This window comes from Calorimonas adulescens (assembly GCF_008274215.1).
Lineage (GTDB): Bacteria > Bacillota > Thermoanaerobacteria > Thermoanaerobacterales > UBA4877 > Calorimonas > Calorimonas adulescens.
In genome coordinates this window covers 1-57,671 of sequence record NZ_VTPS01000009.1, presented here as the reverse complement: position 1 = coordinate 57,671, position 57,671 = coordinate 1, and the positions used below count along the sequence as shown (strand labels likewise).

Below are 57,671 nucleotides of genomic sequence, written 5' to 3'. Positions count from 1 at the left end.
CTCTTTTTATACTTACTATAGAAAAGAATGTAGACAATGTAGACAAAAGCTATAGTATTAGATTTTATGCGGGTTTCAGCCGTCAACATTGAATGTTGACGATGTTGACGATGTTAACAGAGACAATATTTTATATTCAATTACCATATTTTGACTATTAACGGATTATTTGATTTTTATAAACCCTCTTTGCTTTCCATAACACCCAAAACGAAAGGCACCTTTACTTCTTCTCCAGCCAGGGATGTTTGCCAAAATGCTATTTATTTCCAACACATCGGACCTTTTCATATACTTGATATCCCCGCCCAGGCATTCGCACCATATTTCTGCGGCGCATATCCGGTCCCGTTCCATGGTTTCGCCGGTGTCACGGCCAAACTCCCCGGCCCAATATAATCGCCTTTCATTCAAGGTCCTTTTTTCCCAATCCAGTGGCACCCGACGTTCAACAAATTCCTGAATAATGCCTTCTTTTGCATTGCTTTCCTCATGTGCTTCCTGCTCTCTCTTTGCTTCAGCTGCTATTTCACCTGTTAAATATAACGGTTCCCCCAGCTGCCAGTGAACGAATGCTTCAGCCCATATTTGGTCTACTTCATTTTCTAAATCATTAAAAACGTCTTTTTTTACAGGCTGAATGCCCACATCTACCGGCCAAAAGCGCCGGTTGCCCGTCTTGTCTCTTAAAAATTCAGCGTCATTCGTAGTCCCGAAAAATACGCATCGCCTGGGGTATCTGCCTGTGCGCCGACCATATGGTTCTCGATATATATCGTCCGTCCTGCTTATAAATTGCTTTACGGCATTGATTTCTGAACGATTAAGGCCGTTTAGTTCCCCGAGCTCATTGATCCATACACCCTGGACCATTTCAGATGCTTCTTTGCCTTCAAAAGTTGTTAGGCTGTCAGAAAACCATTGCCGGCCAAGGATTCTTAAAAAAGTGCTTTTACCTATGCCCTGCGGCCCAGCTATAATCGGTACAAAGTCATATTTTACTCCAGGTGTCATTACCCTGGCCACAGCTGCCGTAAGAGACTTTCGTATGACCGCTCTGGTGTATGGCGTATCCTCGGCCCCCAGGTAGTCTATAAGGAGGGTATCAAGACGTTTGATGCCGTCCCATTCTAAGCTGGTTAAGTAGTCTTTTACGTCATTTATCAGATGTTTGTGAGCACATAAAGCGATAGCGTCAAATATTCGGTCTTTACCAGTGATTTTATAAGTATGTTCAAGGTAATGTCTGAGACCGGCGTCATCGACATCTGTCCATTGTCGGCGCTCTGTGCGAGGGTCCCAGGGTAGGGGGCCCAGCACCAGACCTCTGTTGGCGAATTCATCAAAAGCAAGCTTTCCTTTCAAAAGTGGATCGTTTTCCAGTATAATCAGGATATTGTCCGTTGTCTTTGCCGGCATACCGGTGGTGGTGCTGACCTGCAACTTACTTATCCAATTGGTATTATCATCTTGACTTACAGTGCTTACAGCAAAATCTTGAGTGGCTTTTTCGTATCGCTCTTGATTGAGTAATGCTACCACCTGGGCATCCGATACCGCCAGCTCACACATTGCCGCATAAGATGGCAATTTATTTGTAGGGGTATCGGGCTTTGCCTCATCGTCCAGTTCACCAAACTTATGCAATCTCACGAGGTCAAAAGCATTTACCAGCTGCCCTCCCGCTGGATCTGTGGCATGATGCGAATAAAGGAATGTTCCGTTATCATATACAATTGCACCGCCAGTTGTGGATCCACCGGTATAAGTATATCGGTCCGGTTTACCGTCGCATGGGGCATAAACGCCGGGTAAAAAAGTATCCATAGCCTTATAGATGTCATATACTTTGCAGAAGGCGCCGACGATACCTGCTTTGGCCGTAGGATCTCCCTGTTTTGCGGCGAGCTTTGCATGTGTCTGCTGTACTCCTGGTATTTCAGGCCATTCTGCCACATTGCGCCAGTCTTTATACATTGCCAGTAACCCGTCCACATCCAGGAAAGGTTTGTCTCCATATTGATAGACGTATTGGCTGTCAGAGCAGCATGAAGGCCAATACATGAGCCTGGAAGCCTCAAAGGTAGAAGGATCACATAATTCTATTCCAATGATGCTTGCCAACTTCCGGGCTAGCGGTTCGTATTCATCGGCTGTAATTGTCCGGTTGCCCGGTATGATTACCCTAAGTCGTGGCTTTGCTTCCTCATGTTTACGTGTGGAATATACGACATAAGCACATCCCAAGGCTTCAATTCGGCGCAATACGTCCTGAGTGTCGCCCGCAGGTATGTTGTCAAGGTCAAGTGTTATAATATCCCTTCCGATTACGTTGCTTGCTTTCCTTCTGTCGTCTTTTAAAAGGCCTCCTACAAAGCCGCCCACATCTTTTAAATCGTCTTGACGGCTTTTGGGTAAACGTAAGTATTCGGTTAAAGTTTCAGTGCCTCTTACGGGCGTTTTTAAGCGTTCCACGAATTCCGACCAATATAATGTTTGTGCTGGCCATCGTGTTGCTCTGCGGTTTCCAGCAGCGGATATCGTTATTTTTCGGTTGTTAATGAGCATAAGCCACCACCTAAAAGATTGAATAAAATTTTATAAAGTTGTTTTGAGATCTGACGAATGATTTAATCAATTCCTGCTTTCTCCGAGTTTGGAGAGTATTTTCGTATAATCTTTGAAATGTGCATTATTGCTGATAATAATCAAGCAATAAACACAGTAAACTTCTAGGTATATTTTGGGGACGTGTTATTAATCTCATTTCACCAAGCGCCTCGCATTCACACTTATAATCATCTCGCCAAGGATTAATATCGCATGATGTATTTTCAAGTTAATACAACCGTCACAATATAATTTATCCGCATATATTTCATCAATAAACGCTTTTCTATCTAATCTATAATCCATGTTATATTTTGAGTAATCCATAATTCCCCCTCTTTCGTATAGTTTACATACTGCGATTTAATCTTTCCTGAAATATTTGGTTATAAATCCATCAGCCTTAAGCGGTAATCCTGGCGCCCAGGGTATTGGTTGCCCCATTATCTCACATACCTGGTTAAGGTCTGCCTTTTCTTCCGGCACATCCAGCACGACTTCATCATGTACGTGAAAAACAATCTTGTATCCGGCAGCAGTAAGCCTCATTAGGCTTTCAGCCAGACAATCCCGAGCAACTGCTTGGGTTATATTTTCTACCAATTTACCCCCGTAAGTAGACACTGTTTCCCATTTTTTTGAATTTTGATTCATGCCGTGGTAATATAGCGCATCCTGGCCCCGGTCGTTTTGTGCGATGAACGGTTTTACATAAAATAACTTTCGGCCACTGGGCAAAGTAATTGTTAAGAAATCTTGGCCAGTGTTATAGTTTCCTTCTCGGGCAAATAGCAGATTTTTTATACCTACAGGTTGACCAGTCCTTATTACACTGAGAGCGGCATTTTCTACTGCATACCAGAGGTCCACAATCCTTTTGTTTGAGGATCTCCACCGTTGCACAATCTCCGGTAGTTCTTCTTCGGTTAGTCCCATATTCAGTGCACCCATCTTGATAAGGGCACCTACGGAACCCTGATAACCCAAAGCCAATTCCGCAACTTTGCCTTTTTGCCTTAAGACATATTCCGGGTTACCTTTTACTATTTTTTCTATCGGAACTCCGAACATTTGGGATGCTGAGGCTTCATAGATTTTGCCATGGGTGTTGAACACATCAAGCCGCCATTGTTCACCGGCAAGCCAGGCGACTACCCGGGCTTCTATTGCACTAAAATCCGCATCGATGAGTATGTGGCCAGGAGATGGTATAAAAGCGGTTCGAATGAGCTGCGAGAGGGTATCCGGAATACTGCCATATACAATTTTCAGGGCGTCTACTTTTTTGTATTTAACACAATCCCTGGCGTGGGATAATGTTTCAAGATAATTTCGAGGAAGGTTCTGAACCTGGACGAGACGGCCTGCCCATCGGCCAGTACGGTTGGCTCCGTAAAATTGTAATAGCCCTCGGATACGTCCGTCGTCGCATACAGCTTCTTTCATGGCTGTATATTTTTTCACGGATGTTTTGGAAAGCTCCTGGCGGATCTCTAACATGCGTTTAACTTTTTCATCTTCGGTAGTTTTAATGAGATTTTTGACAGTATCTTTTTGCAGGTTCGGTATTTCTTCTTCGGTTTCCTCTTCGAGCCATTGTGATAATTGCTGGACACTTTTGGGATTGTCCAGGCCCGAAATCTTTATTGCCTCATTCATTAATTCATCTGTAATTTTTTCACTGCAATATAAAGCCCCTTCAATTAGATCCTGGTCCACCATAACCCCATAATTATTTATCTGCTGATCCAGCCGCCAGAGTTTTTGTTCCTGCTCCGGCACTGGAAAGGCAGACAGCCTATGTTCTATTTCCCGCTCAGTCACTACATCCTGGACGTTATACTGCTTGAATAATTTCCACTTTTCAGGTTCATGGTGTGGTAACGTCCTTGTCCGGTATCCGTTGCTTTTTGTGGGCTTGCAGGGCACGCAAAAAGTCCGGATAAGCGCCTGGCCGATGCTCATTTTCTTTTTATCTTCAGGCAGCCCTAGTGCGGCGCCTGTGGCTGCCAGGCCTGCTGTGTAACCGCAATATAAGCCGTGCAGCATGGTATCCTGCCATTGGGGGAGCCATGCTTCCGGGTTTGATATACTGAAAAATTTGCTTAGGCAGTACCATTCAAAGGATGCATTATAGGCATGCTTGATAATATTTGGGTCCCACAGAGCGGATATGACATGTTGGGGTATTTTTTCACCCTGAGCCAGATCAACTACCTGTACAGGGTCATCATCGAAGGCAAATGCAAAAAGCAATATTTGGAAATCGGGGGACTGTACGTATCGGTACAGTCCCGCTTTATTGATATCTATACTGCTAAAGGTTTCCAAGTCGATTGATAGATGTTTCATATGCCCATCACTCGGCCGGTAATCGGCATACCAGTTATTGGGTCAATTTGCGGTGCCGAAGGAATTGGCTGTGTATTTAATTGTGAATATACCGGCTGATTTTGTTGTATTGGTTGAGTATAAGCAGGTATCTGTTGCGTGGTGTATATGTCGGTGCTGTCGCCAAAATCGTCAGCGACGGTGGTGCGCCCACCTAACGGTTCTCCGTCTTCGAGTTTCTGAACATTGCCCAGGCCGCATCCGATACCTTTTTTACCGCTGTTGGAGTAAGGGAAGAATTGAATTGATACTCTAGCATAAATGCCGGAATAGATTTCACTTTGATTAATAATCGGGTTAAGCTGTAAATCCACTATCTGTGGAGGTTGTTTGGAGGATGCCGTAAATACCCAGTGCCCTTTGCATTCTTCGCCAAAAGGCATTCCGTCAGAAGGCCGGACCCCGTCGCCGTCATGGATGGGTATTGCTATTTGTGGGGGTCTGACACCATTCCATTTGGAGGATATCCCAGTCTGAATGGCTGCCTGGATGGCTGCATCAATTCGCTGTTTTGCCGCGATATCGGATTTCGGGAGTAAAATCGTAACGCTATATTTTGGTTCCTGTCCTGGTTTACTCGCATAAGGTGTAAACAGATGCACATAACTAAGTCTCACTTTGCCGGTTACTACATGCTGTGGATTATTTTTGCTCATTTTCACTTTTCCCCTTTACATATAATTTTTTAGCTTTTAAAATCTTCTTCTGCGCTTATGCGTCTTATCGGTTCTCGTTTGTCGCTTTCCGGTACTAAAGTCGGTTTTCCGGGCGGCGTTTCTACATAAGCGTCTAATAGTTCTTTGAATTTTGCTTTCCCCAGTAACTTTTCAACGCTTGCTAAGGTTAACGGTTTACGTTCATACAGCATGGCTTCATCTATGCCGTTTGCCATGAGTACCTTAAAAGCTGCTTCTTGGTCGGTAAATTGTCTTACGCTTCGGCCTTCAATCGCTTTCCATCCGGGTATATCATTGCCGGCCAAGCATTCTGACAAAGCATATTCCTCAAGGTCCTTAACCCACTTAACCAGGTCCTGAGCTTTTATCAGGATTTCTCCCACTTCCTGATTCGAGATTATTGGGGGCTTCATCATATTATAGCTCTCAAGACTCATATTGAATTCTGCCCGGGCCCGGCATAGGGCTTTTGCCCGGCAAAACCGACAATGTTCTCCGGGAACATAATCTCCCTCGCCATTAAAGGCTTTTTGTGCGATAGGTTTGATACTTTCACCCCAGGCTAACAAATCTGCTGCTGATATTTCCCATTCTGAAATGCTGTCTAATCTGGGTTGCACTATAGACATCTTCACTTTTTTGATTGAATACAGGATTGAATAGGCTGATAAAGCCCCCAGTGCGTAAAGTTTCATTTGCGGATTGTCTTCTGCTGACACAGGCACCCCCTTTCCGTATTTAAAATCAATTATGTGAAGGGTGTCGCCACCAATTATGATGCAGTCTCCGGTGCCGAAACCTTCAGGAACATAAGCGCTGTAATCCAGCTTTTTTTCGATAGTTACATAGGGTGTTGAAGGATAATTAAGTGCTATTTTGTAAACATAATTAAAGTATTCATCCACGTGATTTAACATTTCTTCCTGGAATAAAGGATTTTCTTTAAGTTCTTTAAGTTTGTTGTTAAAAGTCTTAGCTTTCATGGGTTCAATAAAGTGCTTCCGAAGTTTTAACTCTGCAATTTGATGGGCTAATCTCCCTTCTTCCGCATATTCGCTTGTGGTCTCCGGAAAAGTCTCTTCCAGTCTTGCGGATGGTGTGCATACCAGCCACTTATGCGCCCCTGAGGCCGATAATAAAGCATGTTCGGCTACCGGGACCTGGGCCTCGATATTTTTCATATTTTGGCCCCCATCTCTCGAAGTTTTGTAGCGAATGCGCCGTATTGTTCTTTGGGCAATGCGGTGAGTGCTTGTACACCGAAGCTGTTCAACAAAGCCACGAGTTCCATTCTGCGACCAGCATCGACTAACTGTGTAGCTGCTACCGCCAGTTGTTCCATAGTGTATGTCTGCGGTGTAGTTGGAACAATTGTCGGGGGTGCGGGTATTGGTACCGGTTCTGATATCGGTTGTGATGTTGATATAGGGGTAGTCGGGACAGCTGTTGGTGCTGGTTTAAATTGTGCTATTGGTGTCGGTTCCGGTTCAGGTGTTGGAATGGATTCAGATACTGGTTTGGACAGTTTAATCAAAGCTGCAGCCAGGGATTGGATTGCACCCGCTAATTCGGGCGCATCGATTTTAATATTGATATCCATGGTTTCTTCCTCTCCTCTTGATTTACTTTAATTTTATCGGGCATAAAATCCCGACAAGTTCGTTATTTTTGAATAAACCTATAGGTAATGGAGGTGTGTTAAATCGAAATTCCAATTTTAATCTTTTAAGATAGCAATAATAGTTGTAATTTACATAAACAGGGCCTGCTTCTGTTTTGATCATAATAATTAAAATCTTTGTGCTATTTACCGCATCTTTAGTAAGTTCAGTTTCTGCGTCTATATCAGAGTAATCATATTATCCAGGATCTCCTTTAACTTTTTCAGCTCTTCAGCTGTCAATGTAATACCTTTACTCATTCTTTTATGTTCAGGGTCCCAATCCCGGATATCGTATTTAGGTTCTCGACCATCCCAGCTGATTAGATTAATCTCTTTTTTCCAGCCTTTTGAGGATGCGAAAAGGATTCCGAGGTTTTGTATGATTTTAAACTTTACGTTTTTATCTGGCATCTTTTTCTCTCCCTTGATTCCCTCATTTACCAGTGGTAAAATGAGGGTGAGTGGTTTTGTGCCTTCTCAAGCTCTTGCTGGAGCTCTTTGAGAAGGTCTTTTGTTTTGCCCTGAAAGATGAAAAGTGGTTTTAGCTTGGTGTTTACTATATCTATTTTCAGGTATTCAACCATAAGTTCTTTTAATCTTGTTCGAAGCTTGTCTGTTTTTTTAGTAGCTTCTACGGCTTCGGCTATTATTTGGTTACATTCATTAAGTTGTTGAGTGATGTTATTAATTTCTTTTTCTAATTCTTCCTTTAGCATAATTACTGCCCTCTTTTCTCTTTAAGTAGTGCCTGAAACAGCTTTTTATATGCGGAATCAAGCAATTTAATTTCTTCAATTACCGAATTTTGGGATGTTTCACTAAGGTCGAAATCTTGATATAACTTCAATGCTTCTTGCTTGTATTCGATTTGGCGCTGAGTAGCAGTTAATACGTTGTCAATTTCATCTCTGGTGAGATTGATCTTTATTTCTTTCACCCTCTTACCTCCTTGCTTCATCGATTCTTTCAGATGATATTTACTTCAATACTTTTCTGTTCCACCGGTATTTATGAACTCATCAAGCTCTTTCACAGGCACCAATATCCTTCGCCCTATCCTGAAATGTTTCACCTTCTTTCTATAGATAAGTTCATACATCGACCATTGACTGCAATTGAGATATTCCGCTGATTCCTTTACTGTCAATGCAGCTTTCATGCTTTCGCCTCCGCTTCTTCCGGTTGTTTTTTGGGGTATCCAAGTATGCTTTCTAATGCTGATATGACAAGTCTTGTCTGGTGTTTTACATCAAATTGAATATCAATACTCCTTTCTTTATTTTTTGATTTTATTTCAATGAATTTATTGAGATGTTGATTCAAGCCATCTTTTTATAACTATTAGTTGTATTAAACGGTAAAAAAATATCTTCCAGAGTACATTTAAATATACTAGACATTTTTATAGCAAGCTCTGGACTTGGTTTTTTATGACCGCCTTCCATTTGATACATCATACCACTGCTGATGCCAAGTGCTTCAGCCGCGATTTTAGCTGTTTTAAAACCTGCATTTTCCCTTAACTTAGTTATATGGTTTGCCATTATTTTCCCTCCTTTTAGTTATAATGATAACACTATTAGTTGTATCTATCAAGAGTAATTACAACTGATAGTGAGAATTTATCAGCTATTTTCTTTTATTTGCTCTTTATTTCTTGAATTATCACTATCAGTTGGATTGATTTAATTATAACTATTAGTTATAATATAACTAATAGTTGTTAGGGGGGTGTTAAAGATATGGTAGGAAAGAAAATAAAAGAATTAAGGTTAAGCAGAAAAATGACACAAGAGGAACTCGGTAAAATAATAGGAGTTACAACTTCTATGATTGGCATGTATGAAACTGGTGCACGAAATCCAAGTTATACGGTTTTAAAGAAAATAGCCGAATATTTTAATGTAACAACCGACTATCTTTTAGGGCATGAAGAAATAAAAGATGTGGAAATAGGTGCTAATATTAAAAAATACAGAAAACAGGCAGGTTTAACTCAACAAGAATTGGCAGATAAAGCTAATATTTCTCGTTCATATTTAGCTGATGTTGAAAATGGAAGATATAATCCTAGTCTTGAAACTTTAAATTCTATTGCTAAGGTTCTCAATATAAAAGTAAGTGATATATTAAATGGGGATACTGATAAAGAAATACAATTTAAAACCCCGCAAGAAGCCATGAGGTTCATTTTAGGGCAGCCTTCAATAATGGGATTCGGTGGGTTTGATATCAATAAAATGAGCGACGAGGAAATAATTGACTTTGCAAATGAACTTTTACGACAATTAGAATTAATTAGTTATAAATATAAGAAATAAACAAACCTGACGAAATCCTATCTAATTGCTGGAGGCACTTATGAATAATAAATACCAATGGATAGATGATTTTATTGCTGGTTTGTTTGAGTTATATAAGACCCTTAATATTTATGAGTTATATGATGAGTTATGTATAACTATTAAGAAACTGCCAAAAGAAAATATCCTATTTCAAGGGAACGAGGCTTTGTATTATAGAAATTATGACGGTATGGAAATTGTTTTTATCAGGAATGATTTAGATATTCATTATGAAAAATTTGTACTTGCGCATGAATTAGCTCATGCTATTATACATGTAGACATTTATAATGCTGCTTTTAATAAAAATCTTATTAATATAGGTAAATTAGATAAACAAGCTAATTACTTTGCATTAAAATTGCTAAATATTAATTTATTTGACAAAGACTTTGAGGACTTAACTATAGAACAGATAGCAAGAGCTTTATACCTACCTAAAAAATGGTTATTAAATATTTTAGAATAATAACTAAAAAATAAAGGGGGGATTCTATAGCTCTTTCAGAAATAATTTCTTTGGCAAGTGTGCTTAAAGCCTCATTTAACACTAAAAATCCTTTCAAAATTGCTAAAAAGTTGGGTATAGAAATTAATTTTTGTAAACTACATCCTTCCAAAAAAACGTATATATTAAGAGCATATAAGGACCCTTACATATTCATTGATTTAAAATATAGCATGAAATCACAAATCGTATTTTGCGCCCATGAATTGGGACATGCTATTTTATAAACAAGCTATTAAGGAGGAATTATGTTTTAAAAGACATATTGGGTTATAACGTGTCTTTAAAATAAAAGGTGGTGATCGTTATTGTTGGTTTTAAATCGGTTTTAAATCGGTATTAAAAATAATTAAGTAATTGCGAAATGAGGTAGGTCAAAAAATTCAGATGAGCCTGAAAATGTCTAAAAACAACAGAACTTGATTTTTTAAGCTCAAAGTGGATGGAAAGCTTGACTTAATATATGCAGGCAGAAAAAATGGGCGCAGGAAATAAACCCATTGGATATAGGCATATGGAAATGCAATGAGTTTCTATGTAATATGGTTCATGCAATAAGTGGTTTCAGGCTGCGAATGTATTCATGTTTATGAATACGGTCAGCAACAACAACCGTGATTAACTGGGTAATACCGGCCAATAATAAATCAGCATGCAGTGTTTTTTCATTCTGGGTTCTGCGTCCGGCAAGGCAAAAACTGTCTTTGAAATGGTTGATTGACTTTTCAACTACGGAACGGATTTTGTAGGTTTCATCCCATTCCTCCGTACCACGGATTGTACCGGGATAAGTACGAAGATCCTTTTCAGGATAAATGTATACCATCCGTCCGCAGGCAGAGTCAGTGCAGGGGTTGTCACAGTGTGTACGGCGACGATATTTGCCGTCATCACACTTATCCCAGGACATCTTAGGACATACAAACTTAAAAGTCGGAAGATTGCACCTTAAGTTTGATTTGCTGCCCTCCGGTTTCATAGGAAGATTCTTATCATGAGGGCAACATGGGATACCATCTTCGTTAATGGTGTAGTCCTGATCTTCAAGTCCTGAACGTGAATTAAGAGGGATATATGCTTTTTCAAAATGCAGTTCGCTAAACAGAGATTTATAGATGTTAACTGCATCAAAAGCAGAATCTCCAAGGAAGGTCCTGGGATTTATCAGAGGGTGCTTATTAAAAAAATCCTTTAGGACAGGGATAAGAGCTTTGGAATCACCGAGGGACTTATCTTCTTCGGGAGAATCCGATTTCTTTTCCACAACAATGTCCGGGTGCGCATCCAGGAAATCTTTATTATAGAATGAGATATCACGGACAATACCAAGACCATTGGTAATCATACCGAACTTGAAAACATAGCAAAAATGTCCATTGATATAAAGCTGTTTAATGTTCCGGTTTGAATCCGCATGAGAAGGCATGGATTTATAAGCTGCTTTGTAAGGGTCATAGGAATCATCAAGCTGCATTGCTTTCTTGTGAGTACTGGAGAAAAATCAAAAGAAGACTGTCAGTAGGAATAGAGAAAATCCGCTGAATGAGCAAAGCCCAAAGGAAACCGGATAAAGGATATACACGATTTCTACCAATAGAGGAATAAAAGTGATCATAGAAGGAAGACGGAATAAGTTCTTCAAGATCAATGTTTTCTTCAAGAAGTGAAAGGAAGTGATATTTATCATCTTCAAAAATACTATTACAGTCGGAATAAATGTCTGCAAAGGATAATTGTTTTGGTCTTGTCATAAGTTAATAACTCCTTTCCGAGATGTTGTTTTATTATTGCTCATAACTTAATTTTACCACATTTTGGAGAGGAGTTATATATAAAAGAAATAAATAAAAGCCTGTATTTATGCAGGCTGCGGCGTTTCGCAAACGCCTATTAAAAATAATCTAAGAAAGGAGAATTATCATGCAGATCACAGGGCACCTTGAAAAACGCTATAAATCATCCTGGACCATTGTCATCGATATGGGTCGGGATCCAGTAACAGGTGAACGTAAGAGAATTGTAAAATCAGTAAGGCTGGATAAAAACGACAGGAAAAATAAACAGCTTGCTGAAAAAGAAATGTATAAGATGATACAAGAACTGGAGAACGGAGTATATGTCGAGCCTTCGGAATTAACTGTTGGAGATATAATCGAAAAGTGGTATGAAATGTATTGCGAAGTTGAGCTAGAGCAAACGACTTATGAAAATTATAGGTATGTTATTGATGCTCACCTGCTTCCATACTTTTCATCCATTCCAATACAACAATTAAAGCCTTATCATATAAAGGAGTATCTAGCAAAAAAGAAAAAAGGGAATGATAAAAGAAAACCTCTAGGGAATAGGAGCTTGGAATATCATTACACATTGCTCAATTCCGCATTAGAATTTGCCGTCAAAGTTTTAAAAATAATAAAATTTAATCCGTGCAATGAAATTACTGTCCCAAGACCAGAAAAGAGAAATATTAAATTTCTTAAACCATGGGAAATAGACTTTTTTATTGAAGAAGCGAAAAAATATAATGAGGATTATGCAGCAGTTTTCATGGGTGCCGCTCATACAGGTATGCGAAGAGGTGAATTGCTTGCCTTAACATGGGACAAGTTGGATTTTGAAAAAGAGATTATTTATGTTAATGAAAGCTATGCAAAATTCAAGGGGAAAGGACAGCAGAAGAAAGGAACAAAAACAGAGAAAGGCATACGATATATTCCAATGACAAAAGAATTTGCTAAATTTCTGCGAAAACATAGAAAAACGCAAATGAATTATATGGTTTTACTTGGTGATGACTATCACAACAATAATCTTGTGTTTTGTAAAAAGAATGGGGAGCCCCTCAGCTTAGATTATACTTCAAGATTATTTTCTATCGTTGCTGAAAACCTTGGTTTAGATGTTACATTGCATGGAATGAGGCATACGTTTGCTTCGATACTACTTGCTAACGGCGTTGATGTAAATACTGTTCAGGAAATTCTAGGTCATGAAAAACCATCATACACATATGACCTTTATAGTCATTTAATACCCGGGAAAAAGAAAGAAGCTATCAGATCATTTGAGGCGGCTTTATGTGAAATTAGGCAACGGTTGGGCAACGGTGAGCAAAAAAAATAAGACTTTCGGCAACGCCTAAAAAGTCTCTCTATATATTGATTCTATTAGCTTTCATACTGGTCTGAGTGGTGGGACTTGAACCCACGGCCTCTAGAACCCCATTCTAGCGCGCTACCAACTGCGCCACACCCAGACATTGCTCACGTTATTTATTATAATATATCGGCACTTTTTTTTCAAGACTTATATTATTATACAAAGAATACCACCGCTGCCCTCATTTACTATACGCTGTATCGTCTGTTGAAGCTTAAATTGTACATCATCGGGCATTTTATATAGTTTGTTCTGTAAACCCTCTTTCACAAGGTCATGAAGTGATTTGCCAAATACATTTGTATTCCAGATCTTTTGTGGGTCTTTCTCAAATTCATCAAGCAAATAATTAATTAATTCCTGACTTTGCCGTTCAGTCCCAATAATTGGTGACACCTCGGTCTTTATATCAGTCTTAATTATATGTAATGACGGTGCGCTTGCCTTTAACTTTACACCAAATCTATTACCATTTTTTACTATCTCTGGTTCCTCCAATACAAGTTCATCCAGCTGTGGTGCAACAACTCCATATCCACTTCTCTTAGCCTCTTCCAAAGCAGCCGCAACTTTGTCATACTCTTTTTTGGCTTTAGCTAATTCTGTCAATAATGAAAACAGATGATAATCATCATTAATAGCAAAACCAGATACATCACTTAAAACTTTATAGTATATTTGTGAATCAGGTATGATATCTGTATCTGCAATACCTGTTCCCATATCAATTTTATTTATCTTCACTTCAGTTATATAATCAAGGTTCATAAAATTTTCTACAAAATTTCTAACGTCTTTTAACTTGTTAAGATATACTATTGATACTTTAATTATGTCAACTATTTCTTTTTTGACCCAATAATCATCCTCCAGTGCCTCTATCCATCTGGGAAAATTTATTCTTAACTCTTTAATGGGAAACTCATACAATAATTTTTCTATAATATTATTAATATCTCCTATATTCATATTAAGGACATCCATCGCTATTACTGGAGATTGATATTTTTCTTGCAAAACGGTCCTCAAGTTTTCGGTCTCCTTATCCAGTGGCTTAGCCGAGTTCAATACTATTACAAAAGGTTTATTAATCTCCTTTAACTCTTTTACTACCCTTTCTTCAGCATCAATATAATTTTCACGGGGTATTTCAGTAATTGTACCATCAGTTGTTACCAGGAGTCCAATAGTAGAATGATCCTTGATTACTTTTCTGGTACCCAATTCTGCAGCTTGTTCAAAAGGAATGGGTTTATCAGACCACGGTGTCATAACAAGCCTTTGTTTTTCCCCCTCTAAATATCCTAAAGCTCCCCTAACAAGATAACCAACACAGTCTATAAGTCTTATCTTCATCTGTACATTGTCATTCATCTTTAAGACAACAGCTTCATTAGGAACAAACTTAGGTTCAGTTGTGCTTATAGTTTTTCCATTGCCGCTCTGTGGAAGTTCATCTCTTGTACGTTCTTTTCTATAATTATTATCAATATTTGGAATTACAAGCAAATCCATGAATCTCTTAATGAATGTTGATTTACCTGTTCTTACTGGTCCAACAACGCCAATGTATATGTCTCCATCTGTTCTCTTAACTATATCCTCATATATGTTCAAATATTCCAAAGCTCTTCCCCCTTTACAAGATACTCGGACATTATAATAGACATTATATATATATGAATCAGCTAAATTTTTATAACCGGTAAAAAATAAAAGGCCCTAAAAGGCCTTATAAACTATTTCCTGGGAAATTATGTAATTTATTCCCTTTCTTTTACATCGATTTTTATTGGATTACCTAAAAACCCAAACGAGTTTCTCAATTGATTTTCAAGATACCTCTCGTAAGAAAAATGAAAAAGATTTTTATTGTTAACAAACAACACAAATGACGGCGGTTTTATACCAGTTTGAGTCATATAGAATATCTTTAGTCTCTTTCCTTTATCTGCAGGTGGTGGATTTAATGCTATAAATTCATTTAAAACATCATTTAATAAACCAGTTTTTATTTTCAATATGGAATTATTATAAACTTCCTTTATTAGTTCTATCAATTTATGTATTCTCAGACCCGTTGCCGCCGATACAAAAATTATAGGAGCAAAGTCGACAAAACTCAATCTATCTCTTATATTTTTTTCATATAGCACAATAGTTTTATCATTTTTTTCTACCAAATCCCATTTATTCACAACAACAATTATTCCTTTCCCCTCTTCTAACGCATAACCGGCTATTTTGGTATCCTGTTCAGTCACTCCTTCTGTAGAATCAATCAATAATAATGTTATATCTGACCTTTTAATGGCATTTAAAGATCTGATAACTGAATAACGTTCGATATTATCCTTGACCTGACTCTTCTTTCTTAATCCAGCAGTATCTATGAATATAAACCTGTCATCTCCTATTGTTACGTGCGTATCAATAGCATCCCTTGTGGTACCAGGTATATCGCTGACTATAGAGCGTTCCTGACCTATAATCCTGTTATATAGACTGGATTTCCCTACATTTGGCCTTCCTACAATTGCCACACGCATTATATTTTCTTCATCTTTATTATCACAGGAAATACTCCCAAAAGAATTAATAACCCTATCCAGTAAATCTCCAATGCCCATCTTATTCACTGCTGATATCGCCGCAGGCTCGCCAAGACCTAATTCATAAAATTCTAAAGTGTTCAGTGAATACTTATTGAAGTCATCTACTTTGTTACATACTAAAATAATGGGTTTATTAGATTTTCTCAAAAAATTAGCGATGGTTCTGTCGTCTTCATTTACTCCTTCTTTACCGTCAACTACGAACAATATAACATCAGCATTTTCAATAGCTATTTCTGACTGCTTTTTGATAAGCTGATAAAAATCACCGTCATCATCCATTTGTATACCTCCGGTGTCAACGACATCAAAATTAACACCACACCATTCTGCCTCCGAATATATCCTGTCCCTTGTAACTCCAGGTACATCATCGACTATGGATATCCTCTTACCTACTATATCGTTAAAAAGTGAAGATTTTCCAACATTTGGCCTTCCAACTATAGCCACTAATGGCTTATTCATAGTTTTGTGCCTCCTTTTTTAAGGTCTTGATAAAGATCTCGCCATTTACATCACACTTCACAATTTTTCTATTTAGTTTTGATTGCAACTCTTCCAATGTCATACCATCAAGAAAAATATCCTCATCTGCTTTGAGCATGGAAGCAGGTATAATGATAACATCTTCATTAATATCACCACGTAACTGTTCTATAATATCAGTCGCTGTGATCAATCCAGCCACATCAACATTGCCGCCAAAGAAATTATTTTTTATAGCTTTCAACATTATTTTATCGGTACTTCCCATAAACTCATTTATTAACTCATTTATTGTTTGAAAAGCAGCTAATGAGGTTAATACACTTATTCTTTTCTTTATCTCAAAGTTCTCTTTTCTTATAGAATGTGCTTCATCCATAAATTTCCTCAACATGCCAATGCCATTTTCCAGTTGTGGATAGCCCTCATAATAAAAAGATTCAGGAACTGGTGTACCGGAAATTGTAAAGAACTCATCAGAAGGAAAAACAAAATTTGTTCCTATTAACTTTTTCAATTTATCATTCCAATTAAAGATCATTTCAAGAACACGGCAAGATGATTCTTGATCATAAAAACGTACTTCTGGAAGTCCTTCTCTGAATTTGGTAAGTCCTACAGGGACAACAGCACAGGACATTATATCAGGGTAAAATTGATAAAGGTCATTTAAAGTTTTTTCAAGCACACTCCCATCGTTTATACCCGGGCAAAGTACAATCTGACAGTGTATTTTAATATTATTCTTTATCAAGATTTTTATTATATTAATTATATCATAATCGCCTCTTTTTCTCCCCAGTAAATAATTTCTGACATCATTATCAGTTGCGTGTATGGAAACATAAAGAGGACTCAAATGATACTCAATTATGCGATTAATTTCATCAGTTTTCAAATTGGTAAGGGTTATAAAGTTACCATCAAGAAAAGAAAGCCTGTAATCATCATCTTTTATGTATAGGCTCTTCCTTAGTCCCTTTGGCATTTGATCAACAAAACAAAAAATACAATGATTTTGGCAACGTTTGGGGTTTGTTGTTATAGTATCATCAAATGAAATTCCCAGTGTCTTATCGTATCTCTTGCGAATTCGATACCTCTTAGTCTCCCCACCTTGCTTCAAGATAGTAATATTAATGAGGTTATCCGCACTGTGGTAAAGATAATCTATAACATCATTCATTGGAATGTCGTTTATAGATAAGAGTATATCCCCTGGATTTATATTAAGTTTTTCTGCTATACTTCCAGACTCTATTGCAGATATCTTCAGTCCTTTACTTTTCACCAAATTTTCCTCCCAATAATCCTTTAGTTATCTTCAGATTTTGATTATATAATAATTTAGTATAAAATAAAAGAGCAGTATAAATACCTGCTCCTTATTATCTTAATCTTTTACCAATCTTGCTTCGCCATTCTTTATCACCCATACTTAAAAACATAAAAACTCCAATTCCTATTACTGTAATTACTAATAGAGTAATTATAATTCTTATAGATGTAGACCGTTGCTGGGGAGTAGACTTTACTAAACCTATTGGTGTCGTTTCTTTTTTTTCATTTATGCCATACAATGCCTTACTTATTACATCTCCAAACATTGTTGCCGAAACCTCAGCCCGCTCTTTATGAATAGTATGTGTACCAAATTCTAACAATAATACATTTGGTCCTATATCCTGGTTGTAGCTACCATGTCCAAAAAATACATCTCTTACCAAACCTGGATACAGTTTGTCTGATACAGCTTTTATCCTATATGCGAGGTTAGTATTGGCGCTCCTATTAGGGTTTGCCCTTCCAACAACAACTCGAACTCCTGCCGCATTCTTACCTTCTATTTTGCGTACATACTCTTCCGGAGGAACAGCATCCCTGTGTATATCTAATACCGCCTCTGCACCATTTTTTACAAGCCTTAGTACACCGCTCCTTGAACGTGAATAAGCTTTTGCGTCATGAGGAAGATAGATTGTATCATCAAGCAATACTTCAATCCCATTACTTTCAATGCTTTTTTTCAACGATTGATCTACGTCATATATACCACCTCTTCCATTTATAGAGGCTTTACCGTCCGATGGCAAATATGACTCATCACTATGTGTTGATAACAATCCTATTTTTTTTGACACCTGTTGTGCAACTGTTTCTTTAATATCTTCCACATCAATCTCAGGCATTTTAACATCTTTAACAAACTTTGCATATGCCTTATTATCTCCACTGTCGACCTTTATAATTTTATATAGCTTATTATCTGAACTCAAATATTCATCGCCTATGAAAATTTCCCATGCTGTCATAAACAGTGGCTCTTTTTTATCTTCTATATAAACAGTATAATACTTTTCTGATTCCCCATACCATTCATCAGCAAATACCATTTCTTTGTTTAGATCAGCAGTTATAAAGGAGAAAAATAAGATGCAAAATAGGCATATTTTACCTTTTTCCTTTATTGACATTACGGTTACCCCCTCTGACATTTACTCTTGCAGGACCTGAAAAACTGGTTTCCTGTGATTTATTTTGTGATGTACCTCCCTGTAATTTTTCCCTTGTCTCGCCAATAACCTCAACGAGTAATACTGCAATAACAGAAGATATTATTACAGCATCCATAAACCCTGCACCACCCATACGTATTGTTCCTGGTATGTTATTTATTATGTTTACAACCCATTGTATGATGTCACTTATAATAATGCCCATTGCACCTGAAATAAATGCTGCTTTTCTTGAGCGGCCAATCATATATGAGATTAATCCGCATGCAACAGCGTAGGCATAAAGTGGCTCAACTATAACAGAGGCAGGTTCATCAGGTAAGTAAATACCCAAGGCAAACACAGCTATGCCAGAAATTATAGCACCAAGAATGGAACGAATTCTTTCAGCACTACTGTCTGCATGAAAGAAGACATATCCTGATAATATAAATGGTATAACAGCGCCACCAATATTAATACTCAGTAGTGGGTGTACCCTGATATCAGGAATAAACGAACCGGCTAAAATAGCAATAATAAAAACCAAGGCAACAGTATCAGTCAAACCTAATCTATCCAATACCCTGTGGGCTATGCCAAAAAGGATTAGTACTGCTATTATCATTAAAATTATATAACTCAGTGGCATTTTATCACCTCATATCTACCGTCTTTTGTTTTTATATTTCCCATACCTACAAAAATATATACTGCAAATATACACATATACGTAAGAAACCACGCTATAAAATAGCGTGGTTTCTTACGTATATGTCACCAGAGACTTAAAAACTTATTTATTCAGGTCTTCATGTATCCCTTTATCAATATAAATAACCCACTCGCAAATATTTGTAGCATGATCAGCTATTCTTTCAAGAGATTTACCAACAAATAAAAATTGTGTTGCTTGATGTATATTTTTTTGATCCTCCATCATATATGTCAAGAGCTCTCTGAACATTTGCTTATATATTCCGTCTACCTCATCGTCAAGTTTTGTTATCTCTATAGCACGGGTTGAGTCAGTGGTAACATATGCATCTAATGCTCCCTTAACCATTTCTTTTACCATTTCGGCCATTCTTGGTATATCTATCAGGGGCTTTATATATACCTCATCAGCTATTCTTTCTGTTATTTTTGCAATATCTACGGCATGGTCAGCTATTCTTTCCAGATCTGTTGCCAATTTAAGCCCTGCAACTATTATCCTGAGGTCTCTTGCTAAGGGTTGTTGTGTTGCAATGATCCTTACACATTCATCATCAATTTCAAGAGTAAAGCTATCAATAACATCATCGTTATCTATTACTTCTTCTGCCAAAGCTTTATCATGCTCTACTAGAGATCTTATGGATTTATCAATAGCTTCCTCCACCATGCTGCCTAGTTTCAAAATTTTTAAGTGTAAATCCTCTAGTTGCTCATCATAGTGATACCTTGTAGTCATACCATATATCCCTCCTATTAACCGAATCTACCTGTAATATAATCATTGGTACGTTTGTCTTCCGGGTTATAAAATAGCTTTTCTGTGGGACCTGATTCTATTACCTCACCATTTAAAAAGAATGATGTGAAATCAGAAATTCTGCCCGCCTGTTGCATGTTATGAGTTACTATTATTATAGTATATCTTTCTTTTAGGGTCTCAATTAACTCCTCAATTTTTGCTGTAGATATTGGGTCAAGGGCGGAGGTGGGTTCATCCATTAATATAACCTCAGGGTTAACTGCAAGTGTCCTCGCTATACATAATCTTTGCTGCTGTCCTCCAGAAAGTTCTAAAGCTGATTCCTTGAGTCTATCTTTAACTTCGTCCCAAAGAGCCGCTGATATAAGACTTTTTTCGGCTATCTCATCGAGTTTACTCTTTGAACGAATACCATGTATTTTAGGTCCATAGACAACATTTTCATACACACTCATCGGAAATGGATTTGGTTTCTGGAAAACCATTCCTACACGTTTTCGCAGTTCTATAACATCAACATTTGGAGCATATATATCCTCATTGTCGAGAAAAACCTTACCTGTTATCTTGACATTATCAATAAGATCATTCATCCTGTTAAGCGTACGCAAAAATGTTGACTTACCACAGCCAGATGGCCCAATAAGAGCCATAACACTGTTTTCGTGAACCTGCATATTAACATTTTTAAGTGCATGTAATTCGCCATAAAAAAGATTCAAATTCTCAACATTAAATTTTAACAAGTGAATTCCCTCCCTCAACAAACTACGCTCTGTGTCCGCTTAATTTACGGTGTATATAAGAACCAAGCCATCTGGCAGTAAAATTAAATATCAGTACAGCAACAACCAATACTGCAGCTGAACCATCTGCAATTTGACGAGTATCTGGCAACAAATGCTCGGAATTCACTTTCCATATATGGACTGCCAACGTTTCAGCCGGCCTCATAAGGCTTATTGGCGATCTTGGATTGAAAAAATTCCATATTTTGAAGTTTAAATTTGGTGAACTCAGGCCAGCAGTATAAATAAGAGCAGCAGCCTCACCAAAAACTCTACCTGCTGTTAATATAATTCCTGTAATTATTCCTGGTAGAGCTACAGGTAAAATTACCCTGGTAATAGTCTGCCATTTAGTAGCACCAAGCGAATAGCTGGCCTCTTTCAACTCGCCAGGCACGCCTTGTATAGAATCTTCACATACCCTGGTCATAACAGGAAGATTTAAAATGGTCACTGAAAGAGCTCCCCCAATTAATGTATATCCCCACCCGGTCATATTAACAAAAATCAGGAGTCCAAATAGTCCAACCACTATTGAGGGCAACGATGCAAGTGTTTCAATACTTAACCTTATTAAATCAGTTATCTTACTCGGTCTGGCATACTCAGCAAGGTATATACTGCATCCCAATCCTAATGGAGCAGTGAAAAGCATCGATATAATCAGTATATAAAAAGAATTAAATAGCTGCGGTCCTATTCCGCCGCCTGCTTCAAAAGTTTCTGCTGGTGCAGTAAGAAAATGCCAATCTATCACCTTATATCCTTGAAAAATTATATACCCTACGAGCGAGAAAAGCAATGCAACTATAAACACTGCAATTAAATATAATACCATTGTTGCAATCTTATCACTGGCTTTAGCGCTCATCTGTATACCCTCCTCTTACCTATTACTCTTATTAATATGATAAAAATTAACGAAATTATCATAAGGAGTAAGGCGATAGACCATAGAGCATTATTTGCCAGCGTCCCCATAACTGTATTACCCATGTCCATAGTAATGATACTTGTCATTGTATGGGCTGGGTCCAAGATTGATGTCGGGATTTTACCTGGTGTATTTCCAATAACCATCTGCACTGCCAAAGCCTCACCCAGCCCTCTCGCCAGCCCCAGAATGATTCCAGTTAACATTCCGGGTAATGCAGCAGGAAGAAGTACCCTCGCGATCGTCTGCCATCTCGTGGCACCAAGTGCATATGAGGCCTCATTTAAATCGAATGGTAAAGCCTTCAGTGAATCCACCATGACACTAGTAATAGTGGGAAATATCATTATTGAGAGGACAATACTTCCTGCAAGCACACTCATCCCATAACCACCTATATTATTTCTTATGAATGGCACAAGTACACTAAGGCCCACCCATCCGTATACAACAGATGGTATGCCAACAAACAACTCTATAATGGGCTGCAGCACCTTTTGTCCCCATTTAGGAGCAATCTCAGTTATAAAAATAGCTGTCCCTGCGCTCAAAGGTGCACTTATAATCAATGCCAATGTGGAAACCAAAACAGAACCATAAATAAACACAAATGCACCAACTTTGGGTCCTCCATCCGATGGTGGAAGCTCAGGATTCCATGAAGATGAAATAAAAAACTCGATCGGGGATATATGATTAACAAGAAAAGTGCTGAGGCCTTTATACGTAATGAATATGACTATCATAATAACTATAGCAATTACCAATAAACCACATATGGTTGTTACAGTCTTACCCAAAAGTTCATTTATTCTTTTTGAGTTGCTACTTTTCAATTTATCCACCTGTCTTTCATTACACATAAATAAAGCCGGTATTATATACCAGCCATTATCTTAAGTTTATAATACCACTTCTCTTTGTTAAAAATGTTAATTCCGTGTTAATTTTATGTAAAATGTTTATCACTATATACAACTATGTCACAATGCTCTTGACAGGGTCTGTTGCTTACCCGAAAAAGTTGAAAAAAATAGAGCAGGGTACATCTATCCTGCTCTATATCTAACCGGGAATGCAAAATTTTCTAATTTTCTATTAAACCATCATACATTGAGAATGTGCTGTTTTCTATTAAATTTATTATTTCAGCTTAGCAGCATCACTACCTGCAATATAGTTCAATTTTTTTGCAATCTGTGCAACATCATCAGAGGTCATGAAATCTAAAAAGGACTTTACGGGTTCCTTTGGTTCACCTTTTGTATACATATGTCCGAATGACCAGACCGGATAGGTACCTGCAACAATATTCTCAACAGTTGGTTCTACGCCATCTATCTTAAGGGCCTTTACACTTTCATCAAGGTATGCAAGGCCAAGATAACTTATTGCACCGGGCTGCTGTGCGACTGTGGCCAAAACAGTGCCATTCGAATCTTCAGTTAATGTATTGCCCTCTATTACTTGTGCACCATCAAGAGCTTTAGCGATGAATGTAACCCTTGTTCCTGAACTGGTCGGCCTATTAACTACAACAATCTTCAGGTCCTGGCCACCAACATCTTTCCAGTTTGTGACTTTACCTGTAAAAATGTCTATAAGTTGCTGCTTTGTAAGGCTATCTACCTGTACATCCTTATTAACTATTGCAGCAAATCCCTGTGCTATTACCTGGTGATCTACCAGTTCCTTAGCTTGATCCGCACCTAATTTTTCCTCTGCAAACACGTCCGAATTGCCAATATCAACCGCCCCATTGGCAACCTGTGAAAGACCCGTCCCACTGCCACCGCCTTGAACTGTAATTGTTACATTAGGATGTAATTCCATAAATCTGGCTGCCGCCTTTTCAACTAACGGCTGCATAGCTGTTGAGCCTGCAGCAGTTATAGTACCTGATAGAGTATCTTCTGAAGTTGAGCTTTGTCCGCTATTTTGTTCAGAACTGCTCGACCCATTACCTGGTGCAGTAGGTTGCCGAGATTGGGATGATCCGCACCCTGATAAAATAACCATTGCAATTAACAAAACAGACAGAAGAACTAATACCAATCTTTTACTATTTAACATTTTGTGCACGCACCTCCGTTATTTTTTACTCTTTCCTACGGATAATATGATATCAGTTCAATGTAAATTAGATATTAACGTAGTGTTAAATTCATGTTAAATTATCGCACACACCATTCAAGGTTATAAGAAACTCTGTACCTACACCTGGTTCGCTGTTGATTACAATATCTCCATTCATAGACTCTATTATATGTTTTACAATGGCCAGGCCAAGTCCTGTACCCCCTAATTTCCTTGATCTTCCTTTATCTACTCTATAAAATCTCTCAAAAATTCTTGGAATATGTTCTCTGGGTATACCTATGCCTGTATCCTTAACTGATATATTAATATTACATTTTTCCTTCCATACATTTATTATAACTGTGCCATTTTCTTTATTATATTTTATCCCATTGTCAATCAAATTAATAAATAATTGATGGATCCTATCTCTATTTGCAATAATTTTTAAATCTTCAGGGTCAATCTTTATTAAAATATTGACGTTCTTTTCTTTTGCTTTACTATCAAGTATATACGTAATATCCTCAATCAAATCCTTAATACCTATAACATCTTTTTTTACATCCTCTCTTACATTTTCTATTTCAGAAAGCGTAAGTATATCATTTATGAGTCGTGTTAATCTTTCTGTTTCCAGTGAGATAATATCAAGGAATCTCTCAGTGGTAGCTTCATCTTTTATATTCCCTTCTTTTAAAGTCTCTACAAACCCCATAATGGATGTTAATGGGGTACGCAGTTCGTGAGACACATTTGCTACAAAATCGCTTCTTATTCTTTCAAGCCTTTTGAGTTCAGTAATATCATTGAACACTATAACAGTTCCTATGGTTTTATTAGCTAATTCAGAATTAACTATAGGATTAATATATACTTTCAGAGTTTTGTTTTGTGGAAGATTAATTTCAAAATCCACATTGTTTTTTGTTTTTTTATGAATGTAACTATCTAATTCTTGAGACAGTCTATAGTTCCTTATAACTTCCAACAGATATTTATCTATTACATCAGTATTGGATAAGTTCAGTATTTTTTTTGCAGCTTCATTAATTAATATTATCTTCCCATGGTCATCTATAGCTATTACACCGTTCACAATGCCTTTCAAGACAGCTTCAAGTTTAGAATTCCTGTCATGCATTTCCTCCATTATTGATTTCAGTTTATTCGCCATTAAATTGAAAGCTTTTACCAGTTCACCCATTTCATCATCATATTCATAATGAATTAATTCCTCGTAATTGCCATCTGTAATGTCACTGACAACCCGTGTTATATTTTTTATTGATCTCGTAATATGGAATATGAACCTATACCATAATAATATGGAAACAGCAAGACAAAGTGTAAAAATAACGATAAGATATGTCCATTCATCAACGCCAAAGCCAGCATACTTATCATATGATGCCGATATGAATACAGAAATGGCTCTATCAGGAGAAGACTCACCTACAGCTATAATGCGTTCATTACCGCTGATTCTAATAAGATCTGATTTATCACTTTCTTTCAATCTATTGGTTAAATTATTTATAATTTCTTTGCTAACACCTTGACTTGAATTTATTTGCTTGCCGTCATAAACGACAGATATATTATTTCCTGTTTCATTGACATAGCTATTAAGATACCCTTCTACATCATCATGCTCAGAAAGAAACAAAAACAGATTGTCTGCATCTTTATATAATTCATTTTTTATAATTTTAACAATATGAGATGAATATATATTTAAAAATAACATGTAGCTTAAAGTCAAAGTAAGACACATTATTATTATAAAACTAATCATAAGCCTTTTTTGCATTATTGTGCTCCTTTGCCATTAAACTTATATCCAACTCCTCTAACTGTCTCAATATATTGAGGATAATTGTCATCTTTTTCAATTTTTCTTCGTAAATGTCTTATATGAACGTCTACAGTACGTGTCTCTCCAGAATATTCATACCCCCATACCTTGTCTAAAAGAAAATCTCTTGTAAGCACTTTATCCTTATTTAGTACTAAAAGCTTAAGCAATTCAAATTCCTTTAAAGTCAGGTCAAGAGGATTCCCATTTTTAGTTACTGTAAACTTTTCACAATCTATTTCCATATCGCCAATTTTTATTATTGACTCCTCATTATTAACTTTCTCATCATCCTCAACTTTGCCTCTCCTCAGTACAACCTTAATACGAGCCAATAATTCTCTTATACTAAAAGGTTTAGTAATGTAATCATCTGCACCCAACTCCAATCCCAATATCTTATCCAGTTCTTCACTTTTAGCAGTAAGAATTATTATTGGTATCATCTTAGTTTTTACATCTGATTTTAATCTCTTGCAAACTTCAAAGCCATCCATATCTGGTAGCATAAGATCCAATATAATTAAATCTGGAGATTCGCTGAATGCTTTCGCAAGACCATCATTGCCGTTATCAGACACTCTAACATCATACCCTGCATTGGAAATATTAAAACTTAACAGTTCCTGAATATTTTGTTCATCCTCGATTATTAGTATTTTACTAGACATTTGCATCCATCTCCTCACCTTAACATGATTATGGCACAATGTAACCCAGTTTTTCCTTTGTCACGTCTGTATGAAAAGAAATACTGTCCTTCACATGATGTACAATAACTGGATATATATATATTGGTGCTTTTAACTCCTTTTTCTATAAGCTGTTGTCTATTACATAATTTTAAATCAAGCTTATATTTGCCGTCCTTTTCTTCATAAATAAAATTGTTGTCTCCCACAAACTCAGAAGCAAACAGGTCATATATATCTCCGCCAACTTCATAGCAACATGAACCTATTGAAGGACCTATGGCAACAAGCAAATTTGAAGGGTTTGTCCCAAAAACTTCCTCCATTCTATCTACCACTTTTGCTCCAATCTTCATGAGGGTTCCCCTCCATCCTGCATGGGCCAGGCCAACAGCTTCATTAACCGGGTCAAAAAAGTATATAGGTACACAGTCAGCATAATATGTAACAAGAGGGAGTTCTCTTTCGTCAGTGATTAGCGCATCACAATCATATATTTTTTTACCATATAATGGAAAACCTGAATGGGAAGAGTTAACCCTCACTATATTATCCTTGTGTATTTGGTCTGAAAATACCATTGAATTTATATTTAAATTAAATCTGTTACACAATATGCCATAATTCTTTACCACGTTTTCAATATCATCCTGTTTTCTAAAACTAAGATTTAAACTGCTATAATACCCTCCACTAACACCGCCATTTCGAGTAGAAAAAAAGGTAAATATATTGCCCTTAGACTCAAAAGCAGGTATATTAAAATATTCAAAATCACATATGTTATTTAATGCAAACACTTCTGTCTTGTACATTTATTTACCTCTTTTCGTCCATCAGTTTTTTGATTTCATCCATGAACGTGCTTACATCCTTAAATTGTCTATAAACAGAGGCAAATCTGACATAAGCCACTTCATCAGTGTCTTTTAATGCATCCATAACCATCTCTCCTATTAACTGCGTTGGTACCTCCTTCTCATTATTATTGTACAGCCTTTTCTCTAAATCTTTAACAATATCATCTAAAACATTTATTGAAACAGGGCGCTTTTCACAGGCCTTTATAAGTCCATTAAGTATTTTGTTTCTGTCAAAGGGTTCTCTTGAACCATCTTTTTTGATCACCATATAAGGTATTTCATCCAATTTTTCATAGGTTGTAAAACGTCTACCACATCTTTCACATTCTCGTCTCCTGCGTATAGAATTACCCTCATCTGTAGAACGAGAGTCTATAACTTTTGTATCTTCATTTCCGCAAAACGGACATCTCATTTCAAATTACCCCCATCAGCATGTTGTACTATATATATTATATACAACAAAATGTTGTAAGTCTACCTTCTTATGTTATATTATCTGATATATCTACAAGTATTACATCTACTCCAATTTTTCTTATAAAATTCCATGGTATAATAATATCATTATTTCTTTTAAACAGGCCCAAAAAATTGCTTCCTCCTGGTATCACCAAAGCCTCCACCACACCATCTTCAAGGTTAATATCAATATCACTCACATAACCAAGTTTGCAGCCATTCTGAATATTTACAACTTCTTTTTCCTTCAGTTCCGTTATCTTGACCATAACTCGTCCCCCCTTAAATACCTGTCTAAATTATGAATATGAACAAAGTAATAAAAAAAACACAAAAAAATAAGGAGCTGACACTCCATCTTGAATAACTACCTTATATATACTTTCTCATCTGATTCAATGCCGATTTCTCTAGTCTTGAAACCTGAGCTTGAGAAATTCCAATTTCTTCTGCAACTTCCATCTGGGTCTTGCCCTCAAAAAATCTCAGCCGCACTATATTTTTATCCCGCTCGCTCAACTTCGACATTGCTTCCTTTAAAGATATATTATCAAGCCATGTATCATCTTGATTATTTTCATCGCTGATCTGGTCCATGACATATATTGCATCTCCGCCATCGTGATATACCTGTTCAAACAGGGAAATAGGGTCCTGTATTGCATCCAGTGCAAACACAATCTCTTCTTCAGAGACATTAAGTTCTTTTGCTATTTCTGAAAGGGTGGGCTCTTTTGAATTTTCGTTTACAAGCCTATCTTTAATCTGTAGAGCCTTATACGCCATATCCCTAAGGGAACGACTCACCCTGATGGAATTATTGTCTCTTAAATATCTCCTTATTTCACCAATAATCATTGGAACAGCATAGGTAGAGAATCTTACATTTTGATTTACATCAAAATTATCTATTGCCTTTATCAGGCCTATACATCCAACCTGAAACAGATCGTCTACACTTTCTCCCCTGTTATTAAACCTTTGTATCACACTCAATACGAGTCGCAGATTCCCCTTGATAAATTTTTCTCTTGCTTCTTTGTCGCCATTTTTCATTTTATTCATTAGCTCAAGCATTTCCTCATTGGTCAGTATAGGAAGTTTGGATGTATTGACACCACATATCTCAACTTTGTTATTAACCATAACTGTCCCTCCTTATTATCTAAGTATTGCCGAGGAACAGTGTAATTATTCTCTAAACCATCCTTGTAATTTCTTTCCTTAACCTCTTTAAAATTCTCTTTTCTAATCTGGATATGTATGATTGAGATATTCCAAGCATATCTGCCACTTCTTTCTGTGTTTTTTCAATCTGCCCATTAAGGCCAAACCTTAAATTTATTATGTCTTTCTCTCTTTTCGAAAGTTTTTGTATTGCCATCTCTAACAACTGTTTATCTACTTCATTCTCTACGTATTGATATATTACCTCGTTATCAGTGCCAAGAATATCAGACAACAGCAGCTCATTTCCATCTAAATCTACATTCAATGGCTCGTCTATAGACACTTCTAACTTGGTTTTATTGTTCCTTCTCAAGAACATCAAGATTTCATTTTCTACACATCTTGATGCATAGGTCGCCAATTTTATTTTTTTATTGGGATCAAAAGTATTTACAGCTTTAATGAGGCCAATAGTTCCAATTGATATTAGATCTTCTATGTTTATACCTGTATTTTCAAACTTCTTTGCGATATATACTACAAGTCTGAGATTCCTCTCGATGAGCTCACTTTTCACCTCATTTTCTCCGCTCTTTAATCTCTCCAGGAGTTCATTTTCTTCTACAGCACTGAGAGGTGGCGGCAATGCTTCCGGTCCTCCAATATAATAAATCTTATTAATGCGGCTTAGGATTTCTCTTATTAATCTACCAAGCAAATTGCTGACATTCCATATTTTGTACATCGAATGTCCCCCCATATTTTTATTTACTCTGACAGCAAATCAGGATGTAGCAGAGCACCGTATTCATTATTTTGAGATAATTTATCAAAATATATACCGAGTACAACATCATTGATGACTTTGGTCGCATTGTCGTCTTTAATCTTAAGTCCGTCTGGTTTAAAGCCAAGAAGCATACCATTTTCTTTGCCAATAGCTTTAAATGGAACAAGTCTAAACCTTTTTAACCATTTTTGATCTAAGGTAAAGTTATCAAAGTCCTGAGAGTTTATCTGATTTAATTGTGAAATACACTCTATCACTTTCTCAGGCAATATCTCCTTCAATATATCAAACTCCACAATAATTACCGGTATATGACTTATTGGCTCATACAGGGTATTACCTGTATCGATCAACGCACAGGTTGAAACATAATTATTTTCAATTATGATCTCCATCTGTACTAGATTTTTACGTATTTTCCTTACATATTCTATGCAGTAAAATATCAAAAAACTTCCAAGCAGTATGGTTGCGATTATAAGTATTACTGGAAAATCATTAATGACAAAAATTCCATTGAGACTATAACTTTCTGATGCCATAACTGAATAATATAAAGCAAATGCTACACCCCCAAATATCAATGAAACTAAATAAAAGTAAGATAACAGTCTTATAAATTCTTTAAACCTTGTAGGGTGAAATACAATTACTATCATCAATGCTGAAAGCATGAACTTCATTGTAACAGAGTTAAATAACGCATTATTGTACACAAACAAAGGGATGACATACAGAGCTCCAACCAAGGACCCTACAAAAATTTTTATAAATGTGCTTTTATATTTTACTAGAATAGACGTAATATACAGAACTAGATAGTTTAAAACAATGTTTTCTATTAATATAACATCTATATACATTGGTACCCTCTATTATTTATACTTAATATTTTATATGTCCTAACGATTCATTTTATGCTTTAATGATATCAAATAGAACATAAATTTATTGTAAAAAAAGCGGTATAATTTTGAGGCAAATTACGACAAAAAAACTCCCAAACGGGAGTAGTGTAAGTATTATAAACGCTTTTTATTTCTTCTCAAGAAGGTTGGTATATCAAGTTCATCTTCATTATAAATATCAAATTCCATGCTTTTTTCTTCCTTGCCAGTACCAGCTTTTAATGGTTTTTGTTTGATACCACTCTGCTCAAAACCTGTCGCAATGACTGTAATTTTTATTTCATCATTTAATGTCTCATCAATAACAGCACCAAAAATAATATTGGCATCCTGGTCTGCAGCCTCATAGATAAAATTGGCAGCCTCGTTAACCTCAAAAAGACTTAAATTGGGACCACCTGTAATATTAAGTAAAACTCCTTTTGCTCCTTCTATTGAGGTTTCAAGAAGAGGGCTTTGTATGGCCAGTTTGGCAGCATCAGTCGCCCTATTCTCGCCGCTGGCCATACCTATTCCCATATGGGCCAGGCCGGTCTCAGACATAATAGTCTTAACATCCGCAAAATCAAGATTAACTAATCCCGGAATTGTTATTAAATCGGAAATACCTTGAACACCCTGTCTTAAAATATCATCAGCCATTTTAAAGGCATCTATCATGGACGTCTTTTTCTCCACCACTTGTAATAGTCGATCATTAGGGATTGTTACAAGAGTATCAACATTTTTCTTTAACTCCTCTATTCCCTTCTCAGCCTGCGCCATTCTTTTATGCCCTTCAAAGGTAAAAGGCTTGGTAACAACCCCTACGGTCAAAACCCCCATTTCCTTTGCTATTTGAGCTATGACAGGCGCTGCTCCTGTACCTGTTCCTCCACCCATACCTGCCGTAATAAAAACCATGTCACAACCTTTCAGATATTCTGCTATATCGTCTCTACTTTCCTCTGCAGCTTTTCTACCAATTTCAGGATTTGCTCCTGCTCCAAGCCCTCTTGTCAGTTTTTCACCGATCTGAATCTTTATGGATGCAGATGAATGAAATAGAGCCTGTTTATCAGTATTCATTGCTATGAATTCTACACCCTTTAGGCCTTCCTTTATCATTCTATCTACTGCATTTGTACCGCCACCACCAACACCTATTACTCGTATTGTAGCAAAAGGTGAATTCTCAACCTCAAAATCAATCATTAGCATTAAACCCCCTTATTGGTTAATCTATTGGAAAAAATCAGAAAAAAACTCTTTTACCCTATCGATTAATCTGAATTGACCATTGAGTCGCCTGTCTTTTGTTTCAATAGCACCTGTACCCAGCATGTCTCTTTTATGTCTCGCCACATATTTAATAATACCAACTGCTACGGAATGCGTAGGCAATGATACCCCTATGTAATCAGGTGACCCAATTCTTACCGGAATACCCAATATTTTTTGTGCAAGCTCTACACTACCCTTAATCTGAGAGATGCCCCCACCGGTTAATACAACCCCTGTTGATATAGATGACTTAAATCCTGATTCTATCAAATTTTTATTTGTAAGCATAATGATTTCGTGTATCCTGGCTTCCACTATCTCACATATGTCTTTAATTTTAATCTTCACCGGGTTTTGGCTACCTATAACATTGATATTTATTTCTTCATCTTCATCAATCATATCTGCCATGGCAAAACCATATTGTTTTTTTAACCTCTCGGCCTCTGCCAAGGAAACTTTCAGCCCCACTGCTATATCATTGGTTATATGGTCTCCACCAACAGGCAGTAGCTTGGAATATACAATAGTGCCCTCTTTAAATACAGAAATATCTGTTGTCCCTGCTCCTACGTCAAGTATACAAACCCCCAATTCTTTTTCGTCCTGTGATACCAAAACCTCGCCTTCAGCTAATGGTGATGCAATAACGCCACCCACTTCAAGATCTGCCTTACGGATGCATCGTGTAAGGTTTTCTACAGATGTCGTCGATGATATTACTATGTTCGCATCCACTTCCAATCGGGTGCCTATCATCCCTATAGGGTCGCGTATTTCATCATACCCGTCTATAATATATTGGATTGGTATAACATCAATAATCTCTTTATCGGAAGGTATTGCAATTACCTTAGCGGCTTCTATTACCCTGACAATATCATGCTTCGTAATCTCCCTGTTCTCTCCAGTAACAGCAATGATTCCTCTATTTTTTATGAAACTGACATGTCCACCTGCAACGTTTAAAAATACAGTCCTGACATCAATATTGGCCATATGCTCAGCCTGACTGACTGAACTTTTTATACCTTTTACTGTCTCATCAATATCAACAACAACACCTTTCTTCAGACCAGTACATGGGCTCACACCAACACCCCTGATTTCTATATCACCATTTTTGTTTATTTGAGATATTACGGTACATATTTTTGAAGTACCAATATCCATTCCAGTTATTATTTCATTCATGTATTTTCCCCCTTTATGGTAAAAACGATTAGGGCCCCTATTATTTTTTGATTATTTCTTGCGCAAAGAAAATACCAGGTACCTCCTAATAATTGCAATATTATTGAATATCCTGCTACCAAATACAATTATAGCAGCTAAATAAATTGGTACACCCAATAAATCACCTATGTAGGCCAGGCCTGCTGCTACAAGCGAATTGCTGATAAATCCTGTTATGAATATATCCAAATCAAAATTTTTCTCCATGTTTGCCCTAACCCCACCAAGTACAGAGTCTAAGGAAGCCAGTATTGCAATAGATAGATACGACGCATATGTGGCCGAAATATTGACTGGTAAAAAAATGCCAAGCAGTATACCAACTATTAAACCTATTATTGGAATAATCACTATTTTGCACCCTCTTTCACTGGAGCTGCATACTTAAAGTTCAACGTACCATTGTATCTGGGTACAATAATTTTATCAGCCTTCTTAATGCTGATTTCTATTCCCCAATACCTCAATGTGTCAACAACACCACCCTTTAACATCAGTGCAGCTTCCAACGTATCAGGATCACCAATTGCCTTGAAGACATAAGGTGGCGCAAACCTCACCGAATTAACATTCACAGTTGGACCCACGCATCTGATTTCTGTTGTTGCAACAATTCGCTGTTCATTTAAAGAAACAGCCTCAGCCCCTGCAGCTCTAAGTTCATTCAAAACTTTCAACAAATCGTCATCATGAATGAGAAACAAACTTGGGTCTTCTCCAGGTTGAATCTCTTGTTTGCTATCATTAAGAGTTACTATTACGCCCGGCCCCTGTACATCGGTTAATCCGGCCAATATATTGACATCTTCCAGTTGCTCTCTAAGTGAAGATATAATCGTATTGGTTTGAGAAGATGATGTCTCATATTCATCGAGTTTATTTTGCAGCTGAGAAACCTGCAGTTTCAAACTATTATTTTCATCTTCTACCTGTTTTAACTGCGCCGTCAGCTCTTCAACCCTCTGAATTGTCACAGCTCCACCACCATTTTGTACAGAACGAAACTGCAAGGAAATCATCAGACCAAGTATTACACATATTAATGAAATGGCTATTTGCCCTCTTATTCTCAATTATAACTCCTCCTACTATTGGTTGGGTCTATATATTATATTGCCAACATCATCTACAATAATGTGCCCTTCTTTATAATTTTTACTTGACAGGTCAAGCAAGACACTTTTTAAAAAAGACAACCGATAATCTATATTTTTTTCTACATTAAAATCAATCATCAATCCTGTAGAAGAAATCAACGAAATACTACCATCAAGTATTCTAACCTCAGATATAAGATCCTCCATTTTATTTTCCTTCAATCCCTTCAAAATAGCAAGAGATTTATTGAACTCACTTATATTTTCTAAGTCCAATTTCTTACCAACATAAAAATTTTTTACTTTTAAGCCACTTAAAATTGGCATACTACTATCCTGATATTCTTTTGATACCTCAATCACTACTCCATCCTCATCTATCTGAAGATAAACTCCACTATATGGAACAGCAGCTACAACATTTCTTTCATCAATATCTATTATAATACTGTTCGGCAAACTTCGCCTGATTTTTATATCTTTAATATGAGGATTCTCTAATAAATTTGTTCTTATCTTGTCCAAATTTATGGTAAAAATATTTTGGCCGGGACTTATACCTGCCAGAGATATAATATCTTTCTCTGAAAGATAGTAATTACCAGTAACTTCAATGTTCTTTACTATAAAAATGTCTGTATTCACCAGATAAAAAATCAGTAAAAATATGCAGGTAATAATAATCCATACACCAAACTTTGAATGTCTTTTCTTTTTATGCGGAAATTGATAGACTTTAGTTTCCATATTCATCACTTCATATTTTATAAATTTCTGCCCCAAGACTTCTCAAATTATCATCAAAACACTCATAACCTCTATCTATATGCTCATTTTTATCCACAATCGTATCACCATAGGCCGCCAAACCGGCCAATACAAGTGCAGCACCACCCCTCAAATCCTTTGCAGCAACACTAGAACCATACAGACAATCTACACCTCTTATAACAGCTATCCTCCCGTCCACCTTTATATCGGCACCCATTTTTTTTAATTCTTCTACATGGTTAAACCTGTTTTCAAAAACTGTCTCTGTTATGATTGTTGTACCCTTCGCAATGGACATCAGTGCCATTATGGGAGCCTGCAAATCTGTAGGAAATCCAGGATATGGAAGGGTTCTTATTATGTCTAGCGCCTTTACTCTTGGCGGCGCTTTTAAATAAATATTTTCATTTGTATTAATAGAACAACCACATTCCTTAAGTTTTGCAATTATAGGTTGAATATGCTCACTTATTACATTTTTTAATATTATTTCTCCACCGGTTATTGCAGCGGCAATCATGTAAGTGCCTGCTGCTATTCGATCCGGTATTATGGTATACTCAGCAGGATTTAATCTATCAACCCCGCTAATATAGATAGAATTTGTACCTGCCCCATTTACATCCGCACCCATTAAATTTAAAAAGTTTTGGAGGTCTATTATCTCCGGTTCTTTTGCTGCATTTCTGATGATGGTTTTGCCTTCTGCAAGGCATGCTGCGAGCATAATATTCTCTGTGGCGCCAACACTTGGATAATCAAGTAGAATCTCATTACCCTTTATTTTTGAGGCTATCGCATTAATATTGCCATGTGACTCTTTAATATTTATATTCAATGCCCTAAGTCCTTTCAGATGCAGATCAATCGGCCTGGGTCCTATTTCGCAGCCACCGGGATAGGTGATGTTTACAGCACTATAATTTGCTATCAACGCACCTATCAGCAAAATAGATGGCCTTATCTTTTCACAAAGACCAAAGGTCAAATCAGTCGAATTAATGCTGGATGTATCAATAACCAGAGTATGGTCTTGATACATAATTTTACAACCAATCCTGCTCAAAATTTTTATTAATATTGTTATGTCTTCTAAATACGGACAATTATGTATAATAGAAACACCTTTAGCCAAAGTTGTAGCGATGATTATGGGTAAAGCAGCATTTTTTGCACCACCAATCTCTATAGAACCGTTAATTTTTTTACCTCCAACTATTTTATATTTCCCCATATATAACCCTCCTCGGCTCTAAGTACATTTTTATAATATGTTAGAGCAGAGGTTAGGGTTACAATCTAAGACCTTGCCAGAGTATACATCAAATCAACAATCTGATCGAGGGCATCAGGCTTAGATAAAGATTTTGCACTTTCGCTCATTGCCTTTAATTTATCATTATTATATATTATTTCATTAATATAATTATATAGAATTTTCTCATCAAGATCTTTTTCCAATATCACCTTGGCTGCCCCTATTTTTTCCAAGGTTCTGGCATTATATTCCTGATGATTTTCTGCTACATATGGAGATGGTATAAGGATAGAGGGCTTTCCACACGCTATTAACTCTGAAATAGTCATAGCCCCAGCTCTGCAGATAATGAGGTCAGCCGCTGCATATACAACTGGCATATTATATGCGTAAGGTATAACCTTCACATCTTTATTTTTTAACATATTGCATTGCTTAATTATACTTTCATACTGGTTTTCACCTGTAATAAATAGAAACTGTATGTTTGACGGCATATAGTTATTTAAATATGAAAGAACGGTCTTATTTATATTAGCTGCTCCACGGCTTCCACCTACAGAAACAATCAATGGTTTTGACACATCAAAGCCAAGGGCTTTTTTTGCCTCACTTTTCCTGTAAATAAATATATCCTTTCGTACTGGGTTTCCTGTAACTACAATCTTTCCGGCTATCCTTTTATTAAAATATTTTTTTGTCTCCTCATAGCTCAAAGCAATCCTGTCAACAAATCGTGATAAGATTTTATTTGTAACTCCGGGGATTACATTGGATTCATGTATAACGGTTTTGATTCTCATAAATGAACAAATCAAAAGAACAGGGCCAGTCACGTATCCTCCTGTGCCTATCGCTATATCTGGCTTAAAGTTAGAAACAATTCTATATGAATCCAATAACCCCTGAAAATTTACTGATATTGTTTTAAAATTTTCAGTTATTGCTTTTCGCTTGAATCCCTTTGAATGTATTGTCTTGAGTTCGAACCCTTCTCCTGGAACTATTTTGTTTTCCAGTCCATTTTCAGTACCTACAAACAATATCTCAGTATTAATATCTCTTTCTTTTAGCTCTTTTGCTATTGCAATCCCTGGATATACGTGCCCCCCTGTACCACCACCTGCAATCAATACCTTCATAATCATTATCTCCTATTCAATATATCTTGAAATATTTAAAAGTATGCCTACCCCGGCCATAGTGAATACCATTGATGAACCACCGGCACTTATGAAAGGTAAAGGTACTCCTGTAACCGGCATTGAGGATGTCACAACAGCTATGTTCATCAAAGCCTGTATCCCAATTAATGATGTAATACCGGTAGCCATCAGTACAGCAAACAGATCTTGAGAACGTGCCGCTATTCTTAAACCACGTATTATTAATGCAATAAACAAAACTACTATAATGGAAGCACCTATAAATCCCAATTCTTCCCCAATTATCGAAAAAATAAAATCATTTTGTGGCTCTGGCAAATAAAGAAGTTTTTCCCTGCTCTTACCAAGGCCTGTACCAAATAATCCTCCTGAACCCAGTGCATAAAGTGATTGAACTATTTGAAATGTGGTATCACTTACATCAGACCATGGATCAAGAAAACCAAATATACGTTCCTGCCAGTGTTTATAAGCATTAGATGCTATCAAGGAAGCGGCCAGGCCAACCCCGCTAAAAACAAGGAAAACTATATGTGAAATTTTTGCACCAGCAGTATACAAAATTACTAATCCAACAATCAAGATTATACCAGCTGTACTTAAATTGGGCTCCATAACTATCAAAATAAAAATAACACCCAGCAATACAAGATATGGAACCAAGCCTTTAAAAAAATTGTTGAGTTTATCTTTGCCACCATTTTCTAGACTTGTAGACATATACAATACTATACCTATTTTAGCTATCTCACTCGGCTGTATGGTAAGTCCACCAAAACCGATCCATCTTTTTGCCTCATTTATTTCAATTCCTATGCCAGGAATCAAAACAGCGACAAGCAAGCAGATCGTGATTAACAAAGTAATATTAGAAAACTTTTTTAATTTCCAATAATCATAATTCATGAAAAATATCATTACGACATAACCAAGAGCGCCCCATAAAAGCTGACGTTTCAAAAAATAATATGGGTCTCCCATCTTGAAGTATGCTGATACCGAGCTGGCACTGAATACCATTACTATACCTATAGCAAGGAGTATTGTTACTATCATCAGCAGATTATAATCATAAACTCCCTTTTTTGGCATAAATTTACCCCCTGAGCGCCTTTACATAAGATTTGAATAGCTTTCCTCTCTCTTCAAAGTTACTAAACATATCCCAACTGGCACAGGCAGGCGAGAGCAATACTGTATCTTCCCTCTTTGCTAATTGATACGCCTTATCCACAGCTTCTTTCAGAGTTTGCGCCCTTACAACATTTGTATAGCCCATTGAGGTAGCTTGCTTTTCTATCTTGTCAGCAGTTGCTCCTATAAGTATCAAATACCTGACCTTATCATCAAAGCTTTGAATAAAATCATAATAATCATTGCCTTTATCATAGCCACCAGCAATAAGGATGATATCTCCTTTGATCGCTTCAATTGCCTTTATAGCTGCATCTGGATTAGTACCTTTAGAATCATTGATGAATTTTATCCCATTGATTTCATCTACAAACTCAATGCGGTGTTCCACCCCTTTAAATGTCTTCAGGGTATATTTTATCGTATCGTTATTAATTCCCCACGACTTTGCAATTGCACAGGCTGCCAGTGCATTTTCAAGATTATGTTTACCCGGAATAAAAATTTCATTTATGTCAATTATTTTTTCCATACTGTTATCAATGTTAGAAATTATATGTTCACCGTCAATATATAACCCATCTTTTAGTCTTTCTCTTCGGCTGAAAGGCACTAACCGTGCATTTATTTTATCATGTAGGCCCCATGTATTTGGATCATCAAAATTTAATATAGCAAAATCAGAAGTATCTTGATTCATAAAAATCTTTGACTTTATATAAATATAATTTTCCATTGTCTTATGCCGATCTAAATGGTCAGGAGTTATATTCAATATGGCAGAAATGTGCGGATGAAAATACCTTATAGTTTCCAATTGAAAACTACTTATCTCAGCAATAATTATTTCATCATCATCCGCCTCATAACAATCATAAATCAAAGGCTTGCCTATATTCCCAGAAACCCTTGTTTTTAAACCTGCATTCTTAAATATTTCTCCCGTCAGTGCAGTCGTCGTTGTCTTCCCATTGGTTCCAGTTATAGCTATTATAGGGGCTTTTGATATTCTGTACGCCAATTCTATTTCGGATATCACTTCAATATCTCTATCTATCGCTTTTACAATAAATTCTTTGTCCAGCGGTACACCAGGACTGACTACAATACAGTTTATCTCATTTATATAGGACAACGGATCGCCCATGACTCGGGTAATTGGCAGGTTTTGCAATTTGTCTATTCCCTCTATCTGATCATATGGTTTATCGTCATATACAAGCACTTCATACCCAATAGAATTTAAAACCTTAGAAACTGCTATACCACTCATACCTAACCCTACTACTAAAATCTTTTCACTCATTGTTTAGCACCCCAATCGTCAATATAAAGAAATTAGTCCAATCACAGATAAAATCAACGTAATGATTATAAACAAATTAACAACCTTTGTCTCATGCCACCCCAGCATCTCAAAATGATGATGCAAAGGACTCATCTTAAATATCCGCTTGCCCGTTAACCTGAAAAACAGTACCTGTATAATTACCGATGCTGCCTCTATCACATAAATTCCACCTACAATAGGTAAAATCAAAGGCATATCTGCTATGACTGCCATACCAGCAACGGCTCCTCCCAAGGCTAAAGAACCTGTATCGCCCATAAATATCTCAGCAGGATAAATGTTATAACGCAAGAAACCAAGTACTGATCCAGTTATAGAACTACCAAAAAGCATTGTTGCAATATTACCTGTCATTAGACCCGAAAGTGTAAAAAAAGCCGATACTATAAATGTAACTCCTGCGGCCAGGCCATCAAGTCCATCAGTTAAATTGACGCTGTTTACCGTACCAACAACAACAAATACAATAAATGGGATAAAATAAACCCCAATATCTACATAGAACTTTAAAAATGGGATATAAATCTCACTACCGTGGGTTATATATACGTAATATGCAAAAATAAAGCTGATAACAAATTGCAATATAAGTTTCTCCCTTGCTTTTAAGCCCAAACTTTTTTTTCTAACTACTTTAAGATAGTCATCTAAAAATCCGATAAATGCAAAGGATAATGTCAATAATATCAATGCCCATTTATCCATACTGTTAGGTATAAGGAAAAGTGAAACTAATACAGAAGAAATTATAAATATAATTCCACCCATTGTTGGGGTGCCCGATTTTGCAAGGTGAGTTTTTGGTCCATCCTCACGAACCTCCTGCCCATATTTTAATCTTCCCATTTGTTCTATAATTGGAGGTGCTATAAAAATACTAAGCATAAAGGATAAAACTGTTATTAGCATTAAATTCACAAAAAGGCTATCAGAAAAAATAGAGCTAAAAAATTGTCCCATCGTATTTCTCCTCCAGGTAATCTACTATTTCATCCATCTTCATCCCTCGAGAACCCTTAACCAGTATCACGTCTCCCGGTTTGACGATAGTTTTTAAACTTCGGAACAGTTCTTGTTTATTTTGGTAATAAAATACATCGCCAGGCCTCATTCCGCTATTAACAGCAGAATCAACAATATGCTTTGAATAATCGCCATAGGCAATAAGCAGATCTATACCTGATAGGTGGCAGTATTCACCTATCTCTTCATGGGCTTTAACAGTATATTCACCCAATTCAAGCATATCACCCAATATTACGACCTTTCTTCTATTGGTAGATATATCAATCAAATAATCTATAGCAGCCTTAACAGAATCAGGGTTTGCATTATAGGTGTCATCAATAATGCTTATGCCATTTACACTTATTAGCTTTAATCTCATTTTTTCATTAACTGTCCCAGCCAATCCATCAAAAATATCCTCGTATTTCATACCAAAATTATATCCAGCAGCAATAGCGGGAAGAGCATTCAAGATATTATGTTTCCCTGGTATTTTTGTCATAAAGTGTTTTATGTCTCCCTTGTATCTTACATCAAACTCCATACCATCTTGTTTATTGCTCTTTATATTAAATGCCTGAATATCATTTTTTTCATTAAATCCAAAATATAATATCCTATAATTGCCATTTACCTTGTTTAAGAGGTCGTCATCCCCATTAAAATAAGCAATATTATCTTCTCCAAAGAACTCTGTTATTTCTAGTTTGGCTTTTAAAATATTTTCTCTGGACCCTAAATTACCTATATGAGCTGTCCCTATATTTGTTATTATTGCCACATCCGGTCTTGCTATATCACTTAAGTTTCTGATCTCTCCAAAAGAATTCATTCCCATTTCTAATACTGCTATATCGTGTGTCTCATCAATGTCTACCAAGGTGAGAGGCAGACCTATCTGGTTATTATAGTTACCTATATTGCTCAAAACCTTATACTTTTGCGATAAAACAGAAGTAACAAAATTTTTTGTTGTTGTCTTCCCTGTACTTCCCGTTATGGCAATAACTTTTACTTTTGAATATTTTTGCCTCATATATTTTGCGATATCCTGAAGTGACCTTAATGTATCCTGTACCCTTATCAGGACTGTATCGTTGTCACCTATTTCAATATCCTTCTGGGTAAGACATGCTGTTGCTCCACCTCGTACAGCATTTAAAATAAAATCATGGCCATCAAACCTTTCCCCCACCAAAGGTATAAAAAGTTGCCCATTTTTTATATTGCGGCTATCTATTGAAATACCAGAAAAACTTAGATTATGATAGGCATTGCCAATCACATTTCCTTTTGTAGCAAATAAAATATCGTCAAGTGTTATCATCATTTTACCCCCAAAATATCCTTAACTACTAATCGTTCGTCAAATGGAACAGTCCTATCCCCCAAAATTTGATATGTCTCATGGCCCTTTCCAGCAAGTAACACTATATCATTATCTTTTGCCATGTCCAGTGCTAATTTTATCGCTTCCTTTCGATTTTCTATTTTAAAATAATTGTTATACTTATTTAAAATCCCAGCTTCAATGTCGTCAATTATTTTCATCGGATCTTCATTCCTTGGATTATCTGAGGTTATAATTACCAAATCAGACAGCTCACATGCTATCTTACCCATCAATGGTCTTTTAGTCTTATCTCTATTCCCACCGCACCCAAATACTGTAATAATCCTTGAATGCTCACATTCATTGATTGAGTTTAATATGTTCATAAGGCCATCCGGTGTATGTGCATAATCAATGACAACCTTAAAACCAACCGGCAGATTCAACACTTCAAATCTACCTGGAACACCATTAAAGTTTTCCATCCCCTCTACTATATCTTCCGGGCTAAAACCTAGACAATACAATGTTGAGAACGCTGCCATGGCGTTATAAACACTAAAACGTCCAGGTACCCTATAGTTGACATTATATCTTTTACCCTTTATTAAAATATCAAAGTTTGTCTGTCCTATTTTCAAACTGTTAATTTTTACTCTGATATCTCCATTTTCTATACCGTATGTACATATATGTGCTTTATGATTACATTTGCTCTTAATTGTTTCGATATATTTATCATCTGCGTTTAAAATGCAATAATCCGAAGACCTTTCAAAAAGCTTAGCTTTGGCATTTACATAGTTATCCATCGTAATATGAAAATCAAGATGGTCCTGGGTTATATTGGTCAATACTCCAACATTAAAGTCTGTGTAATCCACCCTCTTAAGCTCCAATGAATGAGAGGAAACCTCCATAACACAATAGTCTATCCCTTTTAGTGTCATATCATGAAATAATTTTTGCAGATCAGCCGCTTCAGGAGTTGTATGTTCTGAAGCAATCTCTTCATCGCCAACAATATTTTTAATTGTCCCAATAAGCCCTGTCTTTTTACCAAGATAATCTAATATGTTTTTTATCAAAAAAGTAACTGTTGTCTTACCGTTGGTGCCAGTCACCCCAATAAGACAAAAGTTACCAGAAGGAAAACCATAAATTTTACTTGATAGATATGCCAATGCATTCCTTGTATCCTCAACAATTATGACAGGTACATCTTCCCTTCTAATCTCATGATTTCCATCTATCACGACCGCTTTTGCACCTTTTTTTATGGCCTGGCCTATATACATATGACCATCTGTATTAAAACCTTTTATACACACAAATATATCTCCATCTTCAACCTTTCTTGAATCATACATTACTCGTTTTATTTCCATATCACGGAAGTTATTTATACCAACATACTGTAGCCCATCAAGCATCTTTGATAACAGCATATATTCTCCTCATTTCATTGATATAAGCAACAAATAGTATACCACTTACTCCCTAAAAATGTAAACAGAGTATTGTGCAATTTTCTCATGAGTTATCATTAAGTTTAAATTGGAGATTGACAATGGTGCCAGGCGCAACCTCGGTACCTGCCTCGGGATCTTGAGACACACAATATCCATCACCCTTAATATTTATCTTCAGACCGTAAGATGACAAAATATCACTTGCCTCGCGTATGGTCTTCCCTTTTAAGTCAGGCACCCTTACATTGCCTTCACTTTTCCCATCCAAGTATAGTATTACCATGGAACCCTCTTTTATTTTTTCTCCCTCTTTAGGAATTTGATCTACAACCTTATTGCCAACACCTTCTATGCTATACTGCAAATGCAGTTCATCAAGCTGTTTTGCAGCATCATTAACATTATTGCCAATAAGATTGGGGACAGTAACATCCTTTTGCACGTATTCAGAATCATTTTCTGAATAGCGTGGTTCTACATTTAAATAGCGCAATGTGTCAGACAATATACTTTTCACTACTGGAGCTGCAATTGCACCCCCCATATGGGAAAAAGTATTTGGTTCATCTATAACAACCAAGACAGCAACTTTAGGATCATCTGCGGGTGCAAATGCAGCAAAGGAAGCAATATATTTCCCCTGTTGATATTTTTCTGAAGTACCAGTCTTGCCAGCCACCCTGTAGCCTTCCAAATATGCACTGTGCCCTGTTCCATTGGCAACAACACCCTCAAGTATGTCACGCATCTCTCTAGAGGTCTCCTCGGAAATAACCTGCCTTACCAGTACAGGCTCATATTTTTTTACTACATTGCCATTGTTGTCTGTGATAGCCTTGACAATGTATGGTTGAAACAGCTTCCCACCATTGGCGATAGCTGAAAACGCTGTTATCATCTGTATTGGAGTCACAGAGATGCCCTGACCAAATGAAATTGTTGCCAGCTCAACTGGCCCAATTTTTTCTAAGGGATTTACTATTCCCGTACTTTCACCCGGCAATCTTATTCCTGTCTTTTGTCCAAATCCAAAGGCATTTATATATTTATAAAATTTTTCTTTTCCCAATCTTTGCGCTACAGTTACGAACACAACATTGCATGAATTTTCGACACCTTCTTTAAAAGTTTCACGTCCATGTGGATTATAATACCTCCAGCAGTTTATTCTTTGACCGGCAACCATAATATACCCATGGTCATAAAACACTTCATCCGGTGTTACCACACCTTCCTCTAACGCTGCTGCTGCAGTTATTGCTTTAAATACCGAGCCAGGTTCGTAAACATTAGACACAGCATAATTTCTCCATAAATTGTACCAATTTTCCTTAGGGCCTGCAAACGGGTCATTGGGATTATAATCAGGCCTGTTTGCCATAGCCAGTATTTCCCCCGTCTGCGGGTCCATAACAATCGCACTCATTCCCTTTGATGGTTTTGTATCAGCATATGCCTGATCCAGTGCTTTTTCAACATAATGCTGAATTACCTCATCAATAGTCAGAACAAGGTTATATCCGTCTTCAGGTTTATAATATTCTGAGGTCGAATCATCTATTTTCCTCCCGCTTGCATCTTTTGGAGTTGATATTCTTCCAGGTACTCCTGTCAATATATTATCATACATTGCTTCCAGACCGTCTAATCCCTGATTATCTGTCCCTGTAAAGCCAAGTACGTGAGCTGCAAGGTTGTTGTTGGGATAATATCTTTTAGTATCGCTTGAAATTTCGATACCTTTTAAATTGAGTTTTCTAATCTCGGATATAATATCATTAGAAACCTTTCTTTTAAGAAGCACCTCCTGATATTTTTTGTTACTTATCTTCTGTAAAATATCCTCCTTCTTTAAACCCAGAAGTGGTGCAAGCTCCGCCGATACTCCTTCCGGATCACTTATACTGCGAGGTACAGCGGTAACCATCCCCGCACTGGCACTTACGGCCAGTTCTTCACCATTTCTGTCAAATATTGTGCCTCTGTTTGGGGTTACCTGTATATCCAGCGTGGACTGTTCCAATGCCTTCTGTTTTAACCACTTTCCCTGGACCAGTTGAATCCAAGCGAGTCTCCCGATCAAAACAGTGCCAACAAGTAGAAGTAAAATCAAAAATATAAAAATCCTTTTTTTAATACTGCTATAGGATGAGGGCAAACCAATCACCTCATGGCTATCGTATTATCGTTCCAAAAATCTTTATAAAAAAATTACCAATTTCATAATTATTATTTGTTGGTTTCTGTGGCGGTTCGGATTTTGCGACATGATAATTGTCAACAACAACATAAACTACATCTTCTTTTAGAGGTTCATGCATATGTAATTTTGTTCTTGCTATATTCTCTATTTCTTTTAAATTTTCTGTTTCGGCCAGCTTTACATTTAAATTCTGGTTCTCACCATTAATAGTGGTTAGTTCTTTTTCCAAGTTATTAATCTCATAATTTAACTGTGTTATCTTTACATATCTGCATGTCAGTAAAATTGCTGTACTACACAACAGAATGGTGAGAACCATATTTTTAAATTTCCGTTTTTGACGTTTTATTTTTTTATTCGCTTTCTCAACTTTATTGTAATCCACCTGATAATATTCTACTCTACGGCTCTCTAACAATTTTATTCCTCTCCTTCAATTTATAGAACTGAGTCTAAGTCCGTTCTGCAACTCGTAACCTAGCACTTCTGGCTCGAGGGTTATTTTCTATTTCCATCAAATCCGGTAATACTGGCTTTTTAGTTATTATCTTCAACTTCTGTTCTTTCCCACAAACACATGCCGGTAAGTCCGGAGGACAAACACAGGGATTTTCCAATTCCTTAAATGTTTGCTTTACTATTCTATCCTCAAGAGAATGAAAACTGATTACACATATCCTCCCACCGGGTTTTAAAACATCCACAAAATTCTTTAATGCGTCACTCAGGATATCAATCTCAGAGTTTACAGCTATCCTGAGTGCCTGGAATGTCCTCTTGGCCGGGTGCGGGCCTGTCCTCCTTGCCCGAGCAGGAATAGCTGATTTAATTATTTCAGCCAGCTGACCAGTTGTGTTTATCTTCCTTTTTCCCCTTGCCTCAACAATAAAGTGAGCAATTCTTGAAGACCATTTTTCTTCGCCATATGTCGATATTATTTCTGCCAGTTCCTTTTCTCCCCATGTGTTAACAATCTCCTCTGCAGTTAGATCATCATCTTTATCCATACGCATATCCAATGGACCATCATTTTGATATGAGAAGCCCCTCTCAGGATCATCCACCTGAATGGATGAAAATCCTAAATCCAGGACCGCTCCGTCTATCATGTCGACTCCAACCTCGCTTAATATATTCTTTATATCTTTAAAATTCCCCTTAATCAGTGTAACCATATTAGAAAAGTCGCGTAAATTTTTTCGGGCAATTTCAATAGCGTTCATATCTCTATCAATACCAATGAGCTTACCGCCATTAAGTCTTTTCAGTATTTCCATAGAATGCCCACCTGCTCCTAACGTTCCATCCACATATACTCCATTTTCCTTTACCTTTAAAAGTTCTACTGTTTCAATTAAAAGCACTGGTTTATGTTCCTTCATAAAAGTCTCTCCCTATAAATTCCCTATAAATCTATATCTTCCAGTCTCTCTGCAATGTCCTCATAAGTATAATCACTTTCATTATTGTAGTTTTCCCATTTATCCTGACTCCATATCTCTACCCTGGTAGAAATACCTATAATAACCACCTCATTGGTGATACCAGCATATTCCCTTAGGTTTTGTGGTATAACTACCCTGCCCTGATTGTCCATTTCGCATTCTACAGCTCCTGAAAAGAAAAAACGTTCAAAGGTTCTTGCGTCTTTTTTGTTCATTGGAAGCTTTCTCAGTTTATCTTCAATGCTCTGCCATTCACTTAGAGGATAGACAAACAAACACCCGTCAAGTCCTTTGGTCATTACAAAGTGTTCTCCTAATTCTCCCCTGAATTTTGCCGGGATTATTATTCTTCCCTTTGAATCTAAGGTGTGTCTGTATTCTCCAATAAGCATTTTCCTATCTCCATTCAACATTTTAAACCACTTTAAACCACTTTACCCCACTGTATGATAATTCTATAAAACTTCAAAAATTCCTTCTTAAAATAAAAAAAAAGAGAGAAAAAATTAAATTCTCTCTTCTGGCTTTATAACTGATAAAACAGCCCTATCAAAGTCCAAAATCGACTTCCATCTTTCATTTACCTCACTGAGTGTTGTGTTGTTGATGACATCTATATACTCAAATACATTAATTCCCTTAACCATAAATGAGTTATAAAAATGGCCAAGGGTCTCAATCGAGTCAAATGCCTTTATAACTGCTCCCTTTATGACCCTTTTTGCTTTCATAAACTCACCTTCATCTATTCCAACATCGCTTTTCGTTTTTATATACTCTCTTATCTCTTCATTAACTTTTTGTGGAGAAGCTGTACTGCATGAGATCAATACAAACCCATAATCTAATTCAGCTTCATATTCATAACCCAGATTTGATGTAATCAAGCCTTTATTATAGAGCTCGCTATATATTTCAGAACTCTTGCCAAACAGAGCTTCAAGGCTAATGGTGACATCGACGTACTTTTTTAGCAAAAGTTTTGTATTTGTTTCTTTACTGATATCTTTGAATCCTAAAATCATTAATGGCATTGATACATTCATTGTCTTTTCAATATAGCTTTCTTTTATTTGATCAGGTTCATCAGAATATATCCTTTTTATTTCTCCTTGTTGCTTGCAAACAATTCTCTTTTCCACATAATCAAAAATCTTTCCCGGGTCAACATCTCCAATAGATAAAAATATCATATTATCCGGTTTATAAAATGAATTATAGCATAAGTATAAAACATCTTTGTCAATGCTTCTTACGCTCTCTACAGTACCCCCAACATCTATTTTAACAGGATGTTCAATAAACATGGAATTTAAAAGGTTATTAAATATCTCCCTTTCAGGGTCATCATTGTACATCCTCAACTCCTGAATTATAATTCCCTTCTCTTTTTCAACTGTCTCATCGGTAAAGTAAGGCACTTGCACAAATTCAAGAAGAATATTCAGTGCTTCATAATAATTGTCAGTACTGATAAAATAATAGCTTGTATGCGTGTTAGTTGTATACGCATTTGCAGACACACCAAGCTTATCAAACCGTTCAAATACACTCCCATATTCTTTCTCAAACATTTTATGTTCCAAAAAATGTGCCACTCCGTCAGGTACTTTAATCGGCCTGTCGCTTCCCAATGACACAAAATTACTGTCGTTGGAGCCGTACTTTACCGTTAGAGAAGCAAAGCTCTTGGAAAAACCTTTTTTAGGTAAAACATATGCATCCAAACCATTTTCATATTTTTTTCTAAAAATAGTTTCATTAAGGACATTATCCTTAATAATCTCTTCAAAATTCATCGTCAGCACTCTCCTTCTACCATCATTATTTGTTTTTCAAAAAATATACAGTATTTTTATTTACCTTTTGACCAACCTCTACTACGTCTTCTCTGGTAAGGCTGGAAATTTTTCTTATATAGTCTTCTGGCCCGTAATTGGTACCTGCAAGTAATTCACCGAGATATAAACCAGCCCTTCTATTTGGACTATCAAATATTGACTTAAACGTATGAATCAATTCGGATTTTGATGCCTCGAACTCATAGTCTGTTATATTCCCAGCCTTCAATTCTTCCACTTGTTTATCAATAATCTCCAACGCTTTTTCATAGTCTTCCAGCTCTATCCCACAATAAATCTCCAATATTCCCTTGAATCTTTCCAATCTTGAAGAAGCATAATAGGCCAAGCTTGCTTTTTCTCTTACATTATTAAATAGCTTTGACTGAGGTCCACCCCCTAGTATTGAATTAAACAGCATCAGACTAAAATAATCATCGTCACAGGGTCTTGTTTCTGTTGTATAGCCAATTGACAACTTACCCTGTGTTACATCCATAGACTCACTATAAAAATGCAGTTCATCAGTTTTTTTAATTAAATCCCCGGTAAAATAAACTCTTCTGTCTGGTATATTAATTGGCAATATCTGTTTTACCTTTTCTACCATATCTTTGGAAACAATATCACCAGTAATAACCATCACAACCCTTGTTCTTCTAAACAGGTCAATATAGTAGCTATATAAATTTTCCTCATTAATATTATTTATATCATCTGCAATGCCAAGAGGATAAATGGCATAAGGATCACCAGCACACATAAGTTCAATGCATCTCTCAATGGCGTATGTTCTCTTGTCATTAATTCTTGCTTCAATCATTTTTCTTATGTTATCCTTATCTATTTCCACATACTTTTGATTAAACTTATTGTTTTCTACTAGAACATTAAATAGAACTTCATTAAGGAAACTCAAAGCGTCATCTATTAAGTGCCTATTATCAGCATATCTATCGTTTAAAACGCTCAAACTATAATTTGCCAGCTGTATGTTACCCTTTTTAAATACATCTATATTGAATAAAGCACCATACATATTGTCAAGCCTGCTTTCAATGTCTCTTAAAGTTGGCAAATTTCTCGACCCATGTTTTAATACCAAGGGTAGCAAAGCAAACTTTGTTACATTTTCACCTAGCTGCTCCATAATGTAAAGATTCAATGTTATAGTTTTAAAATGGCTCGCTCTATCAATAATCAGGGTAAAATTATCATTAATGTTTACTGCATTATCCATGTTCATTATACAACCTCCTCCTGTTTTGATTATATATCTTATATTATCTCATAAGCATATCGGGAATACTATAGATTATACTTTTCCACGATGCAATAAGTCAATAAATGTCATGCCTCATAATTTATCATAATAGTACATTGGTATATCATGAAATATCCCATGAGTGATATATATAAATACACGCCAGTGCCATAAATGATGAAGATATAATTAAAAAAATATCCTTATCGTATATGGCCAAAGAAGATACAAGAAAAGCAGATATTGCCTGGGGGATGTTCACAAAAATATTGTCGAATCCAAGATACATCCCCCCCTCTCCCTTCGGTATCATCCTTATCATCAAATTATATGAACACACCATAATTGTCCCATAAGAAACCCCAAAGATTGGAATTAATATAAATATCCATTTTATATTAGAACTTATATAAAACAAAAGATTGCAGCCACTGAATGTAATTAGTGCAATAGCTAGTGGTAATATAACACTGCCCAATTTTACTCTTGATATAAATATTGAGGATATGCAGTTAAAAATCATAAAAACTGTGCATATCTTTCCTGCTTCATCTGCTGATACTCCTTTAAAAATGAGATTCTCCATAATAAATGGTAAAAATGCACCTAAACCGCCCCACCAAAGGCATTTTGATATATAAAAGTTTCTTACATTTTTGTCTGTCAAATAAATAATAAGAGAATTAATTACATTATTATTATAAAATTGGCCTTTTTTTTCTTTAACCAATACTAATGGAATTCCGGCAGAAATAATAATAACAATAAACATACCTAAAAATAAATAATTGTAGCCTTTTTGCAGCATAATGGTTCCCAAAATTGGGGCAACTATCGAACCCAAACTCCCTGTTGCATTCCATAATCCAGATACAGTATTAAGTTTGTCTTCCTCAATATTATCAGGAATAAACGCACTAAGCGGTATCTGATAAAGATGAAAACCTATGTAAAAAAGTATAACGTTAAAAATTATATTTCCTTTTTTTGAAAACAGCAGCAATGTTGATATAACACATATCAATACACCTAATATTATAAAAATTTTCCTGCCTTTACTAATATAAATATCACTTATTATGCCTATTAATGGTTGAATAAATGCCCCCATTAATAAACCCGTTCCAAAAAGTATCGCAGGATTTTGAATTCCATTTAAACGAAATACCATTACAAAAAAAGTGCTTATTGTTGTGTTAATATAAAATATACCAAAATTTCCAATAGCGTATTTAAACTCCACCCTTATCCCCCTTTCTCCAGTATATTTAACACACCCACACTTTATTAATGAAAACCGGGTATAATGCCCGGCTTTCATTAATGACTTATCTTTTTTATAATATCTCCAATTTCATCAGAAAAACCTGTTAAGCTCTTTCCTGATGTTATATCCTTTGCTATCCTGTCTATCCTGTCAAATAGACCTGCATCAGTCGTCACATATACATTTTTTATGCCCTTATCGGTTGTTTTAACCGTGTTAACCACATTTCTTTTTAGTTTGTCGATATCATTGCCAGGGTAATTTGATGTTACCTTCACGCCAACTACCGCATTGTTCCCACTTATTACAACTGAACTCCTGTCAACACCATTTATCTTGTTAACAGCATTAGCTATAGTAGATGCCCTCATATTCACTGTTGATGGGGTTGTAGATAAGTTATTCGGTACTGAAGGAGAAGGCACTCCTGGTGATGGTATAGATGGTGTTGTCTTTGGGGCAGAGGGTGTATACCTTGTAGTCCTCGGGGTAATTCTCGGTGATGCAGGTCTTTGAGCCGCTTGACATCCTTCAACGATAATGGCAAATATCATCACTATCATTACTACATATATTAATTTATTCTTTTTCATATTTTCTCACCTCAAATTTATTTTTACCTGTACAATGTCAAATATTAAATTATTTGATGGTTGTACTGCATTTAAGTGTCAGGTTGCAATAATTTTCCTGTTATTATATAATTTAAAAAGACCAAAATTTTTGAGGTGAAACAGATGCAGGCAGGAATTGTCGGATTACCAAATGTAGGAAAAAGCACATTGTTTAATGCGTTAACTAAGGTTGGTGTATCTGCTGAAAATTATCCATTCTGTACTATTGAGCCAAATGTTGGTGTTGTTGACGTCCCAGATCATAGACTACAAATATTAGCCGATATGGAGCATCCTCAAAAAATAATACATGCCACTGTGGAATTCGTTGATATAGCCGGGCTCGTACGAGGTGCCAGTAAAGGCGAAGGACTTGGCAATAAATTTCTTTCTCACATAAGAAATGTTGATGCTATAATACATGTGGTTAGATGTTTTGAAGATGAAAATATAATCCATGTTGACACCACGATTGATCCAGTGAGGGATGTTGAAACAATATCGCTGGAACTGATATTTGCTGACCTTGAAACCATAGAAAGGCGTTTGGAACGTACTAAAAAGATGACAAAATCCGGGGATAGAACCTATATAAAGCAGGTAGAAATACTGGAAAGGATTAAAGACGAATTAGAAAATGGTATACCAGTGAGAAAGATGAGTTTTGATAACAATGAAGAGATGGAGTTTGTCAAAACTCTTGACCTGCTTACATACAAGCCAGTACTTTATGTAGCAAATATTAATGAAGATGAAATATTGGACAGTGAAAATAATAAATATATAAATTCTTTAAAACAGTATGCTGAAAGGGAAGGATCAGAAGTTATACCTATCTGTGCAAAAATTGAAGCAGAGATTGCCGACCTTGAAGATAGCGAAAAATTGGCTTTCTTAAAGGATATAGGTATTGAAGAACCGGGATTGAATAAGCTGATCAGAAAGGCTTATCAGATACTTGGCTATATTACTTTTTTTACTGCAGGACCAAAAGAAGTTAGGGCATGGACAATAGTGAAAAATACCAAGGCCCCTCAAGCTGCCGGGAAAATACACAGTGACTTTGAAAGAGGTTTTATAAGAGCAGAGGTTGTATCTTTTGATGACCTGGTACACGCAGGAAGCCAGATAAGAGCACGTGAACTGGGTTTAATACGTTCAGAGGGTAAGGAATATATAATGCAAGATGGTGATGTAGTAGTCTTCAGGTTTAATGTATAAAAGCTGACTATACTGTGGTGACAATTTCCACGCACCTGACAACGGTCTTAAAATTATAACCTTCATAGACACATTGTGTCAGGTGCGCTTTCATGTTGGTCTATTCATATACTCGGATATGTTGTTTTTTGAATGTTTCCCCAGATTTTTCATCTTTATTTTTTATACTACATACCAGTAGTATAGTATTATGACTTTTACCTGACATACAAAGTTTCTGCTCTTTCTATGCTTTCCTCTACCAGCCCATCAATGTCAAGATCTTTCTCTATCTCATTAACTCTTTCTAAACTTGGTTTTATAACAGGGTGTTTAGGTACAAAAACTGTGCAGCAGTCTTCATATGGTCTGATGGAAATATCGTAGGTACCTATATCATGTGAAATTTTAATGATATCCTGTTTATCCATTCCTATTACCGGTCTATAAACAGGCATACTGGCTACTGAATTTGTGACATACATACTTTCCAGTGTCTGGCTTGCTACCTGTCCAACATTTTCTCCGGTTATTATGCCTATAGCATTTTCTTTTTCAGCAATTCTCGATGCTATTCTCATCATCATACGCCGCATGATAGTAACAATGTAATTCTCCGGGCAGTTCTCATAAATTGATTTCTGGATATTCGTAAAGAATGCTATATAAAGTTTAATACCATCACTCGAATACCTTGAGAGCTCTTTGGTTATGTCTATTACCTTCTGCTTAGACCGCTCACTTGTAAACGGAAAGCTGTAAAAATGGACCGGGATAATTTCAATTCCCCTTTTCATCATCATCCATGACGATACTGGGCTATCAATACCACCAGAAAGCAGAGACACAGCTTTGCCCGAGGTACCATATGGCAAGCCACCAGCTCCCCTTTCAGCATCAATATAGATAAAAGCTTTGTCACGTATTTCTACATATACTGTTAAATCGGGATTATGGACATCCACCTTTTTACCTTCGATATTTTCAAGAATATACTGACCAAGAAGTTTATTTATCTCAGGGCTCAAGTAAGCAAATGCTTTATTTGGTCTTTTAGCTTCAACCTTAAAACTGTTAAAGTCTGAGTCTTTCAATAATTCAACCGCCAGTTCTTCTATGGACTCTAAAAGCAAGTCTGTCTCATATACCTTTGCAATACGGCTTATACCAAAAATCTTTTTAAATTCGTCAATTATATCTCTATCTGATTGGCTGCTCTCCAATGTAAATAGCAGCTTCCCGGACAATTTTTCAATCAGGCAGTTTTTAAATCTGTTTTTAATATTTCTTATTAGCATGTCTTCAAAAAATTTTTTGTTTGACCCTTTTAGGGACATCTCACCATAACTTAGCAGAAATAATTTTCTCATTTGCAATATTTACCTCCCTGCATATTTGCGCAATTCAGGTATAATTTGTTTGAGCACCCTTGCTGTCTCAATCATTTCTTCCTCAGTATTGAAGATAGATGTGCTTATTCTTATGGCGCTTTGTATGGCACAGTGTTTTAACCCTAAAGCTTTCAGCACATGACTTTGACTACTGTGTTTTGAGGAGCAGGCAGAACCCGTAGACACATATATGCCATATTCCTCAAGGGCGTGTACCAGTACCTCTCCACGCACCCCACTAAAGGATATGTTTATTATATGCGGAGCGGTTTCATTCAGGCCAGGCCCATTAATGCTCCATCCATCGAGGTCCATAAGTTCATCCACAAATCTCTTTTTTAAATTATACATATGCATGGCATTTGCTTCTATTTTACCATCTAATAATTCAACAGCCTTCCCCATGCCAACAATCCCAGGCATATTTTCTGTGCCTGACCTGATGTTATTTTCCTGCCCACCACCAGTAATAATTGGCGAAACCCTTACATCTTTATTGATGTAAAGTGCCCCCACACCTTTAGGAGCATGTATCTTATGGCCACTCATTGATAACATATCAATACCATATTCTTTTACATTAAACTCCAATTTCCCAAATCCCTGTATAGCATCTACATGTAACGCCACCCCCTTATCCTTTGTAATTTTTGCAATATCTCTGATGGGTTCGATTGTACCAACCTCATTATTAACCATCATTATACTGATTAATGCAGTCTCATCCACAATTGACTTCTTCACTTCACCTACGTCAACATACCCCATCGCGTCAACAGGGAGTATTGTTACTCTGTAACCTTCTTTCTCTAAGTCCAGAAATGTATTTAGTACAGAAGGATGCTCAATAGCAGTGGTTATAATATGATTACCACGCCTCTTATTTGCTTTCAAAAAACCCCTGATAGCTAAATTATTTGCCTCAGTACCACCAGATGTAAAATATATCTCCTCAGGACTACATTTTAATAGACCAGCTATCTTCTCTTTGGAATAATGCAGCATCCTCTCTGCTTCAAAACCCTTATGATGCAATGAAGAAGGATTCCCGTAATTATCCACCATGATCTCAACAATATTATTGATTATCTCATCTCTCACCCTTGTAGTAGCACTGTTATCTAAATATATCTCCATCTAAATCAACTCCCTCAATGTTATTCATATCACATTATAGACACATATTAATTTTTAAACAAGTATTCATACGATGTCATTCACAAAAATATACTATTTCAGGGGGCTGCGTATGAAAAGATCTATCTTATCTCTTATCATGTTGATGCTTGTAATCTGCATACCTTTTTTTGCGTATTTCTATAATAACAAATTTGATTTGCGGGTTTTTAACATCTTCTCAGATAATGACATAAGCTACACCCTTGTAGAAAGCTCATTAAACGGAAATCAAAGTTCCCTCGATAAATTGACTAAAATCATACTCAATGCTAATAATCTGAATGAATGGGAAAATGAAACAGATGTCAAAGCATATATCTGCTCAGGTGATATTCTGGGAGGACCTGAAAAGGAAATAATAATTGGAATTTCTCTCCCACCCGATTCTTCCCTATTATCCATACTTGAGCCAAACAATGGCAAAAAACAGTATTATATTTATTATACTACAACCGATCTTGCACCAATTAATTCAATTAAATTATTTACCTTACCCTTCTATGATAAATCACTAATCTTACTTAAAGAAACTCTTGACGAATCGTTTGGAGCATTCTTTAAATCCACAATCAATGAAATATTCATATGGAATAATAGCAAACTTGAAGAGGCATGGAACGGTACAGAAAAATATACTGCCTACTGGAATACAGCATGGGATGAAAACAATCCAGAAAACAAGTGGATAAAGCTGAAAGAAGATGCCATAATCAGCATGAGTCAGGATAACACATTAATCAGTGTGCACTCGTACCAGGCATATATGGAATCAAATACCCTTGATGAAAACATTCCGGAGGATGATACATTTAAGACGGTCAAGCAAAGAAAATTATCAAGCACATACCACTGGGATAACGAATCAATGAGGTATATACGTGGTTATGCCAATCTAAACAGCAATACTGATTTATATGATTATGATGGGATTAACTTTATAAAGAAAAAAGAATTATCAAATGGCGAAACAGTAAAGCTTATACAAGACCTAAATGAGCTGGCAGATAACTTAATAAACAATAACTTAAATTACTATAAAGTCCTTACCAGTACAGGCCTGATAGGTTATATAAGCAAAGAGGCGATATCTCTACAATAACAAAGGGAGTGTCGCAAAACACTATTTAAGTGTTAGCGGCACTCCCCTTTTTTGGATAAAAAATAAAAAACAGCTTCAAAATTTTAAAGGGAATATGGGC

Annotated in this window: 57 protein-coding genes, 1 tRNA gene and 1 pseudogene; 7 read left to right on the top strand and 52 right to left on the bottom strand. The window is 36.4% G+C overall.

What is annotated here, in order from left to right:
- Positions 1-165 precede the first annotated feature (165 nt).
- The 5 genes from FWJ32_RS07055 to FWJ32_RS07040 form a co-directional block, all read right to left on the bottom strand.
- A complete protein-coding gene (locus tag FWJ32_RS07055) occupies positions 166-2,568 on the bottom strand; it encodes a virulence-associated E family protein (RefSeq protein ID WP_149545261.1) in 2,403 nt (800 codons plus the stop codon).
- Between the two features lie 195 nt (positions 2,569-2,763).
- Positions 2,764-2,937: a hypothetical protein gene (locus FWJ32_RS13315; protein ID WP_162523551.1), complete on the bottom strand. Its 174-nt coding sequence runs from the start codon at positions 2,935-2,937 to the stop codon at positions 2,764-2,766.
- A gap of 36 nt (positions 2,938-2,973) precedes the next feature.
- Entirely contained in the window at positions 2,974-4,962 is a 1,989-nt protein-coding gene (locus FWJ32_RS07050) for a DNA polymerase (RefSeq protein WP_149545260.1), read from the bottom strand.
- On the bottom strand, positions 4,959-5,657 hold the full coding sequence (locus FWJ32_RS07045) for a DUF2815 family protein (RefSeq protein ID WP_149545259.1): 699 nt from the start codon (positions 5,655-5,657) through the stop codon (positions 4,959-4,961). The genes FWJ32_RS07050 and FWJ32_RS07045 overlap by 4 nt, the downstream gene beginning before the upstream one ends.
- Before the next feature lie 29 nt (positions 5,658-5,686).
- Entirely contained in the window at positions 5,687-6,859 is a 1,173-nt protein-coding gene (locus FWJ32_RS07040) for a DUF2800 domain-containing protein (RefSeq protein ID WP_149545258.1), read from the bottom strand.
- A 162-nt stretch (positions 6,860-7,021) separates the two neighbouring features.
- On the opposite strand from FWJ32_RS07040, the gene FWJ32_RS07035 reads away from it, so the two are divergent.
- Positions 7,022-7,309, top strand: coding sequence for a hypothetical protein (locus FWJ32_RS07035; RefSeq protein WP_149545257.1), 288 nt, complete (start codon positions 7,022-7,024; stop codon positions 7,307-7,309).
- A 209-nt stretch (positions 7,310-7,518) separates the two neighbouring features.
- On the opposite strand, the gene FWJ32_RS07030 is transcribed toward FWJ32_RS07035, so the two are convergent.
- From FWJ32_RS07030 to FWJ32_RS07010, 5 genes are all read right to left on the bottom strand, one after another.
- Positions 7,519-7,752, bottom strand: a complete 234-nt coding sequence (locus FWJ32_RS07030; protein ID WP_149545256.1) for a YdbC family protein — start codon at positions 7,750-7,752, stop codon at positions 7,519-7,521.
- A 26-nt stretch (positions 7,753-7,778) separates the two neighbouring features.
- Positions 7,779-8,057, bottom strand: coding sequence for a hypothetical protein (locus FWJ32_RS07025; protein WP_149545255.1), 279 nt, complete (start codon positions 8,055-8,057; stop codon positions 7,779-7,781).
- Positions 8,058-8,059: 2 nt separating this feature from the next.
- A complete protein-coding gene (locus tag FWJ32_RS07020; RefSeq protein ID WP_149545254.1) occupies positions 8,060-8,278 on the bottom strand; it encodes a hypothetical protein in 219 nt (72 codons plus the stop codon).
- A gap of 45 nt (positions 8,279-8,323) precedes the next feature.
- Entirely contained in the window at positions 8,324-8,500 is a 177-nt protein-coding gene (locus FWJ32_RS07015) for a helix-turn-helix domain-containing protein (protein ID WP_149545253.1), read from the bottom strand.
- Positions 8,501-8,660: 160 nt separating this feature from the next.
- On the bottom strand, positions 8,661-8,885 hold the full coding sequence (locus FWJ32_RS07010; RefSeq protein WP_149545252.1) for a helix-turn-helix transcriptional regulator: 225 nt from the start codon (positions 8,883-8,885) through the stop codon (positions 8,661-8,663).
- Between the two features lie 198 nt (positions 8,886-9,083).
- Here FWJ32_RS07010 and FWJ32_RS07005 point away from each other — a divergent pair, with 198 nt between their 5' ends.
- The 3 genes from FWJ32_RS07005 to FWJ32_RS13865 are packed head-to-tail and all read left to right on the top strand — an operon-like array spanning position 9,084 to position 10,421.
- On the top strand, positions 9,084-9,662 hold the full coding sequence (locus FWJ32_RS07005) for a helix-turn-helix domain-containing protein (protein ID WP_149545251.1): 579 nt from the start codon (positions 9,084-9,086) through the stop codon (positions 9,660-9,662).
- 40 nt (positions 9,663-9,702) lie between these two features.
- Positions 9,703-10,155 (top strand): ImmA/IrrE family metallo-endopeptidase, encoded by a 453-nt coding sequence (locus tag FWJ32_RS07000; protein ID WP_149545250.1) that lies wholly within the window; start codon positions 9,703-9,705, stop codon positions 10,153-10,155.
- A gap of 59 nt (positions 10,156-10,214) precedes the next feature.
- A complete protein-coding gene (locus FWJ32_RS13865) occupies positions 10,215-10,421 on the top strand; it encodes an ImmA/IrrE family metallo-endopeptidase (protein WP_420837943.1) in 207 nt (68 codons plus the stop codon).
- A 391-nt stretch (positions 10,422-10,812) separates the two neighbouring features.
- Here the strand turns inward: FWJ32_RS13865 and FWJ32_RS06995 are convergent.
- Positions 10,813-11,945 (bottom strand): annotated as a pseudogene (locus tag FWJ32_RS06995) (transposase).
- A 169-nt stretch (positions 11,946-12,114) separates the two neighbouring features.
- On the opposite strand from FWJ32_RS06995, the gene FWJ32_RS06990 reads away from it, so the two are divergent.
- Complete coding sequence (locus FWJ32_RS06990) at positions 12,115-13,320, top strand: tyrosine-type recombinase/integrase (RefSeq protein WP_149545249.1); 1,206 nt, start codon at positions 12,115-12,117, stop codon at positions 13,318-13,320.
- 57 nt (positions 13,321-13,377) lie between these two features.
- Here the strand turns inward: FWJ32_RS06990 and FWJ32_RS06985 are convergent.
- The 39 genes from FWJ32_RS06985 to FWJ32_RS06795 all read right to left on the bottom strand — a co-directional run bounded on the left by FWJ32_RS06985 (position 13,378) and on the right by FWJ32_RS06795 (position 52,681).
- Positions 13,378-13,453, bottom strand: a tRNA-Pro gene (locus tag FWJ32_RS06985).
- A gap of 50 nt (positions 13,454-13,503) precedes the next feature.
- Positions 13,504-14,982 (bottom strand): stage IV sporulation protein A, encoded by a 1,479-nt coding sequence (spoIVA, locus tag FWJ32_RS06980; protein WP_149545248.1) that lies wholly within the window; start codon positions 14,980-14,982, stop codon positions 13,504-13,506.
- A gap of 137 nt (positions 14,983-15,119) precedes the next feature.
- A complete protein-coding gene (gene der / locus FWJ32_RS06975) occupies positions 15,120-16,439 on the bottom strand; it encodes a ribosome biogenesis GTPase Der (RefSeq protein WP_149545247.1) in 1,320 nt (439 codons plus the stop codon).
- Positions 16,432-17,751 carry a DUF512 domain-containing protein gene (locus tag FWJ32_RS06970; protein ID WP_149545246.1) on the bottom strand — a complete coding sequence of 440 codons (1,320 nt, stop codon included), beginning with the start codon at positions 17,749-17,751 and terminating at the stop codon, positions 16,432-16,434. Before FWJ32_RS06970 ends, der begins: the two co-directional genes overlap by 8 nt.
- Before the next feature lie 97 nt (positions 17,752-17,848).
- Complete coding sequence (spoIIP, locus tag FWJ32_RS06965; protein WP_162523550.1) at positions 17,849-18,934, bottom strand: stage II sporulation protein P; 1,086 nt, start codon at positions 18,932-18,934, stop codon at positions 17,849-17,851.
- The gene (locus FWJ32_RS06960) at positions 18,912-19,607 is read right to left on the bottom strand and encodes a DUF1614 domain-containing protein (RefSeq protein WP_149545244.1); all 696 of its coding nucleotides are present in this window, start codon (positions 19,605-19,607) and stop codon (positions 18,912-18,914) included. The genes spoIIP and FWJ32_RS06960 overlap by 23 nt, the downstream gene beginning before the upstream one ends.
- A 144-nt stretch (positions 19,608-19,751) precedes the next feature.
- Positions 19,752-20,411: a phosphate signaling complex protein PhoU gene (gene phoU, locus FWJ32_RS06955; RefSeq protein ID WP_149545243.1), complete on the bottom strand. Its 660-nt coding sequence runs from the start codon at positions 20,409-20,411 to the stop codon at positions 19,752-19,754.
- A gap of 17 nt (positions 20,412-20,428) precedes the next feature.
- On the bottom strand, positions 20,429-21,181 hold the full coding sequence (gene pstB, locus FWJ32_RS06950; RefSeq protein ID WP_203227618.1) for a phosphate ABC transporter ATP-binding protein PstB: 753 nt from the start codon (positions 21,179-21,181) through the stop codon (positions 20,429-20,431).
- Positions 21,182-21,203: 22 nt separating this feature from the next.
- The gene (gene pstA / locus FWJ32_RS06945; RefSeq protein WP_149545242.1) at positions 21,204-22,094 is read right to left on the bottom strand and encodes a phosphate ABC transporter permease PstA; all 891 of its coding nucleotides are present in this window, start codon (positions 22,092-22,094) and stop codon (positions 21,204-21,206) included.
- Entirely contained in the window at positions 22,091-23,020 is a 930-nt protein-coding gene (gene pstC / locus FWJ32_RS06940; protein WP_149545241.1) for a phosphate ABC transporter permease subunit PstC, read from the bottom strand. Before pstC ends, pstA begins: the two co-directional genes overlap by 4 nt.
- A 280-nt stretch (positions 23,021-23,300) precedes the next feature.
- Positions 23,301-24,230, bottom strand: a complete 930-nt coding sequence (locus FWJ32_RS06935; protein ID WP_149545240.1) for a phosphate ABC transporter substrate-binding protein — start codon at positions 24,228-24,230, stop codon at positions 23,301-23,303.
- Between the two features lie 91 nt (positions 24,231-24,321).
- Positions 24,322-26,049 (bottom strand): two-component system histidine kinase PnpS, encoded by a 1,728-nt coding sequence (pnpS, locus tag FWJ32_RS06930; RefSeq protein ID WP_149545239.1) that lies wholly within the window; start codon positions 26,047-26,049, stop codon positions 24,322-24,324.
- Positions 26,049-26,765, bottom strand: a complete 717-nt coding sequence (locus tag FWJ32_RS06925; RefSeq protein ID WP_149545238.1) for a response regulator transcription factor — start codon at positions 26,763-26,765, stop codon at positions 26,049-26,051. The genes pnpS and FWJ32_RS06925 overlap by 1 nt, the downstream gene beginning before the upstream one ends.
- Before the next feature lie 14 nt (positions 26,766-26,779).
- Complete coding sequence (gene pgeF / locus FWJ32_RS06920) at positions 26,780-27,601, bottom strand: peptidoglycan editing factor PgeF (RefSeq protein WP_149545237.1); 822 nt, start codon at positions 27,599-27,601, stop codon at positions 26,780-26,782.
- A gap of 4 nt (positions 27,602-27,605) precedes the next feature.
- Complete coding sequence (nrdR, locus tag FWJ32_RS06915) at positions 27,606-28,064, bottom strand: transcriptional regulator NrdR (protein ID WP_149545236.1); 459 nt, start codon at positions 28,062-28,064, stop codon at positions 27,606-27,608.
- A 70-nt stretch (positions 28,065-28,134) separates the two neighbouring features.
- Positions 28,135-28,380 carry a YlmC/YmxH family sporulation protein gene (locus tag FWJ32_RS06910; RefSeq protein ID WP_149545235.1) on the bottom strand — a complete coding sequence of 82 codons (246 nt, stop codon included), beginning with the start codon at positions 28,378-28,380 and terminating at the stop codon, positions 28,135-28,137.
- 103 nt (positions 28,381-28,483) lie between these two features.
- On the bottom strand, positions 28,484-29,257 hold the full coding sequence (sigG, locus tag FWJ32_RS06905; protein ID WP_149545234.1) for an RNA polymerase sporulation sigma factor SigG: 774 nt from the start codon (positions 29,255-29,257) through the stop codon (positions 28,484-28,486).
- Positions 29,258-29,309: 52 nt separating this feature from the next.
- Positions 29,310-30,026 (bottom strand): RNA polymerase sporulation sigma factor SigE, encoded by a 717-nt coding sequence (gene sigE / locus FWJ32_RS06900; protein ID WP_149545233.1) that lies wholly within the window; start codon positions 30,024-30,026, stop codon positions 29,310-29,312.
- 23 nt (positions 30,027-30,049) lie between these two features.
- Positions 30,050-30,934 (bottom strand): sigma-E processing peptidase SpoIIGA, encoded by an 885-nt coding sequence (gene spoIIGA / locus FWJ32_RS06895; protein ID WP_149545232.1) that lies wholly within the window; start codon positions 30,932-30,934, stop codon positions 30,050-30,052.
- Between the two features lie 159 nt (positions 30,935-31,093).
- Positions 31,094-32,173, bottom strand: coding sequence for a cell division protein FtsZ (gene ftsZ, locus FWJ32_RS06890; protein ID WP_149545231.1), 1,080 nt, complete (start codon positions 32,171-32,173; stop codon positions 31,094-31,096).
- A gap of 27 nt (positions 32,174-32,200) precedes the next feature.
- Complete coding sequence (gene ftsA / locus FWJ32_RS06885; protein WP_149545230.1) at positions 32,201-33,436, bottom strand: cell division protein FtsA; 1,236 nt, start codon at positions 33,434-33,436, stop codon at positions 32,201-32,203.
- Positions 33,437-33,487: 51 nt separating this feature from the next.
- Positions 33,488-33,832 carry a small basic family protein gene (locus FWJ32_RS06880; protein WP_149545229.1) on the bottom strand — a complete coding sequence of 115 codons (345 nt, stop codon included), beginning with the start codon at positions 33,830-33,832 and terminating at the stop codon, positions 33,488-33,490.
- On the bottom strand, positions 33,829-34,497 hold the full coding sequence (locus tag FWJ32_RS06875) for a DUF881 domain-containing protein (RefSeq protein WP_149545315.1): 669 nt from the start codon (positions 34,495-34,497) through the stop codon (positions 33,829-33,831). The genes FWJ32_RS06880 and FWJ32_RS06875 overlap by 4 nt, the downstream gene beginning before the upstream one ends.
- 69 nt (positions 34,498-34,566) lie before the next feature.
- Entirely contained in the window at positions 34,567-35,322 is a 756-nt protein-coding gene (locus FWJ32_RS06870; protein WP_162523549.1) for a cell division protein FtsQ/DivIB, read from the bottom strand.
- A gap of 10 nt (positions 35,323-35,332) precedes the next feature.
- Positions 35,333-36,580: a UDP-N-acetylglucosamine 1-carboxyvinyltransferase gene (murA, locus tag FWJ32_RS06865; RefSeq protein WP_149545227.1), complete on the bottom strand. Its 1,248-nt coding sequence runs from the start codon at positions 36,578-36,580 to the stop codon at positions 35,333-35,335.
- A 65-nt stretch (positions 36,581-36,645) separates the two neighbouring features.
- A complete protein-coding gene (gene murG / locus FWJ32_RS06860) occupies positions 36,646-37,746 on the bottom strand; it encodes an undecaprenyldiphospho-muramoylpentapeptide beta-N-acetylglucosaminyltransferase (protein ID WP_149545226.1) in 1,101 nt (366 codons plus the stop codon).
- 12 nt (positions 37,747-37,758) lie between these two features.
- The gene (spoVE, locus tag FWJ32_RS06855) at positions 37,759-38,862 is read right to left on the bottom strand and encodes a stage V sporulation protein E (RefSeq protein ID WP_149545225.1); all 1,104 of its coding nucleotides are present in this window, start codon (positions 38,860-38,862) and stop codon (positions 37,759-37,761) included.
- A gap of 4 nt (positions 38,863-38,866) precedes the next feature.
- Complete coding sequence (gene murD, locus FWJ32_RS06850; RefSeq protein ID WP_149545224.1) at positions 38,867-40,210, bottom strand: UDP-N-acetylmuramoyl-L-alanine--D-glutamate ligase; 1,344 nt, start codon at positions 40,208-40,210, stop codon at positions 38,867-38,869.
- A gap of 18 nt (positions 40,211-40,228) precedes the next feature.
- Positions 40,229-41,215, bottom strand: a complete 987-nt coding sequence (mraY, locus tag FWJ32_RS06845; RefSeq protein WP_149545223.1) for a phospho-N-acetylmuramoyl-pentapeptide-transferase — start codon at positions 41,213-41,215, stop codon at positions 40,229-40,231.
- Positions 41,199-42,590, bottom strand: a complete 1,392-nt coding sequence (locus FWJ32_RS06840; protein ID WP_162523548.1) for a UDP-N-acetylmuramoyl-tripeptide--D-alanyl-D-alanine ligase — start codon at positions 42,588-42,590, stop codon at positions 41,199-41,201. Before FWJ32_RS06840 ends, mraY begins: the two co-directional genes overlap by 17 nt.
- On the bottom strand, positions 42,590-44,044 hold the full coding sequence (locus tag FWJ32_RS06835; protein WP_149545221.1) for a UDP-N-acetylmuramoyl-L-alanyl-D-glutamate--2,6-diaminopimelate ligase: 1,455 nt from the start codon (positions 44,042-44,044) through the stop codon (positions 42,590-42,592). The genes FWJ32_RS06840 and FWJ32_RS06835 overlap by 1 nt, the downstream gene beginning before the upstream one ends.
- An 85-nt stretch (positions 44,045-44,129) precedes the next feature.
- Entirely contained in the window at positions 44,130-46,181 is a 2,052-nt protein-coding gene (locus tag FWJ32_RS06830) for a stage V sporulation protein D (protein ID WP_275266276.1), read from the bottom strand.
- Positions 46,182-46,242: 61 nt separating this feature from the next.
- Positions 46,243-46,689, bottom strand: coding sequence for a septum formation initiator family protein (locus tag FWJ32_RS06825; RefSeq protein WP_149545219.1), 447 nt, complete (start codon positions 46,687-46,689; stop codon positions 46,243-46,245).
- 34 nt (positions 46,690-46,723) lie between these two features.
- Positions 46,724-47,653 carry a 16S rRNA (cytosine(1402)-N(4))-methyltransferase RsmH gene (gene rsmH, locus FWJ32_RS06820; protein ID WP_149545218.1) on the bottom strand — a complete coding sequence of 310 codons (930 nt, stop codon included), beginning with the start codon at positions 47,651-47,653 and terminating at the stop codon, positions 46,724-46,726.
- Between the two features lie 23 nt (positions 47,654-47,676).
- On the bottom strand, positions 47,677-48,108 hold the full coding sequence (gene mraZ / locus FWJ32_RS06815; RefSeq protein WP_149545217.1) for a division/cell wall cluster transcriptional repressor MraZ: 432 nt from the start codon (positions 48,106-48,108) through the stop codon (positions 47,677-47,679).
- A 114-nt stretch (positions 48,109-48,222) separates the two neighbouring features.
- Positions 48,223-49,515, bottom strand: a complete 1,293-nt coding sequence (gene yfmH / locus FWJ32_RS06810) for an EF-P 5-aminopentanol modification-associated protein YfmH (RefSeq protein ID WP_149545216.1) — start codon at positions 49,513-49,515, stop codon at positions 48,223-48,225.
- Between the two features lie 25 nt (positions 49,516-49,540).
- Positions 49,541-50,803 carry an EF-P 5-aminopentanol modification-associated protein YfmF gene (yfmF, locus tag FWJ32_RS06805; RefSeq protein WP_149545215.1) on the bottom strand — a complete coding sequence of 421 codons (1,263 nt, stop codon included), beginning with the start codon at positions 50,801-50,803 and terminating at the stop codon, positions 49,541-49,543.
- 142 nt (positions 50,804-50,945) lie between these two features.
- Positions 50,946-52,064, bottom strand: coding sequence for an MFS transporter (locus FWJ32_RS06800; RefSeq protein WP_162523547.1), 1,119 nt, complete (start codon positions 52,062-52,064; stop codon positions 50,946-50,948).
- A 77-nt stretch (positions 52,065-52,141) separates the two neighbouring features.
- Positions 52,142-52,681: a YhcN/YlaJ family sporulation lipoprotein gene (locus tag FWJ32_RS06795; protein WP_149545213.1), complete on the bottom strand. Its 540-nt coding sequence runs from the start codon at positions 52,679-52,681 to the stop codon at positions 52,142-52,144.
- Between the two features lie 144 nt (positions 52,682-52,825).
- Between FWJ32_RS06795 and ychF the strand changes: the two genes are divergently transcribed.
- Positions 52,826-53,923, top strand: a complete 1,098-nt coding sequence (gene ychF, locus FWJ32_RS06790) for a redox-regulated ATPase YchF (protein ID WP_149545212.1) — start codon at positions 52,826-52,828, stop codon at positions 53,921-53,923.
- Between the two features lie 197 nt (positions 53,924-54,120).
- On the opposite strand, the gene thiI is transcribed toward ychF, so the two are convergent.
- Both thiI and FWJ32_RS06780 read right to left on the bottom strand, forming a co-directional pair.
- Positions 54,121-55,272: a tRNA uracil 4-sulfurtransferase ThiI gene (gene thiI / locus FWJ32_RS06785; RefSeq protein ID WP_149545211.1), complete on the bottom strand. Its 1,152-nt coding sequence runs from the start codon at positions 55,270-55,272 to the stop codon at positions 54,121-54,123.
- 9 nt (positions 55,273-55,281) lie between these two features.
- Positions 55,282-56,430, bottom strand: coding sequence for a cysteine desulfurase family protein (locus FWJ32_RS06780; RefSeq protein ID WP_149545210.1), 1,149 nt, complete (start codon positions 56,428-56,430; stop codon positions 55,282-55,284).
- 112 nt (positions 56,431-56,542) lie between these two features.
- Between FWJ32_RS06780 and FWJ32_RS06775 the strand changes: the two genes are divergently transcribed.
- Positions 56,543-57,571 (top strand): hypothetical protein, encoded by a 1,029-nt coding sequence (locus tag FWJ32_RS06775; RefSeq protein ID WP_149545209.1) that lies wholly within the window; start codon positions 56,543-56,545, stop codon positions 57,569-57,571.
- Positions 57,572-57,671 lie beyond the last annotated feature (100 nt).

Excerpts from the sequence above, each read along its gene's own strand:
- spoIIP (WP_162523550.1), bottom strand. The coding sequence starts at position 18,934 with ATGTCAATAAAGGAAAAAGGTAAAATATGCCTATTTTGCATCTTATTT.
- yfmF (WP_149545215.1), bottom strand. The coding sequence starts at position 50,803 with ATGAACATGGATAATGCAGTAAACATTAATGATAATTTTACCCTGATT.
- FWJ32_RS07010 (WP_149545252.1), bottom strand. The coding sequence starts at position 8,885 with ATGGCAAACCATATAACTAAGTTAAGGGAAAATGCAGGTTTTAAAACA.
- phoU (WP_149545243.1), bottom strand. The coding sequence starts at position 20,411 with ATGACTACAAGGTATCACTATGATGAGCAACTAGAGGATTTACACTTA.
- FWJ32_RS06990 (WP_149545249.1), top strand. The coding sequence starts at position 12,115 with ATGCAGATCACAGGGCACCTTGAAAAACGCTATAAATCATCCTGGACC.
- murA (WP_149545227.1), bottom strand. The coding sequence starts at position 36,580 with ATGGGGAAATATAAAATAGTTGGAGGTAAAAAAATTAACGGTTCTATA.
- spoIIGA (WP_149545232.1), bottom strand. The coding sequence starts at position 30,934 with ATGTATATAGATGTTATATTAATAGAAAACATTGTTTTAAACTATCTA.
- pnpS (WP_149545239.1), bottom strand. The coding sequence starts at position 26,049 with ATGCAAAAAAGGCTTATGATTAGTTTTATAATAATAATGTGTCTTACT.
- FWJ32_RS07015 (WP_149545253.1), bottom strand. The coding sequence starts at position 8,500 with ATGAAAGCTGCATTGACAGTAAAGGAATCAGCGGAATATCTCAATTGC.
- FWJ32_RS06870 (WP_162523549.1), bottom strand. The coding sequence starts at position 35,322 with ATGGAAACTAAAGTCTATCAATTTCCGCATAAAAAGAAAAGACATTCA.
- pgeF (WP_149545237.1), bottom strand. The coding sequence starts at position 27,601 with ATGTACAAGACAGAAGTGTTTGCATTAAATAACATATGTGATTTTGAA.
- ftsA (WP_149545230.1), bottom strand. The coding sequence starts at position 33,436 with ATGAATGAAATAATAACTGGAATGGATATTGGTACTTCAAAAATATGT.
- yfmH (WP_149545216.1), bottom strand. The coding sequence starts at position 49,515 with ATGAATTTTGAAGAGATTATTAAGGATAATGTCCTTAATGAAACTATT.
- mraZ (WP_149545217.1), bottom strand. The coding sequence starts at position 48,108 with ATGCTTATTGGAGAATACAGACACACCTTAGATTCAAAGGGAAGAATA.
- FWJ32_RS07050 (WP_149545260.1), bottom strand. The coding sequence starts at position 4,962 with ATGAAACATCTATCAATCGACTTGGAAACCTTTAGCAGTATAGATATC.
- pstC (WP_149545241.1), bottom strand. The coding sequence starts at position 23,020 with ATGTGTAATGAAAGACAGGTGGATAAATTGAAAAGTAGCAACTCAAAA.
- FWJ32_RS06780 (WP_149545210.1), bottom strand. The coding sequence starts at position 56,430 with ATGGAGATATATTTAGATAACAGTGCTACTACAAGGGTGAGAGATGAG.
- FWJ32_RS07005 (WP_149545251.1), top strand. The coding sequence starts at position 9,084 with ATGGTAGGAAAGAAAATAAAAGAATTAAGGTTAAGCAGAAAAATGACA.
- FWJ32_RS06935 (WP_149545240.1), bottom strand. The coding sequence starts at position 24,230 with ATGTTAAATAGTAAAAGATTGGTATTAGTTCTTCTGTCTGTTTTGTTA.
- der (WP_149545247.1), bottom strand. The coding sequence starts at position 16,439 with ATGAATAAGCCATTAGTGGCTATAGTTGGAAGGCCAAATGTTGGAAAA.
- thiI (WP_149545211.1), bottom strand. The coding sequence starts at position 55,272 with ATGAGAAAATTATTTCTGCTAAGTTATGGTGAGATGTCCCTAAAAGGG.
- FWJ32_RS06875 (WP_149545315.1), bottom strand. The coding sequence starts at position 34,497 with ATGATTTCCTTGCAGTTTCGTTCTGTACAAAATGGTGGTGGAGCTGTG.
- mraY (WP_149545223.1), bottom strand. The coding sequence starts at position 41,215 with ATGGGACAATTTTTTAGCTCTATTTTTTCTGATAGCCTTTTTGTGAAT.
- FWJ32_RS06925 (WP_149545238.1), bottom strand. The coding sequence starts at position 26,765 with ATGTCTAGTAAAATACTAATAATCGAGGATGAACAAAATATTCAGGAA.
- ychF (WP_149545212.1), top strand. The coding sequence starts at position 52,826 with ATGCAGGCAGGAATTGTCGGATTACCAAATGTAGGAAAAAGCACATTG.
- sigE (WP_149545233.1), bottom strand. The coding sequence starts at position 30,026 with ATGTACAAAATATGGAATGTCAGCAATTTGCTTGGTAGATTAATAAGA.
- FWJ32_RS06795 (WP_149545213.1), bottom strand. The coding sequence starts at position 52,681 with ATGAAAAAGAATAAATTAATATATGTAGTAATGATAGTGATGATATTT.
- FWJ32_RS07055 (WP_149545261.1), bottom strand. The coding sequence starts at position 2,568 with ATGCTCATTAACAACCGAAAAATAACGATATCCGCTGCTGGAAACCGC.
- FWJ32_RS06960 (WP_149545244.1), bottom strand. The coding sequence starts at position 19,607 with ATGCCACTGAGTTATATAATTTTAATGATAATAGCAGTACTAATCCTT.
- FWJ32_RS06840 (WP_162523548.1), bottom strand. The coding sequence starts at position 42,590 with ATGATAACACTTGACGATATTTTATTTGCTACAAAAGGAAATGTGATT.
- FWJ32_RS06775 (WP_149545209.1), top strand. The coding sequence starts at position 56,543 with ATGAAAAGATCTATCTTATCTCTTATCATGTTGATGCTTGTAATCTGC.
- spoVE (WP_149545225.1), bottom strand. The coding sequence starts at position 38,862 with ATGCCAAAAAAGGGAGTTTATGATTATAATCTGCTGATGATAGTAACA.
- FWJ32_RS07040 (WP_149545258.1), bottom strand. The coding sequence starts at position 6,859 with ATGAAAAATATCGAGGCCCAGGTCCCGGTAGCCGAACATGCTTTATTA.
- FWJ32_RS06835 (WP_149545221.1), bottom strand. The coding sequence starts at position 44,044 with ATGCTGTTATCAAAGATGCTTGATGGGCTACAGTATGTTGGTATAAAT.
- FWJ32_RS07000 (WP_149545250.1), top strand. The coding sequence starts at position 9,703 with ATGAATAATAAATACCAATGGATAGATGATTTTATTGCTGGTTTGTTT.
- murD (WP_149545224.1), bottom strand. The coding sequence starts at position 40,210 with ATGAGTGAAAAGATTTTAGTAGTAGGGTTAGGTATGAGTGGTATAGCA.
- FWJ32_RS07025 (WP_149545255.1), bottom strand. The coding sequence starts at position 8,057 with ATGCTAAAGGAAGAATTAGAAAAAGAAATTAATAACATCACTCAACAA.
- sigG (WP_149545234.1), bottom strand. The coding sequence starts at position 29,257 with ATGGTTAATAACAAAGTTGAGATATGTGGTGTCAATACATCCAAACTT.
- rsmH (WP_149545218.1), bottom strand. The coding sequence starts at position 47,653 with ATGAAGGAACATAAACCAGTGCTTTTAATTGAAACAGTAGAACTTTTA.
- FWJ32_RS07045 (WP_149545259.1), bottom strand. The coding sequence starts at position 5,657 with ATGAGCAAAAATAATCCACAGCATGTAGTAACCGGCAAAGTGAGACTT.
- ftsZ (WP_149545231.1), bottom strand. The coding sequence starts at position 32,173 with ATGATTGATTTTGAGGTTGAGAATTCACCTTTTGCTACAATACGAGTA.
- FWJ32_RS06910 (WP_149545235.1), bottom strand. The coding sequence starts at position 28,380 with ATGGTCAAGATAACGGAACTGAAGGAAAAAGAAGTTGTAAATATTCAG.
- FWJ32_RS13315 (WP_162523551.1), bottom strand. The coding sequence starts at position 2,937 with ATGGATTACTCAAAATATAACATGGATTATAGATTAGATAGAAAAGCG.
- murG (WP_149545226.1), bottom strand. The coding sequence starts at position 37,746 with ATGAAGGTATTGATTGCAGGTGGTGGTACAGGGGGGCACGTATATCCA.
- FWJ32_RS07030 (WP_149545256.1), bottom strand. The coding sequence starts at position 7,752 with ATGCCAGATAAAAACGTAAAGTTTAAAATCATACAAAACCTCGGAATC.
- pstA (WP_149545242.1), bottom strand. The coding sequence starts at position 22,094 with ATGAGCGCTAAAGCCAGTGATAAGATTGCAACAATGGTATTATATTTA.
- nrdR (WP_149545236.1), bottom strand. The coding sequence starts at position 28,064 with ATGAGATGTCCGTTTTGCGGAAATGAAGATACAAAAGTTATAGACTCT.